General features: G+C 62.0%; 43 protein-coding genes (1 of these 43 running past the window's edge). 21 read left to right on the top strand and 22 right to left on the bottom strand.

Annotation, left to right across the window (positions count from 1 at the left end):
- Nucleotides 1-246 carry the beginning of a glycosyl hydrolase family 28 protein gene (locus tag AAFH49_RS10030; protein WP_342297766.1) on the bottom strand. The gene continues 2118 nt to the left of window position 1, outside the view, so only the first 246 of its 2364 coding nucleotides appear in the window; its start codon is at nt 244-246; its stop codon lies beyond the left edge, outside the window.
- A gap of 401 nt (nt 247-647) precedes the next feature.
- Here AAFH49_RS10030 and AAFH49_RS10025 point away from each other — a divergent pair, with 401 nt between their 5' ends.
- From AAFH49_RS10025 to AAFH49_RS10015, 3 genes are all read left to right on the top strand, one after another.
- On the top strand, nt 648-1724 hold the full coding sequence (locus AAFH49_RS10025; RefSeq protein ID WP_342297764.1) for a T9SS type A sorting domain-containing protein: 1077 nt from the start codon (nt 648-650) through the stop codon (nt 1722-1724).
- 270 nt (nt 1725-1994) lie between these two features.
- Nucleotides 1995-5783, top strand: coding sequence for a beta strand repeat-containing protein (locus tag AAFH49_RS10020; RefSeq protein WP_342297762.1), 3789 nt, complete (start codon nt 1995-1997; stop codon nt 5781-5783).
- A 186-nt stretch (nt 5784-5969) separates the two neighbouring features.
- The gene (locus AAFH49_RS10015; RefSeq protein WP_342297760.1) at nt 5970-8579 is read left to right on the top strand and encodes a pectinesterase family protein; all 2610 of its coding nucleotides are present in this window, start codon (nt 5970-5972) and stop codon (nt 8577-8579) included.
- Nucleotides 8580-8787: 208 nt separating this feature from the next.
- Here the strand turns inward: AAFH49_RS10015 and AAFH49_RS10010 are convergent, their stop codons facing one another.
- Complete coding sequence (locus tag AAFH49_RS10010; RefSeq protein ID WP_342297758.1) at nt 8788-11304, bottom strand: TonB-dependent receptor; 2517 nt, start codon at nt 11302-11304, stop codon at nt 8788-8790.
- 397 nt (nt 11305-11701) lie between these two features.
- On the opposite strand from AAFH49_RS10010, the gene AAFH49_RS10005 reads away from it, so the two are divergent.
- Entirely contained in the window at nt 11702-12733 is a 1032-nt protein-coding gene (locus AAFH49_RS10005) for a LacI family DNA-binding transcriptional regulator (protein WP_342297756.1), read from the top strand.
- 78 nt (nt 12734-12811) lie between these two features.
- Here the strand turns inward: AAFH49_RS10005 and AAFH49_RS10000 are convergent, their stop codons facing one another.
- From AAFH49_RS10000 to AAFH49_RS09990, 3 genes are all read right to left on the bottom strand, one after another.
- Nucleotides 12812-15361: a TonB-dependent receptor gene (locus tag AAFH49_RS10000; RefSeq protein WP_342297754.1), complete on the bottom strand. Its 2550-nt coding sequence runs from the start codon at nt 15359-15361 to the stop codon at nt 12812-12814.
- Nucleotides 15362-15519: 158 nt separating this feature from the next.
- Nucleotides 15520-16956 (bottom strand): hypothetical protein, encoded by a 1437-nt coding sequence (locus AAFH49_RS09995; RefSeq protein ID WP_342297753.1) that lies wholly within the window; start codon nt 16954-16956, stop codon nt 15520-15522.
- 134 nt (nt 16957-17090) lie between these two features.
- Complete coding sequence (locus AAFH49_RS09990; RefSeq protein ID WP_342297751.1) at nt 17091-17507, bottom strand: hypothetical protein; 417 nt, start codon at nt 17505-17507, stop codon at nt 17091-17093.
- Between the two features lie 329 nt (nt 17508-17836).
- Here AAFH49_RS09990 and AAFH49_RS09985 point away from each other — a divergent pair, with 329 nt between their 5' ends.
- The 3 genes from AAFH49_RS09985 to AAFH49_RS09975 are packed head-to-tail and all read left to right on the top strand — an operon-like array spanning nt 17837 to nt 21202.
- The gene (locus AAFH49_RS09985; RefSeq protein WP_342297749.1) at nt 17837-19117 is read left to right on the top strand and encodes an efflux RND transporter periplasmic adaptor subunit; all 1281 of its coding nucleotides are present in this window, start codon (nt 17837-17839) and stop codon (nt 19115-19117) included.
- 24 nt (nt 19118-19141) lie between these two features.
- On the top strand, nt 19142-19963 hold the full coding sequence (locus AAFH49_RS09980; protein WP_342297747.1) for an ABC transporter ATP-binding protein: 822 nt from the start codon (nt 19142-19144) through the stop codon (nt 19961-19963).
- Nucleotides 19964-19981: 18 nt separating this feature from the next.
- Entirely contained in the window at nt 19982-21202 is a 1221-nt protein-coding gene (locus AAFH49_RS09975) for an ABC transporter permease (protein ID WP_342297746.1), read from the top strand.
- Nucleotides 21203-21404: 202 nt separating this feature from the next.
- On the opposite strand, the gene AAFH49_RS09970 is transcribed toward AAFH49_RS09975, so the two are convergent.
- The 11 genes from AAFH49_RS09970 to uvrA form a co-directional block, all read right to left on the bottom strand.
- On the bottom strand, nt 21405-22298 hold the full coding sequence (locus tag AAFH49_RS09970; RefSeq protein ID WP_342297744.1) for an alpha/beta fold hydrolase: 894 nt from the start codon (nt 22296-22298) through the stop codon (nt 21405-21407).
- A 179-nt stretch (nt 22299-22477) separates the two neighbouring features.
- Nucleotides 22478-23977, bottom strand: a complete 1500-nt coding sequence (locus AAFH49_RS09965) for an acyl-CoA synthetase (RefSeq protein ID WP_342297743.1) — start codon at nt 23975-23977, stop codon at nt 22478-22480.
- Between the two features lie 136 nt (nt 23978-24113).
- On the bottom strand, nt 24114-25730 hold the full coding sequence (locus AAFH49_RS09960) for a sodium:solute symporter family transporter (RefSeq protein WP_342297741.1): 1617 nt from the start codon (nt 25728-25730) through the stop codon (nt 24114-24116).
- 108 nt (nt 25731-25838) lie between these two features.
- Nucleotides 25839-26843, bottom strand: coding sequence for a 3-oxoacyl-ACP synthase III family protein (locus AAFH49_RS09955; protein ID WP_342297740.1), 1005 nt, complete (start codon nt 26841-26843; stop codon nt 25839-25841).
- A 4-nt stretch (nt 26844-26847) separates the two neighbouring features.
- On the bottom strand, nt 26848-27591 hold the full coding sequence (gene fabG / locus AAFH49_RS09950) for a 3-oxoacyl-ACP reductase FabG (protein ID WP_342297739.1): 744 nt from the start codon (nt 27589-27591) through the stop codon (nt 26848-26850).
- A gap of 330 nt (nt 27592-27921) precedes the next feature.
- Entirely contained in the window at nt 27922-29703 is a 1782-nt protein-coding gene (locus AAFH49_RS09945) for a T9SS type A sorting domain-containing protein (protein ID WP_342297737.1), read from the bottom strand.
- Between the two features lie 236 nt (nt 29704-29939).
- Complete coding sequence (gene prmA, locus AAFH49_RS09940) at nt 29940-30770, bottom strand: 50S ribosomal protein L11 methyltransferase (protein ID WP_342297735.1); 831 nt, start codon at nt 30768-30770, stop codon at nt 29940-29942.
- Between the two features lie 124 nt (nt 30771-30894).
- Nucleotides 30895-31245, bottom strand: a complete 351-nt coding sequence (locus AAFH49_RS09935; protein ID WP_342297733.1) for a 7(1) septoil knot domain-containing protein — start codon at nt 31243-31245, stop codon at nt 30895-30897.
- A 107-nt stretch (nt 31246-31352) separates the two neighbouring features.
- Entirely contained in the window at nt 31353-32117 is a 765-nt protein-coding gene (tpiA, locus tag AAFH49_RS09930) for a triose-phosphate isomerase (RefSeq protein ID WP_342297732.1), read from the bottom strand.
- Nucleotides 32118-32202: 85 nt separating this feature from the next.
- Entirely contained in the window at nt 32203-33084 is an 882-nt protein-coding gene (locus tag AAFH49_RS09925) for a hypothetical protein (protein ID WP_342297731.1), read from the bottom strand.
- 196 nt (nt 33085-33280) lie between these two features.
- On the bottom strand, nt 33281-36124 hold the full coding sequence (gene uvrA / locus AAFH49_RS09920) for an excinuclease ABC subunit UvrA (RefSeq protein WP_342297729.1): 2844 nt from the start codon (nt 36122-36124) through the stop codon (nt 33281-33283).
- 165 nt (nt 36125-36289) lie between these two features.
- On the opposite strand from uvrA, the gene AAFH49_RS09915 reads away from it, so the two are divergent.
- The 7 genes from AAFH49_RS09915 to AAFH49_RS09885 all read left to right on the top strand — a co-directional run bounded on the left by AAFH49_RS09915 (nt 36290) and on the right by AAFH49_RS09885 (nt 45399).
- On the top strand, nt 36290-37687 hold the full coding sequence (locus tag AAFH49_RS09915) for an alpha/beta hydrolase family protein (protein WP_342297728.1): 1398 nt from the start codon (nt 36290-36292) through the stop codon (nt 37685-37687).
- Between the two features lie 179 nt (nt 37688-37866).
- A complete protein-coding gene (locus AAFH49_RS09910) occupies nt 37867-39351 on the top strand; it encodes an alpha/beta hydrolase family protein (protein WP_342297727.1) in 1485 nt (494 codons plus the stop codon).
- Nucleotides 39352-39458: 107 nt separating this feature from the next.
- On the top strand, nt 39459-40514 hold the full coding sequence (locus AAFH49_RS09905; RefSeq protein ID WP_342297726.1) for a ComEA family DNA-binding protein: 1056 nt from the start codon (nt 39459-39461) through the stop codon (nt 40512-40514).
- Between the two features lie 164 nt (nt 40515-40678).
- A complete protein-coding gene (locus tag AAFH49_RS09900; protein ID WP_342297725.1) occupies nt 40679-41320 on the top strand; it encodes a (2Fe-2S)-binding protein in 642 nt (213 codons plus the stop codon).
- A 6-nt stretch (nt 41321-41326) separates the two neighbouring features.
- Nucleotides 41327-42313, top strand: a complete 987-nt coding sequence (locus tag AAFH49_RS09895) for an FAD binding domain-containing protein (protein ID WP_342297723.1) — start codon at nt 41327-41329, stop codon at nt 42311-42313.
- Nucleotides 42314-42326: 13 nt separating this feature from the next.
- The gene (locus AAFH49_RS09890) at nt 42327-44660 is read left to right on the top strand and encodes a xanthine dehydrogenase family protein molybdopterin-binding subunit (RefSeq protein WP_342297721.1); all 2334 of its coding nucleotides are present in this window, start codon (nt 42327-42329) and stop codon (nt 44658-44660) included.
- A gap of 127 nt (nt 44661-44787) precedes the next feature.
- On the top strand, nt 44788-45399 hold the full coding sequence (locus AAFH49_RS09885; protein ID WP_342297719.1) for a nucleotidyltransferase family protein: 612 nt from the start codon (nt 44788-44790) through the stop codon (nt 45397-45399).
- Nucleotides 45400-45522: 123 nt separating this feature from the next.
- Here the strand turns inward: AAFH49_RS09885 and AAFH49_RS09880 are convergent, their stop codons facing one another.
- Entirely contained in the window at nt 45523-46797 is a 1275-nt protein-coding gene (locus AAFH49_RS09880; RefSeq protein ID WP_342297717.1) for an MFS transporter, read from the bottom strand.
- A gap of 130 nt (nt 46798-46927) precedes the next feature.
- Here AAFH49_RS09880 and AAFH49_RS09875 point away from each other — a divergent pair, with 130 nt between their 5' ends.
- From AAFH49_RS09875 to nth, 4 genes are all read left to right on the top strand, one after another.
- Nucleotides 46928-47332, top strand: a complete 405-nt coding sequence (locus tag AAFH49_RS09875) for a hypothetical protein (protein WP_342297715.1) — start codon at nt 46928-46930, stop codon at nt 47330-47332.
- A gap of 298 nt (nt 47333-47630) precedes the next feature.
- Nucleotides 47631-48269 (top strand): RNA polymerase sigma factor, encoded by a 639-nt coding sequence (locus AAFH49_RS09870; RefSeq protein WP_342297713.1) that lies wholly within the window; start codon nt 47631-47633, stop codon nt 48267-48269.
- Nucleotides 48247-48438 (top strand): hypothetical protein, encoded by a 192-nt coding sequence (locus AAFH49_RS09865; RefSeq protein ID WP_342297711.1) that lies wholly within the window; start codon nt 48247-48249, stop codon nt 48436-48438. The genes AAFH49_RS09870 and AAFH49_RS09865 overlap by 23 nt, the downstream gene beginning before the upstream one ends.
- Nucleotides 48439-48648: 210 nt before the next feature.
- Nucleotides 48649-49326, top strand: a complete 678-nt coding sequence (nth, locus tag AAFH49_RS09860) for an endonuclease III (RefSeq protein ID WP_342297710.1) — start codon at nt 48649-48651, stop codon at nt 49324-49326.
- A gap of 99 nt (nt 49327-49425) precedes the next feature.
- Here nth and AAFH49_RS09855 read toward each other — a convergent pair whose 3' ends face one another.
- A complete protein-coding gene (locus tag AAFH49_RS09855; RefSeq protein WP_342297708.1) occupies nt 49426-50628 on the bottom strand; it encodes a glycosyltransferase family 4 protein in 1203 nt (400 codons plus the stop codon).
- Nucleotides 50629-50641: 13 nt separating this feature from the next.
- On the bottom strand, nt 50642-51664 hold the full coding sequence (gene gldB / locus AAFH49_RS09850) for a gliding motility lipoprotein GldB (RefSeq protein WP_342297706.1): 1023 nt from the start codon (nt 51662-51664) through the stop codon (nt 50642-50644).
- Between the two features lie 79 nt (nt 51665-51743).
- Between gldB and AAFH49_RS09845 the strand changes: the two genes are divergently transcribed.
- Entirely contained in the window at nt 51744-52436 is a 693-nt protein-coding gene (locus tag AAFH49_RS09845; protein ID WP_342297705.1) for a porin family protein, read from the top strand.
- 78 nt (nt 52437-52514) lie between these two features.
- Here AAFH49_RS09845 and AAFH49_RS09840 read toward each other — a convergent pair whose 3' ends face one another.
- The 3 genes from AAFH49_RS09840 to AAFH49_RS09830 all read right to left on the bottom strand — a co-directional run bounded on the left by AAFH49_RS09840 (nt 52515) and on the right by AAFH49_RS09830 (nt 55855).
- Nucleotides 52515-54122 carry an Rne/Rng family ribonuclease gene (locus AAFH49_RS09840; protein WP_342297703.1) on the bottom strand — a complete coding sequence of 536 codons (1608 nt, stop codon included), beginning with the start codon at nt 54120-54122 and terminating at the stop codon, nt 52515-52517.
- Between the two features lie 343 nt (nt 54123-54465).
- Nucleotides 54466-55386, bottom strand: coding sequence for a tetratricopeptide repeat protein (locus AAFH49_RS09835; protein ID WP_342297701.1), 921 nt, complete (start codon nt 55384-55386; stop codon nt 54466-54468).
- Between the two features lie 127 nt (nt 55387-55513).
- On the bottom strand, nt 55514-55855 hold the full coding sequence (locus AAFH49_RS09830) for an HU family DNA-binding protein (RefSeq protein WP_317170162.1): 342 nt from the start codon (nt 55853-55855) through the stop codon (nt 55514-55516).
- Between the two features lie 157 nt (nt 55856-56012).
- Between AAFH49_RS09830 and mutY the strand changes: the two genes are divergently transcribed.
- Both mutY and AAFH49_RS09820 read left to right on the top strand, forming a co-directional pair.
- Complete coding sequence (mutY, locus tag AAFH49_RS09825) at nt 56013-57095, top strand: A/G-specific adenine glycosylase (protein WP_342297700.1); 1083 nt, start codon at nt 56013-56015, stop codon at nt 57093-57095.
- A 140-nt stretch (nt 57096-57235) separates the two neighbouring features.
- Nucleotides 57236-57670 carry a single-stranded DNA-binding protein gene (locus AAFH49_RS09820; RefSeq protein ID WP_342297698.1) on the top strand — a complete coding sequence of 145 codons (435 nt, stop codon included), beginning with the start codon at nt 57236-57238 and terminating at the stop codon, nt 57668-57670.
- Nucleotide 57671 lies beyond the last annotated feature (1 nt).

Below are 57671 nucleotides of genomic sequence, written 5' to 3'. Positions count from 1 at the left end.
GCCTTCGCGCAGGAAGCTTTTGGTGCTGCGCCCGTTCACGGCGGTGTTGCGGATGACCACGCCGCCGTCGAAATACTGGCCAAATTCCATGCCCCAGCCGCGCTCGGGCTTGGTCAGGTCAGCCTTGTCGGCCATGGTGGAATCACCGACCAGGAAAATCTGCGTTTTCGGGGCATCGGCCGGGCGGAAGGCTGCCGTAAGGCAAGTACCGAGCCCGGCCAGCAACGCGACCAAGGTTGATTTCATCGGAGAATAGAAAGAGTGACACGGGCCCAAAACAGGCCACGCGGGCAGTATCGCCCTATACAATATTAGGCCGCTTCCCAGCCGTTGCCCCCCTGTTCTTACCCGCTCCGGCGCTTTTTTTTGCGCAATCGTTGCCGGGAACGTTCTCGCATCGGCCCGTGGAGGCAGCGCTCAGGTCCACGTTGCGGTACTAACCGATGAATCGTTTTACCTAAGCGGCGCTGCCGTTTTCAGCGCCATCGTTCCCGGCAACGATTGCGCAACTAAACCCTTCCAAACGCATTGTTTTCTATTCCCCCGGTGGGAATTTGCGTAAAATAATGCGCCCTTATCTGGCTTGACCATGGATAACGTGGTAGCTAATCTTCGTCTTATCACTTATTAACCCACCCTCCATTTCCATGAAAAAGAATTTACGCTTCCCCCTCCTGATGGCAGGATTCCTCGGCTTGGCCGGCACGGCTTCGGCCCAAACGGCTGGCTTCGTGAAATGGCCACTTATGACGAACACTGCCGATAATGCCGCCGTACGTTCCGCCAACGTGACGCCGGGCACTCCCGTGCTGCGTCGGTTGGTATTATCCAACAATCAGTTGCCTACCGGCACTGGCAACCAGGCTTTTGCGCCGTACTCAAGCGCTGGTCAGGCCATTGCCCCCGTGGCAGATGGTGGTGGCTGGAGCACCACGGTGAGCACCACCTACCCCAATCCGGGCACCGGGGGTTCGCCCCGTCGGCGCTTCTACCAACAGTTTAGCGTAGGCGCTACGGGTGCTGCGGTGCGGTTTGACTCGGTGGTTTTCAATGCCAACGTCTTTAACTCGGCCGCTGGCAAAGTAGCCGTGGCTTGGTCGCTGACCAATTTCGTATCGGATTCGGCCAGCGTGACGGGCGGCAAAGGCCCGGCCATCAACAACTCGACCAACACCCGCGCCGGTGGGCCACTGCTTGCCACCGAGAACGGGTCGTTTGGCGTAGGCACTTCGGGCAACCCCGGCGAAATTGCCAACAACTCGGCCATTCTGCCCTCCACTTCGGGCACCACCACCAGCGTGCCGGACCTGTACACGTTTGCCTTGGCTGCTGCCACCGGCGTAACAGTGCCCGCCGGCCAAACGCTGACGGTGCGCATTTACCCAGCCGTAGGCTCTTCGAGCGGCGGCCGCTATTTCCTGATGCGCAACGTGACGCTGAAAAGCCGTCAGGCTGCACTGGCAACCCGTGCGGGCCTGGCTACCACCAACCTGGCCGCCTACCCCAACCCCGTGCAGAACCGTCTGAGCGTGCCCCACACCGCCGCCAGCCGCGATGCCCGCGTGACGGTATTCAGCACCACCGGGGCCCGCGTGGCCAGCTTCAGCGCCCAGCCCGGCACCACTGAAACGGCCGTGGACCTGAGCAACCTGAGCCGCGGCCTCTACCTGGTAGAGTACGCCGACGGTGGCCTGCGCAGCAGCGCCCGCATCATCAAAGAATAGCACACAACTGCTTCGGTATTGCAAAGCGTCTCCGGGTTGACTGGGGGCGCTTTTGCTTTTTGGGGTAAGCGGCAGCCCCGCAACCGCCGATTACAGGCAACAACCTGTCAATCAGACCATATTAAACATTACTGGCCTTTCCCGGCATCATTACCGGGAACGATTGCACAAGTATTAGTCCGGGCTTCCTTTTTTTACGACCTGATTATTCGATACTTCGCTGTCGTTTTGCTTTTCCACTTCATTTCAACCATTCAATTCCCACCGTACATGACACCACAACTACCCGTTTCCATTCGGGCCAAAGCGCCCAGCCGGCCTGGCTTCTTCCGGCGAGCCACTCCCCGGCTGCTCACCTGCCTTTCGCTCCTGCTGCCCGGGCTGGCTTGGGCGCAGGTGCAAACCCCCACGACCATTACGCCTATTAGCCTGGGCACCACGGCCTACACGCAGGACTTGAACACGCTGGCCAATACGGGCACCAGTTCGGTGCTGCCGGCGGGCTTCGGCTTTGCCGAAATCAACGTGGGCACCGGCACCACGGCCAACAGCACGTACACCGCCATCACCATCACCTCTACGGGCTCGGGCAGCTCCGGCACCGGCGATACGTACAGCTACGGGGGCGGCACCACGGCCGCTACTGACCGGGCTTTTGGCAGTGTGCGCAGCGGCAGCCTTGCTTCGCAGTTTGGCTTTGCATTCACCAACACCACGGGCGCTACCATCACCAGCCTGGCAGTGAGCTATACCGGCGAAACCTACCGCCTGGGGGGCGCAAACCCCGCCCGGGGCGCTGCCGACCGCCTGGATTTTCAGTACAGTACCGACGCTACCTCCCTCTCCACCGGCACCTACACGGATGTGAACGCCCTGGACTACGTGGGCCCGGTAAACAACGTGACCACCAGCACGGGCTACGATGGCAACGACCCCGCCAACCGCACCGCCGTGACCGGCTCCATTACGGGGCTGAGCATTCCGGCGGGCGCGACCTTCTACATCCGCTACGTTGATTTCGATGCGGCCGGAGCTGATGATGGCCTGGCCATTGACGATTTCTCAATAACGGCTTCTACCGCCAGCGCGTGCAACGCCGCGTTCAGCTACAGCAATGCCTCGTACTGCGCCAGCGGCACCAACCCCACCCCGACGGTGACGGGCACCACCGGTGGCACCTTTTCTTCGACCACGGGCCTGACCATTGATGCGGCCACCGGCACCATCACGCTCAACAGCACCACGCCCGGCACCTACACCGTAACCTACACGGTGAGCGCCACTTGCAGCAGCACGGCTACCGTTACGGTATCGGGCTCGCAGGCGGCTACTTTCAGCTACGGGGCTACGGCCTATTGCCGCACGGTGACGGCAAGCCAGCCAGTGGTATTAGCCACGGGCAGCAGCGCCGGCACGTTTACTTCGACCACGGGCCTGACCATTGATGCCGCCACCGGTGCCATCACGCCCTCGACTTCCACAGCCGGCACTTATACGGTGACCAATACCGTAGCGGCATCAGGCAGCTGCGCGGCGGCTACGGCTACCACCACGGTAACCATTACGGCGCAGCCGACGGCCAATATTGGCTACGGCGCGAGCAGCTACTGCACCACCACCACGGGCAGCGTGGCCCTGGGCCTGGGCACGGGCAGCACGCGCGGCACCATCACGACGAACCCCACCACGGGCCTCACCATTGATGCCACCGGGGCAATCACGCCTTCGACCTCTACGCCCGGCACCTATTTCATCACCAACACTGTGGCGGCCTCGGGCGGCTGCGCGGCCGTGACCGGCGGCACCACCGTTACCATCACCGCGCCGCAAACGGCCGGCTTCAGCTACCCGGCCTCGGCTTACTGCACTAGCGCTACAGGCGCGGTAGCCGCTACCCTGGCCACGGGCGCAACGGCGGGCACATTCACTTCGACCACGGGCCTGACCTTGAACGCCACGACGGGGGCCATTACGCCCTCCACTTCCACGGCCGGCACCTATACCGTAACCAACACCGTGGCGGCCAGCGGCGGCTGCGCGGCGGCAACCTCCACTGCTACCGTTACCATTAATCCGGGCACTTCGGCGGCGTTTGCTTACAGTGGCTCGACGTTCTGCCTGAGTGGAACCAACCCCACGGCCACGGTGACGGGCACCACGGGCGGCACGTTCTCTTCCACTACGGGCCTCGCCATTAACGCTACTACGGGCACCATCACGCTCAGCGGCAGCACGCCCGGCACTTACACCGTAACCTACAGTGTGGCCGGTGCCTGCGCCAGCAGCAGCTCCGCCACGGTTACGCTGACCAATGCTCCTTCGGCAACTTTCAGCTACCCCACGGCTTCGTATTGCACCTCGGGCACTACCACGCCGGCCCCGACTTTCCCGACGGGCAGCAGCGCCGGCACGTTCACGTCCACCACGGGCCTGACGATTAATGCCACCACCGGGGCTATCACACTGGCTTCCTCCACGCCCGGCACCTACACCGTGACCAACAGCATTGCGGCTGCTAACGGCTGCTCGGCCGCTACCGCTACGGCTACTGTAACCATTACCGCACCGGCCACGGCCAGCTTCAGCTACGGGGCTACCAGCTACTGCACTTCCGCCACGGGCGCGGTGGCAGTAAGCCTCGGCACTGGCAGCACGGCTGGCGCTTTCACCTCGACCACCGGCCTGACGCTGAACGCTACAACGGGCGCGATTACGCCCTCCACTTCCACGGCCGGCACCTATACCGTAACCAACACCGTGGCCGCCAGCGGCGGCTGCGCCGCCGTGACCGGCACCACGACAGTGACCATTACGGCTCCGGCCACGGCCAACATCGGCTACGGCGCGAGCAGCTACTGCACCACCACCACGGGCAGCGTGGCACTAGGCATCGGCACGGGCAGCACCCTGGGCACCATTACGGTGAACCCCACCACGGGCCTCACCATCGCGGCCAATGGCGCGATTACGCCCTCGACCTCCACGCCCGGCACCTACTTCATCACCAACACGGTGGCGGCCAGCGGCGGCTGCGCAGCCGTGACCGGCGGCACCACCGTTACCATCACCGCGCCCCAGACGGCCGGCTTCAGCTACGGCGCTACGCCCACCTTTTGCGTGAGCAGCACCACCAACCCCAGCCCCACGCTGAGCACGGGCGCTACGGCGGGCACCTTTAGCTCGACCACGGGCCTGAGCATTGCCGCCAACGGCACTATCACGCTCTCGACCTCCACGCCCGGCACGTACACTGTGACCAACACGGTAGCAGCCAGCGGCGGCTGCGCGGCCTTGACCAGCACCGCTACCGTAACCATTGCCCCGGTGCCGTCGGCGGCCTTCGCCTACGCCAACACGGCTTACTGCGCCAACGCCACGGCCGCCACGCCTACCGTGACGGGCGCTACGGGCGGCACGTTCTCGTCCACCACGGGCCTGACCATTAACGCCACCACGGGCGCTATCACGCCTTCGACCTCCACGGTTGGCACCTACACGGTGACTTATAGCGTGGCCGGCACCTGCTCAGCCAGCAGCACCCGCTCGGTGACGATAAACGCGGTGCCGGCTACGCCGACCATCACGGTTTCGGGCACGGCGGCTACGGGCATCACGCTCACGTCGAGCGCGGCCACGGGCAACCAGTTTTACCTGAACAACGGGCTGATACCCGGCGCTACGGGCCAGACCTACCTCATCAACTCCGGCACCAAGAACGGTTCCTACACCGTGACGACGACCAACGCCGCCGGCTGCACCTCGGCCTTCTCGGCCGCGACGACGGTAACGGTGACGGCCACCCGCTCGGCCGCCAACGGCCCGGAGCTTAGCCTCTACCCCAACCCCACCACCGGCCTGCTTCAGGTAGCCCTCACGGCTCCTGCCAAGGCGCTGGAGTTGTCGGTGCTCAATGCCCTCGGGCAGCGGGTGCTGGTGCGGAACGTGGCCGCCGGCGACCAGCTCGCGGTGCTCGACCTGACGGCGCTGCCCACGGGCGTGTATGTGCTGCAAGGCCGCACGGCCGATGGCACCACCACGCGCCGCTTCGTGCGGGAGTAGCCTCGTCCGTAACCCATTGAGAAAGGCCCGCCTACCCGGCGGGCCTTTTTTTGTGGCCCAGACCGAAGGCTTCGGGAACGTTGCCGGCAACGATTGCATAAATAAAGCGGCCTGCCCCAGCGCCTATTGGGCCGGGCCGTGGGTAATATTTGATAGAATTCTCACCCAACACCACACCCTATTCCTATGTCCAACTTTTTCTCTACACGCCTCTCCTGGCGCGGCTCGGTGGGCCGCTTCTGGATGCTGCTGGGCTTCATTGTGCTGGCGGCAGCCGGGCGCGCGGCGGCCTACGACGTGACCGTGGCCGCCGACGGCACCGGCAACTTCACCACCGTGCAGGCCGCCATCAACGCGGCCCCCACGGCCCGCACTACGGTCTACACCATCTTCATCAAGAATGGCCGCTACCGCGAAAAAATCAACATTCCGGCCACCAAGCCCTTCCTGCAATTGGTGGGCGAGAGTGTGGCCAACACCATCCTGACCTACGACGACGGCGCCAGCACGCTGGTGGGCGGCGTGGCCCTGGGCACCCAGAATTCGGCCAGCTTTTCGGTGAGCGCGACGGACTTTTCGGCCCTCAATATCACCTTCGAGAATGCCTTCGGCGATGGCTCGCAGGCGGTGGCGGTGCTGGTGAATGCCGACCGCGCCGTGTTCAAGAACTGCCGCTTCTTGGGCAACCAGGACACGCTGTACGTGAAGGGCTCGGGCACGCCGCAGCACTACTTCCGCGACTGCTACATCGATGGCAACGTGGACTTTATCTTCGGCAGCTCGGTGGACATTTTCGATAACTGCGTGATTTATGCCAAGTCGCGCGCCACCAACGGCGCGTCGTACATCACGGCGGCTAACACGCCCCCCGGCCAGGCTTTCGGCTTCATCTTTCACAACGCCAAAATCCCCTCCAACACCGGGGCCACGCTCTATTACCTGGGCCGGCCCTGGCAGAACTCGACCGGCAGCGTGCCCCTGACGCAGAACAAGGTGGTGTTCATTAAGCCGGTGATGGGCTCCAACCAGATTCAGCCGGCCGGCTGGACTATCTGGGATGCCGGCACCGACACCAACATCATCACCTACGGCGAATTCCGCCCCCGCTACTTTGCCGGGCGCAACGTGAACACCAGCCAGCGCGTGAGCTGGTCGCGTCAGCTGGCCGTGGCCGATACCGCCCAGTACCAGGCCAGCAGCGTGTTCAGCGCCTGGAACTACTGCGGCGTGGCCGCCAACATCTGCACCACGGTGGCTCCGGATATTGCGGTGTCGAACTTCCGCGCCACCAAGGGCGCTACCCAAACCACGCTGGACTGGAACATCAGCTGGGCCATGACCGGCATTAAGTACGACCTGCTGCGCTCGTCGGACAACGTGACGTTTAACCAGATTAACACCGTGACGGCGGCCAACGACTCGACCTACAACTTCCAGATGACCGATGCGCTGCCCACCGCCGGCAACGTGTACTACTACAAGCTGGTGGCCTCCAAGGCCGGCAAGACCACGCACACTACGGCCACGGCCATCGTCTCCAGCGTGGCCACCATCGTGACCAACGCTACGGCCCTGGGGCCGTTTGCCCAGTACCAGACCGGCACCTCGGCGGTGCAGACGTACTCGCTCTCGGCCACCAACCTCACGGCCAACCTGACGGTGACGCCCCCGGCCGGCTACGAGATTTCGCCCAACAGCGGCACCACCTGGTACGGCAGCACCACGCCGCTCGTGCTCACGCCCACGGCCAATACCGTGGCCGCTACCACCATCAGCGTGCGCCTGAACGCGGCCACGGCCGGCACCTACGCCGGCAACATCACCCACACCAGCACGGCCGCCACCCCGGTGAACGTGGCCGTGACCGGCACCAAAGTGAACACGCCCGCCCCCATCTCGGACCCGCTGAAGTGGTGGTCGTTGAAAGTAAGCGACCAGGACAGCGCGGCCATTCGCTCGGCGGCCACGTCGGCCAGCGTGCCGTTGTTCAAGCGCCTGGTGCTGTCCAACGGCACGACGGTGACGGCCTACCCGGCCCGCTCCACGCGCTACGGCCAAGCCTTCGCCGCCACGGCCGATGGCCTGTGGAGCGCCACGGCCGGCGGCCCTGGCAATGCCGTCGACCGCAAGTTTTACGAGCAGTTCACCATCACGGCCGGGGCCAACCGCGCCGTGCGGATTGACTCGGTGCTGCTGTGGTCGGCCTTCTACAACACCACCGGCAAGCTGGCCGTGGTGTATTCGAAGAGCAACTTCACCACCGACTCGACCGACGTAACCGGCGGACGCGGCCCCGCTGGCGTGCTACTGACCACGGCCAATGGCGCTTTCGGCTCGCCCATCGCGCTGGCTAACCAGAACACCGGCACTAACCAGACCTACCGCTTCGCCCTGAACAACGCCCTGGGCACCACCCTGGCCGCCGGCCAAACGCTGACCATCCGCGTGTATTTCGGCTGCGCCAGCTCAAGCTCGGGCCGCTACGCCCTGCTGAAAGACGTGGTGCTGAAAGGCCAGGCCAGCGTGGTTACCGCCACCCAGTCGGCCAAAAACGGCATGAGCCTGAATGTGTACCCCAACCCCGCCGCCGCCACCGCCACGGTGGCCCTGACGGGCTTCCAGCACGCGGCCACGCTCACCGTCCTCAACGCCCTGGGCCAGGTGGTGCACCGCCAGGCAGTGGCCACTCCCGCCACCCCGGCCGCCCTCGACCTGGCCAAGCTGGCCCCCGGCGTGTACCTGCTCCGCGTGAGCAACGCCGACGCCACCCTGACCCAGCGCCTGGTGCGCGAGTAGCGCGCCCCGCGGTTATTCAAACAAAAAGCCCTGCCGGAAACTCCGGCAGGGCTTTTTGTTTGAATTGAAGATTACAAGCCTGAGCAAATGCTTCCGCAACTCAGCGGAGGGCACCCCGCGCCCGCAGGGGGTCTTCCGGAATGTTCCGGTGCCATGGTTGCGGGCGTCGGGGGCACCCCGGAATGTTCCGGGGTGCCCCGGCGGCAGCTTACTTACCTTTCACCGTGAGCGTGCCGCTGCCCGTGGCGGGCACGCCATTCAGGCTCAGGCCCTCGGCGGCGGCCTGGAAGGTGCCGCTGCCGTCGGCGGTGAAGAAGTGCAGGTCGGCCTCTCCCTTGGCGTTGGTGCGCACGAGGGGGTTCCAGTAGAGGGTGCTGGTGCGCGGGTCGGCGGGCGGGTTGGTGAGCAGGGCGTTGTAGCGGGGCTGGTAGAACTCGCGCGCCTCGGCGAAGCCCGCCATCTTCACGATGGCGATGCCCGGCGCGGGCGCTTTGTCATTGCCTTTGTAGTTGGGGTCGCCGCGCTTGGTATAGATGGCAATGGCCCCGCCGCTACCTCCAAAAATGGCAGCTTCGGCCCCTTTGAAGACCTCCACCGATTCGACGTTGGTAGCCGGCATGGTGGAAATTAAGTCAAGGTCGACCTTCATCCCATCCAAAATGAAGAGCGGCGTGCCCGAACCCCGAATCTGGACCGACATATCCGGCGGGTTGCCGGTAATGGTGAGGCCGGCCACGCGGCCTTGCAGGAGCTGCAGCACGCTCAGGCCCGACTGCGCCGACGGAATGTCGGTGAAGTCGACCACCGTGCCACCCGTGGCCCCGTAGAGGCGGCGCGGGTCGTCGGCGGGCACTTTCACGCGCTTGGCCGTCACGGCCACGTTGCTCAGGTTGATGTTGCGAATGGCTTTCTCCGGATGCAGGTCCAGGTCGGCGGCCTGGGCCTGGCGGCTGCGGCGCACGAAGGCAGCCACGCCCGCCGGAGCGGCGGCCAGCGAGGGCAGCTGCGGTAGCGTCTGGGCGGGCACGTCCGGGCCGGCATCGGGCCGGATGATGACGTTGGTGCCGCCCTGCGACCGCCGCGCCTGGAGCGTGATGAGGGCCGTGTCGACCACTGGAAAACCGACGAAGCTGAACCGGCCCGTGGCATCGGTGGTGGCGGTGGTCACGTTTTTGGCCGGCCGCGTTTGCAGGAAGGTGAGCTGGCTGTTGGGCACGGGGCGGTTGCCGTGCTCGCTCAGCACCTGGCCCACCAGCGTGATGTCGTGCTCGGGCCCGAAGCGCACCACCGGCGGCTGGCCGGCCAGCACCTGCTTCCACACAAAGCGCCGCCAGCCCTGGGTCAGCAGCAGGTCATCCAGCGCCAGGGCGGTGCCGGCGGTGGGGCTGCGGAAGTAGTAGCCCGGGTTCTCCACGTAGCCCGCCAGGTCGGAGGTCAGCAGCAGGTTCGAGGCAATGGTTTCGGCGTTGGGGTCGAGGGCGCTGAGGCCGGCATCGCTCACGCCGAGCGAGAAGTTGGCGGCCACCGGCTGGCCGGCGGCATCGGTCACGCGCACGGCCAGCTGCACCGGCGCGTGCGGGCCGTAGCTGGGCTGGTCCGGGGTGATGCTGATGCGCAGCCCGGCCATCCCGTTCTGGGCAAAAGCCAGCCGCTCGCACTGCGGCGTGCCCTGCGCGTCAAACAACGTGAAATGCACGATGCCGTTGGGGTAGTTCTTCTTGGGCATGCGCCAAGCAGCGGGCGCATCGCCGGTGAAGGTGCGGGGGCCAGGGTAGGCCACCACGCCGCGCACCTGCGTCATGAGTTGCACGGGGCCGGGCGCGGGCGCGCCACCCGTGCCCCGGTAGCGGGCTTCTACCAGGAAGTTTTCGCCGCCGTCCACCACGTGCAGGGTGTAGCCGCTGGGCTGCACGGCGGGCAGCGGGTAGTCGGCGGTGCTGCCGTCGGGCAGGGTGAGGTGGGCATGGTAGCGCTGGCCGGTGCCGGGCACGAAGGCAAAGCGCCCCATGCCCGCGTGCCGGCTGCTGAAGGCCGATACCACCACGGCATTTTTCTCATTTAGAATCTGGCCGCGCACGTCGAGGCCCCGGCCGCTGGCGTCCACGGCTTTGCAGGCCACCACGGCGGGCAGGCCCTCCACGAGGTAGCCGCCTTCGGGCATAAACTGCACGTCGGGGCGGGCGGCGGCGGCGGCGCGGGCGCGGGCAAAGGCCGAAGTGGGCGCGGCCGCCGTGCGCGGCTCCTGCGGGCCAATGGGCGAGGCCGGCCACACGCTCAGCCGACGGCTGTACACGAACTCGTCGCCGGCGTTGCGCATCCAGTTGGTGTAGGCGCGCAGCACGTAGGTGCCGACGGCCAGGGTATCGGAAATGACGAGGTCGCCGCTAGCGCGGCCGCCCTGCAGGCGCAGGGTGCGGCGGGCCACCACCTGGCGCTCGGGCGAGAGCAGGTCGACGTGCAGCACCTGGTTGAGCGAGTCGAGCCGGTGCGCCGAGGCATCCACCACGTAGGCGCTGAACCAGATGGTTTCGCCGGTGCCGTATACCGGCCGGTCGAGGTGCAGGTACACTTTTTCCTGGCGGGCGGCGGTGTAGAACTCGGCCAGCTGCCGGGCAATGCGCGGCAGCAGCCCGTCCTCGGGCGGCCGCAGCCGAAACGCGGTGAGGCCAATGGCTACGGCCAGCCCGGCGGCCAGCATTCCTTTTTGCACACGCACTACTTTCATGGTTGAATTCAGTCGAAAAACTGCCGGCCCCTACGCACGGGCCGGCCGCTAGATTACCGCACAAAGATGGCGACGGCATGAAGCGCAGCCTACTTTCCGGCCCGGTTTCGGGCCGGGCCACCGGTATCAGGAGCCCTACTGCCGGGGTTTTAGCTGCACCTTGGCCAGAAAATCGGTACTCTTGTTATAGATTTGGGCTGCTGAAGATTTCCTGAGCGCCCACCCGGCGGCGGCTACTGCGCCTAGTCGTTGGCAGCCGAGGCGGGGGCGGGCGGGCTGGCAAGCCGTGGGTTTGCCCAATCAGGGAACCATTCGGCCCGATAATCCGGTAGTTAGCCCAGGGCCAGTGGCCCCGGCAGCGACAGCCGACATTTGTACTTCCTTACTCTAAACGCGCTTGGACCCCGTCACCATCAAGGATATCGCGCACGCTCTGAACCTGTCGACTTCGACCGTGTCCCGGGCCTTGCGCGACAGCTACGAAATCAGCCCCGAAACCAAGCGGCTGGTGATGGAATATGCCGAGCGCCTCAACTACCGGCCCAACCCCATTGCCCTCAGCCTGAAGGGCAGCAGCAGCAAGGCCATCGCCGTCATCGTGCCCCAGATTGCGAATAACTTCTTTTCGCAGGCCATCAACGGCATCGAGGCCATTGCCTACAACCGGGGCTACCACGTCATCATCTTCCAAACCCACGAGAGCTACGAGCGTGAGGTAGCCAATGTGCAGCAAGCCGTGTCGCGCCGCGTCGATGGGCTGCTCCTCTCGCTGTCCAGCGAAACTTCGGACGTGAAGCACCTCAAGGCGCTGGTCGACCAGGGCATGCCGCTGGTGCTGTTCGACCGCGTGGCGGCCGGCCTCGATGTGACCCAGGTGGTGGCCGACAACTTCGGCGGGGCCTACGCCGCTACCTCGCACCTGCTGCAAACCGGCCGGCGGCGCATTGCCCACCTCACCATTCCGCTCTACCTCAGCATTGCGCAGGAGCGGCTGGCCGGCTACCGCGCGGCGCTGGAGCAGTACGGCGTGCCTTTCGATGAAAACCTGGTGCGCTACGGCACCTTCGGCCCCGACGAGGCCGGCACCCTGGTAGACGAGCTGCTGGCCCTGTCGTCGCCGCCCGATGCCTTTTTCACGGCCAGCGACCGGCTGGCCCTGGGCTGCCTGGGCGCCCTGCGCCAGCGCGGCATCGACGTGCCCGGCGAAGTAGCCCTGCTCAGCTTCACCAATTCGCAATCGGCCCACCTGCTGAACCCGCCGCTGAGCACCGTGACCCAGCCGGCCCAGGAAATCGGCCAGCTCGCCGCCGAGCGCCTCATCGAGCTCATTGAGCGCAAGCACAAAAGCACCGGCCCCAGCGTGATGAAACTGCCCACCACGCTGGTGGTGCGCGAGTCATCGAGCCCGGTGCCGAAGCTGGTGAAGTAAAAATCATAACCCATAAAAAAAGGCCCACCGAATAATCGGCGGGCCTTTTTTTATGGGTTATGAGAACTGATTACGGCTTTATTTCGAGCCGATGGCCGGCAGCATCACCTTCAACTCAGCCGAATACAGGCGGCCGATGAAGGGCGAGGCCACGAACTCGCGCATCTTGGTATCGAACAGGTTCACGACCTGGGCCGAGGCGGTGAGGTAGGAGTTCACCCGGTAGCCGGCGCTCAGGTCCACGGTGGTGAAGCCGCCGAGGGGGCCGTAGTTCCAGGTGCGGCCGTAGCGGGCGTTTTCCTTCACGCCGAGCGTGGGGTTGGCGGCGGCGGCCACGTTGATACCGGAGTAGAAATCGTAGGCCTGCACGTAGCGGGTGAAGATGGAGCCGAAGAACTTCTTGCCGCTATAGTTCAGGGCCAGGCTGCCTTTGTGGGCGGGCGTGTTGATGGGCAGGTCGATTTCGTCCTGCACTTTGCCGTCTTTGTTGCCGTCGTTCTTCAGGTCGTCGTGGTCGAGCTTGAAGCCGAAGTACGAGTAGTTGAGTGCCAGGCTCAGCGACGACGAGAGGTAGTAGCTGAAGCCAAAATCAGCCCCGTAGGTATCAACCTGGCCGAAATTGACGTAGGTGAGCACCGTGGCCGCACCGGTTTCCGGCGTGCCGGGCACCACGTCCTTCATGGCCACGTCGCCGCGTTTCACCACTTTGCGGCCCAGCGTGGCAATGTTGATGGCTGGGCTCAGGAAGTTCTGCGAGCGGTTGTAGTAGGCGTTGGCATCGATGAAAAACTTGGGCGTCACCTTGCCCTTGTAGCCGATTTCCACGGTCTTGATGGTTTCCACTTTCAGCTTGTCAATCACGGTGCCATCGCTCAGGGTGAAGCCCTGGCCGTTGCCGAGCAGCAGGCCACCGAAGAGGTAGCCGTCGAGGTTGAGGATGGTGGGGGCGGCGATGCCCTGGCCGTAGGTCAGGCGCAGGTTCTGGTCGTTGAGGGACCACACCACGCCGCCTTTCGGAATGAAGTTGAAGCCGTACTGGTCGTGCTGGTCGGCGCGGGCGGCGGCGATGAGCTTGAAGTGGCTCGGCAACGTCAGCTCGCCCTGAGTGTAGAGGCCGATTTGGTTGATGACGATGTCGCCGTCGCGGTCAAACAGGTACGTGTGCTCGCTGAATGCCATATCGCGCTGGTACTGCGTGCCCACCACAAGGTTAAAAATGCCGAACGTGTTGTTGTACTGCACTTCGCCGTTCACCCGGCGCGAAGCATCCTTGAACACCGCGCCACGCTGCAAGGCCACGCCGGCGGTGGGCGTTTTGCCAAACCACTGCTCGGTAAAGGAGCGGCTGCGGGCCTCGTCTTCGCTGAAACCGGCATCCTTGAAGCTCAGGTAGTTCTGGGTGCGCTGGTTGATGGCGTAAGTGTCAGCAGTCTTGCTCCAGGTGTTGTACACCTGCGCAAACCAGCGCGGCGATACGTAACGGGCGTGCAGATACTGCACGCTCCAGTCCTTAATCTGGTTGCGGCCGGCGTTGGTCTGGGCCAGAAAGCTCGACTGGTTGCCGCCATAGGACAGGATGATGTCGGCCTTGTCGGTGAGGCTGTAGTAGAGCGCCGCCTCGCCGTGCAGGCTCTTGAAGGTGCGGTCCAAATCAATCTCGGGCGCGGCGTGGAACTGGCCGGTTTTGGCCGGGATAGCCGGCGTGGTGGGCGTGGCCGGCACCGCCGGGCTGGAGAAGGCGGTGTTATTGTAGTAAACGGTATCGACGTAGGGAAAATCAACGCCCCGCGTGTACTCGCCCGTCACCTTGAAGGCCAGCTTAGAATTGAGCACCTGCGCGTGCCGGAAACGACCCGAAAACACGCTCTGGTTGCCCAAACCCAGCGCCACCGTGGTGCCAGCCGAGCGGCGCGGGTCCTTGCTGATGGTGTTCACCAGCCCGTTGTGCGCATTCGGGCCATACAGCGCGGCCGACGGCCCGAGTACGACTTCAATGCGCTCAATATCCTCCTTCACTACACTGGTGAGCGGCCCCAGCGGCAGGCCGGTGGCGATGAGCGTGGATAGCCGCGCATCGTTCATTTGCAGGTTCTTGGGATTGAAAGCGCTGTTGAAGCCGCGCACGTTGATGCCCGTGCCCAGCACGCCGGTGCGGATGTAGTCGACGCCCTTCTGGCGGGCCAGTAGCTCGCCTACATTGAAGGACGGCAGCTCGTCAATTTGCTTGGCGGTGATGAGGTCGATGGTGGCCGGAGCTTCGGTGAGCTTTTCGGGGCGGCGCGAGGCCGATACCACGACTTCGCCGGCCATGACGGTGGTTTGGGCCAGGCCGATGGTGCCCAAATCAACGACATCGGAACCGACTTCAACGGTGCGGGCCGGCAGGGCTTCGTAGCCGATGGAGGACAGCACCACTTTGTAGGTGCCCGGCTTGAGGCCGGTGATGGTGAATTCGCCGGCGTTGCCGCTCGACGTGCCCGTGGTGGTGCCGGCGATGAGCACGCTCACGCCCGGCAGGGCTTCTTTGCTGGTGGCATCGGTGACGCGGCCGCGCACGCCGCCGCCCTGGGCCGCAGCCCCCAATGCCTGAACCAGCAGCAGAAAAAGGAGTAAAAATCGAGAGGCCATATGCGTTGGGATTGAAAGAGTTGGTGGGATTTTGAGTCGGAGTGCAGTAGTGGGACGAATCTACCGGCCGCCTTCACCCAATGCCTTCCCACGCCTCAAATAAGCGCGGTGGACTTAACCGCCGTCGGCCGCGCCACCTCCCCGCAAACGATTGTTTCTCAAACCGTTTCCCCCGCCTGCAACAGCATGGACCGAATGCGCCCGCACAAGTGTGGAATGCAGGATTTCACCTCATTCAACTGGTCTTCGAGCAGCCGGCGCTTGTGCGGATTGCCGAAATGCGGCTGGCCGGCGCTGCCAATCAGCGCCACCAGCTGGTCGTCGTCAATCTCATTCTCCACATAGCGGCTGATGTGGTAGTACCACTCCAGCGTGGGCACGTAGTTGGGGCGGGTGCGGTAGTCGGTCTCCTTGGCCAGCAGGTGGTGGCGGTGGCAGGCGCGCAGCAGCTTGTCGTACTTCTCCTGCAGCACCAGCGCCTGGAAGTAGGCCACGAAGAAAATGTGCCAGCGGTGGGCCAGAATCTCCTTGGCATTGTCGCGCAGGAAGCTGTCGGCCAGCTTTTCGCCGTCGGCGGGCTGGCCGTTCAGGTTCAGGCACTTGATGTAGAAGGCCATGAAGCCGATTTTGTTGCGCACGTTGTTGGTGTGCCGCACCGACGGAAACGACTGCTTCATGAGGGCCAGCGCCTCGTGGATTTTGCCCTGCCGCAGCAGAATCGCGCTGTAGTTGTTGAGGTAGTGCAGGTGGTCGGTGTTCTTCTGCTTGATGCTGAGGTAGCCGAACTCCTCGGCCTGCTGCAGCACATCGAACTTGGAGTGCAGCAACACGCTGTTGGCGTAGTAGTTGAATAGGATGCGGCGCGAGTAGAACATTCCCTGCCGCAGCATGCCATCCAGGGCCTCATACACGGCCTTCAGCTTGTCGAATTCCGAGTAGTTGAAGTACAGAAACGTGAGCCGCACCACCGCGAAATAGCGGTTCAGGCCATCCAGCGTATCGTCGTAGAAGGTGGCCAGCAGCCAGGGCTCCCACTGCCGGCTCTCGGTGGCATTGCGGGTGTACTGGCTTGTGATGTCGAGCGTGGCCTGGTGCAGCTGGCCAAACGTGGCCTTGCTCTGCTCGTACGCCGCCCGCTGCTGCTCCACAAACTGGGCCACCAGCTGGTGCTCCTTAAAGCGCATCCGCACCAGCAGAAACTGCTGGTAGCTGAGCGTCAGCTCGTAGAATTTCACGAAGTAGAAGGCCGGCTTGTCATACCGCACAATGGCCTGGAGCAGCGCCTTTTCCTCGGCCGGGCCGATGGAGTCGGTCATGATTTGCTGGTCGAGGGCGTTGAGGTGCACCAGGTGCTTGTCCACGTCGATGCTGGCCAGGCGCTGCTGCACCCACTGCATCAGGTTGGAATACTTGCGCTTGTCGATGCCGGGCCGGAAGGCCACCGGCGTGCGCGGGTGGTGGCAGTTGTAGGCCAGCGTTTCGAGAATCTCGCGGTTGTCGGCATCCTGAAACTGCTGCACCTGCTGCAGCCAGGCCACTTCGTGGGGCAGCACATCGGCGGCAAACTCGGCGAACTTCTCTAGTTTCTTCTTCACAGAATAGCGGCGTGGGTGGGCGGGGCGTCCAATTTACCGGAAATTCTGAGGGGTTGGTGGGTGGCGGGGTGAGGGCATAAAAAAAGCGCGGGGTTAGCGCGCTTTTTTGGGTTGTTTGAAACGGCAGGAAAAATTCACTGACAATCATTCAATGTCTTTTCTCTGTAGATGATGTACTCATATAGATTCACTATATCATCTTCTATTCGGTATAAGTAATAATGGTCTTCGGGCACTGCTGGTGTTACCATCAGCCTTACTTTAATGGCTTTACCCCGCTTGCTATCAAGTGTTTCTCGGAAATTTGTATCGACCACAATAGCAGCAGCAATTACTTCCTGTTTTCTAAACTTATCAGCAATTGCCTTCTCCAATAGAGCTATTGCATCCGCCGATTCAGGGTACTCGCCTCCTGGGTATGCAGCCAATGGCACAATGTCTCCCTGCTGATTGAATACACCTCCAAAAGGCCAGAATTCTTTCGCATCAGCTAAAAAAATCGTCGCATGTTGGACCATTGTGCGGAGTAGTTCAGCAATTTTTTCTTCCACAACGCAAAGCTTCTAATGAAGCACGATGATACGCACCCAAAGCGAATCCCTCTACCGCACAAGCGCCGCCACCAATTTATTAAACTCGGTCGCCTGCTCGTAATGCACGAAATGGCCGGCTTCGGACAGCAGCACTTGCTGGGCATTTGCTCTTCACAGAATAAAGGCGGCAACATCAGGCACTAGGCCAGGAGTCATGATGTTACCCAAGGTCATGGTCCCAGCATGCGGGAAGAAGCCATTGGCATTTCAGCCCCCATTGAAGGACGCTATCCGTGCAACATGCCTGACCAGCCATGTCCGCTCCTGCCTTTCCCCCGCCCATTACCGTGCCTCCGCCTGCTGCTGCGCGCGCTGCGCCGGCAGTAAAAGCGTCTGCACCGGAGTTGGCTTCGCCCACGGCGGAGCCCCAACCGAACCGGCCACGCCGCGCTTGGGTCTGGGTGGTGGTGGGCCTGTTGGTGGCGGCTGGGGTAGGCGGGTATTTTTGGCTGCGCCCGAGCGCCAATCCCTGGCAGTGGTACACCGCGCCGGTGGCCATCGCGCCGCTTGAAAAAACCGTGACTGCCACCGGCACGCTCACAGCCGTGCGCAAGGTGGAGGTGGGCACGCAGGTTTCAGGCGTGATTTCGGCCATTTACGTGGACTTTAATTCGCCCGTGCGCAAAGGCCAAGTAATTGCCGAGCTGGACAAAACCAGCCTGCGCTCGGCGCTGGCTGATGCTACCGCCGCGCTGGCAAAGGCCCAGGTGCAGACCAGCCAGACCCTGCGCGATTTTACCCGGTCCAAGGCGCTGTACAGCAAGAGTTTTATTTCCCGGGTGGAATATGAAACGGCCCGTAATGCCTACCAAACCGCTCTATCGGCCCAGCATTCGGCCCAGACCCAGCAGGACCGGGCGCGCATCAACCTGGGCTATGCTACCATCAAGGCCCCCATTTCCGGCGTGGTGGTCGACCGGCGGGTGGATGTGGGCCAGACGGTGGCCGCCAGCTTCAACACGCCCACGCTATTCACCATTGCCAACGACCTGACCCAGATGCAGGTGGAAGCCGCCGTGGATGAGGCCGACATTGGGCAGGTGAAAACCGCCCAGCCCGCCCGCTTCACGGTTGATGCCTACCCCGGCCGCACGTTTCGGGGCCAGGTGCGGCAGGTGCGCCTGCAACCCACCATCCTGCAAAGCGTGGTGACGTACACGGTAATCATCGGCGTGCCCAATGCCGACCGGGCCCTGCTGCCGGGCATGACGGCCAACCTGACCATTGCCACCGCGCAGTACCCGGCCGCACCTACGGTGCCGACCGGCGCTCTCAGCTTCACACCGCCCACCAACTTTCTAAACTCGGCTACCCGGCCGGCCCCGACTGCCAAAACCCGCTCGGCCAATTGGGGTACCGTGTGGGTGAAGGAGGGAGAAGAGCTGAAGCCGGTGCGCGTACGCGTCGGCGCATCCGATGGCCTGCACACGCAGGTAGCCGGCCCCTTGCGCGCCGGGCAGTGGGTAGCTACCGGGCAAAACCCCGGCAAGCCCAAGCCCAAGTCAGGTAGCCTGGTGCCGGCATTTTCGGGTGGTGGTGGGCCCGGCCGGCGTGGCCCGGGCATGTAAATCAGTCCTCTTCAGCTCAAGTCCATGACGACCACAGCCCCACTCATCCAGCCCGCCTTGCCTACGGAAGAGAAGCCCAACGGGCAGGCTTCCGAACGCGCATCGCGCCCCTTGCTATCGCTGCGCGGCATCACCAAAACCTACCAGACGGGCGACGTAGTGGTGCACGCCCTACGCGGCATCGACCTGGATGTGCCTACCGGCCAGATGTTGGCCATCATGGGGGCCAGCGGCTCGGGCAAAAGCACGCTCATGAACATCATCGGCTGCCTGGATGTGCCCACCAGCGGGCAGTACTGGCTCAATGGGCAGGACGTGGGGCAATTGGACCGCGACGAGCTGGCTGGCCTGCGTAACCACCAGCTCGGCTTTGTTTTCCAGGGGTTTAACCTCCTGCCCGGCACCTCGGCCTATGACAACGTGGAACTGCCCCTGCTCTATGCCGGAGAAATGCCGGCTGATGCCCGCCAGCAGCGGGTGCAGGCAGCCCTGGCCGCCGTGGGGCTGGCGGGCCGGGAGGAGGCGCTGCCCCATCAGCTCTCGGGCGGGCAGCAGCAGCGCGTGGCCATTGCCCGGGCCCTCATCAACGACCCCGTGCTGATTCTGGCCGATGAGCCCACCGGCAATCTCGACACGCGCACCAGCGTGGAGGTAATGGCCATTCTGCAGCGTCTCAACACCGAACGCGGCATTACGGTGGTACTCGTGACCCACGAAAAAGACATCGCCGTCTTTGCCGACCGCATGATAGTATTCCGCGACGGCCGGATTGTGACCGATGCGCCGGTACCCGCCAGGCAAACTGCTGCCGAGGTGCTGACCCGGCTGCCCGCGGTTGAATCCTGACCCCTCAGCCCCGTTGCCATGCGCCTGTTCGACCTCTTGAAAATCACCGCCCGTTCGCTGCGCAAAAACAAGCTGCGCTCGTTTCTCACCACGTTGGGCGTCATCATTGGCGTGGGCGCGGTCATTGCCATGCTGGCCATCGGCAACGGCACCCGCCAGAGCATTCAGCAGCAGATTGCCAGCCTGGGCACCAACGTGATAACCGTCACGCCCGATGCCGGCGCGCAGGGTGGGGTGCGGCAGGAAGCCGGCACCACGGCCACCCTCACGCAGGCCGATGCCGACGCCCTGGCAGCCAATGTCGGCCCCGCCGTGCGCTACGTTTCGCCGGCGGTGCGGGCCACGGTGCAGGCGCTGGGCAGCGGCCGCAACTGGCGCACCAGCGTCTTTGGCGCTTACCCGAATTACTTCGACATTCGGGCCCTGGCCTTGCAGGCCGGCACCCGCTTCACCGCCCGCGACGAGCGGGTGGCCGCCAAAGTATGCGTGGTGGGGACCACCGTAGCGCAGTCGCTGTTCGGTACCACCGACGTGGTGGGCCAGCACCTGCGCCTGGGCCCCGTTCCCTTCCTGGTTATCGGCGTGCTGGCCGAGCGCGGCCAAAGCAGCACCGGCCAGGACCAGGACGACCTGATTCTGGCTCCGTTTTCGACGGTGCAGAAGCGCATCCTGGCCGGCACCACCATCCGCCAGATTTTCCTCTCGGCCCGGAGCGAGGAGCTTATCCCGGCCGCCACGGCCAGCATCGGCGAGCTATTGCGGCAGCGCCACCGCCTGGCTCCCGGTATCGCCGACGATTTTACGGTACGCACCCAGGCCGATATCAGTGCCACGGCCAATACCACCAGCCGCTCCCTCACGGCGCTGCTGGCCAGCGTGGCCGGCATTGCGCTGCTGGTGGGCGGCATCGGCATCATGAACATCATGCTCGTATCGGTGACGGAACGGACGCGCGAAATCGGTATTCGGCTGGCCATCGGGGCCACCAGCGGCGACGTGCTACGGCAGTTTCTATTCGAAGCCGTGGTGCTGAGTTTGGTCGGGGGGCTGCTGGGGGTAGGTTTCGGGATAGTGCTGGCCCAAGTGGCTGGCCGCGTGCTGAACCTGGCCATTACCATTTCGGCGGCTTCGGCGGCGCTGGCTTTTGTGTTCAGCTCGGCGGTGGGCGTGTTCTTTGGCTGGTATCCGGCCCGCAAGGCCGCGCGCCTCAATCCGATTGATGCGCTGCATTATGAGTAGATGCCTGGCGTCGAGTCTCAGGTATCGATTTGCAAGGAATAATACTTGGATGATTGCTGAATAACTAGGTATTGGCAGGTTTTGCTGATGGCGCGAGTTTAGCGTAGCGTAACTCGCGCCAGCAAGGGGGCACCTCAACTAGCCTTACCTCAGTAGTAACCCAATCGTTTGTCATGCAGCGCGGCGTTCTGCATGATGTTTATTATTTTACAAACGCCGCCACCAGCTTATTAAACTCCGCCGCCTGCTCGTAATGCGCGAAATGCCCAGCCTCGGGCAGCAGCACTTGTTGCGCGTGTGGCAGTTTCGCAACCCCAGCGGCCGCCACCTGGGACGTGGTAAGCTGCGGGTGTAGCGCCCGGTTGGGAATCAGAAAATCCTCGGCCCCGAACACCACCAGCGTGGGCTGTTGCACCTGCGGCAGGCGCTCGAAAATGGGCCCGTCGAGCATGCCGGCCATGCTGTTGACCACGGTGAGGGCGTAGAGGCCGAAGTCGTCGCACTGCATCATGCGCAGGCGCTCGGTTATCCAGAGGTCCACGGCCGGGGGCATATGGTAGAAGTTGTACTTGTGGTTGGTGCGCACCTGGGCCTCGGGCGTGTGCTGAATGGACGCCACCGTGTAGAAGGCGCGCAGCTGCTCCCGCTCGGGCGCGGTGAAGGTTTCGAAGCCGGCCGGCGAGGTGAGGACCAGTTTTTGGGTATCGGCGGGGTACTTCAGGGCCAGCGTCACTGCTATTTGGCCGCCCATACTGTGGCCCACCAGCGTCACGTTTTTGAGGTGCAGGCGCTGGATAAACAGGTGGATGACCTCGGCGTAAAAATCCATGGTGCCGGGGTAGTGGCCCTTCGAGGATTTGCCGTAGCCCGGCAGGTCGAGGGCCAGGCAGCGGCTGCTGCGGCTCAGCTCCGGCAGGGTGCGCTCCCAGGCCCGCACGTAGCTGCTGAGGCCGTGGATGAAAATGAGGGTGGTGCTGCCCTTGCCGGCATCCACGTAGGCAATGTCCAGCGAATCGGCCAGCGCCACGCGGTGCTCGGGGAAGCCGTAGGGGCCGATAACCTGGCGGATGGGCTCGGTTTGCGTTGGGAGAGACATCGCCGGTAAGCTTGCGGTGAGAAGGAGAATGAATAGAACGACTGTAGAAACGCGCCCCTTGACTAACGCCGACCTTCGGTTCGCGTCTCGGCGTTGAACGACTGGCGTTGAACGATTACCTAGCGGCGCTGACGCTGAGACGCGAAGGTTCGCGTCCCTACATCGTTTTAAAAAATCGTTCATACCGCAGCCTGAAGGGCTTTTTTATTGATTTTCCCGGTGTCGTTCTTCGGCAGCTCCGCTACCAGCTCCAGGTACTTCGGCACCTTGAAGCGGGCCAGGTTGCCGGCGCAGTAGGCTTGCAGCGCTTCGCAGGAAATATCCAGCCCTTTGGTCACGACGAACGCCTTGCCGACTTCGCCCCACCGCTCATCGGGCACGCCGATTACGGCCACTTCCGACACGCCGGGGAAGGTGAGCAGGAACCGCTCAATCTCGGCCGGGTACACGTTTTCGCCGCCCGAGATGTACATATTTTTGATGCGGTCCATCACGAAGAAGTAGCCGTCCTCGTCGCGCCGCAGAAGGTCGCCGGAGCGGAACCAGCCGTCGGGCAGGGCCTTGGCGGTGGCTTCGGGGTCGCGCCAGTAGCCGGGCGTGGTCATGGGGCCGCGCAGGCAGAGCTCGCCCACTTCGTTGGGGCCTACTTCGTGGCCCTGCTCGTCAATGAGACGGGTTTCGACGTAGAAATTGGCCCGCCCGATGGAGCCGATTTTGCGCACGGCATCGTCCTGGTGCAGCGAAAACAGGTTGGGGCCGACTTCGGTGAGGCCGAAACCCTGGCGGATTTTGATGCCCTTGCGGTCCCAGGCCCGGATGACTTCCAGCGGCAGTGCCTCGCCTCCCACGATGAAGTAGCGCAGGCTGCCGAGGTCGGAAGTGGCGAAGGCGGGGCTTTCCATCATCATCTTGAGCATGGTGGGCACGCCCATGAAAATGTCGGCCCGCTCCTGGTCGAGTAGGGCCAGCAGGCGCTCGGGCTGGAATTTCTTGAGCAGCCCCACCGTGGCCCCGCGGTGCAGAAACGGCGTGAGCAGCACATTCCAGCCGCCGGTGTGGAAGGGCGGCATGCAGTTAATGGTCACGTCGCCGGGCGTGATTTCGAGGCTCAGGCTGGTGTTGAGGCTGTTCCAGAGCAGCATGCGGTGCGTGTAGAGCGCGCCCTTGGGGAAACCCGTGGTGCCCGAGGTGTAGAGGATGAAAACGGGGTCGTCCTCGTCGGGTTCGGGGCCGGCCCAGGCGGGCTGTGACGTGACCAGACCGCGCTGGCAGAGGCCGGCCAGATTTTGTAAGGGCCACACCTGCGGCACGGCGGCCAAGCCCGGCAGCGCGAGGGCTTTGTCCTGAAATTGCTCTTCGTAGATGAGCAGCGCGGGCTCGCAGTTGCGCACCAGGTAGTCGATTTCGCCGCCGGCCAGCCGGTAGTTGATGGGCACGAGGATGAGGCCGGTTTTCTGGGCGGCCACGAACAGGGCCACGTATTCAAGGCAGTGCTCGGAGAGGACCATGATGCGGTCACCCTTTTGCAAGTGGTGCGTGTGCGTGAGCTCGGCGGCGAGATGATTGGCGGCCTGATTGAGTTCGGCGTAGGTGTAGGCGCGGTCGGTGTCCAGTTCCTTCAGCGCCGTTTGGTGCGGGGAGTAGAGGGCCCACTTGGCGACCCAATCTTTGGTGTACATGATGCGGTGGGAATTTTGGGGAGGAATAAAGCTGCTCGGCCGGCTGGAGACTTGGGCAGCCTAAAAGAACGTCATGCTGAGTGCAGCGCAGCGGAATCGAAGCATGTCGCTCGCTTTTTTAAAGCGTAATTGATTACTACTGCGGCAGAGATGCTTCGGCAAGCTCAGCACGACGTTCAACACTTGATTGCACCAGTATTTGCGTTGTTGCCAGAGGCAATTCAGCCGCTCCTGCTGCTTCATCAACCCCCACCCTACGCCGCGCCAGATACAGCGCCCCGCCCACCGCCACCGAGGCCATAATGCCCAGCGCGGCCGACACGCCCGGGTTGCGCACCGGGGCTTGCATGTAAGGCGTGAGCCGCCCGAAATACACCGCAAAATGAACCAGCAGCGCCGTGACAGAGGCTACCGTAACCGCCATTCGCGGGGCATCGCGCAGAAAAATCCCGAAGCAAACCGGCACGAAAGCCGCCGCGAAATAGGCGTACACTCCCGTTTGAGCGAAGATGGCCACGCTTAGCTTGGCATTCACAAACTGGTCGTAGGACAGCCAGATGGCGATGCCGCCCAGCGCCGCAATCACGGCCCGGTTCAGCAGGATTTCGCGGCCGAAACCGCTGGTGCCGGCGAAGGCCGTAGCCGGCAGCAGCGGCTTGATGATGTCGGCCGTGATGGTGCTGGAGAGCGACTGAATCAGGCTTTCCAGCGTGGAAATGCCGGCCGAAATCAGCCCCAGAATAACCAGTAGACCGATGTAGACAGGAAACTCGCGCACTACGTAGGCCGACATAATCTTGTCCATCTTCAGCTCCTGCCCATTCAGAATCATATTTGGGAAGGCCAACCGCGCATACAAGCCCACAAACACCACCGAGAAAAATACCGTGAGTACCAGCACCGCCGTAGTGAGGTAGCGGTTTACGTCCTTTTCGCTGTCGAGCAGCAGGGATTTGGTGATGAGGTGGGGCTGGCACACGATGGCCGTGCCGATAACGATTTGGCAGATGATGATTTCAAAGTAGTCGCGGAACAGGTAGCTGCCGGGGTTGGTGGCGTGCGTCAGGGCGGGGTCGATGGCGGCCAGTTTGGCGATGAAGCCGTGCACGCCCTGGCTGAAATGCTCGTAGCCCGAGGTGAGCAGCACCACGGCCACCAGCAGCTTCAGCGAGGCCTGAATGGTGTTGGTGTACACCATCGAATTAGCCCCCCCAAACATCATGTACCCGAAAATGAACACCACCACGCCCACCAGCACCGGCAGCGGCGGCACATTCAGCGCGTTGCTGAGCACCTGCGTCAGCCCCACGCAAATGAGCACGATGAAGGTGATGAGCAGCAGCGACAGCCATCCGAAGTAGCGCGTGAGCCCCGGGCTTTGGAATCGCGAGCCAATCCATTGAGCCAGCGTGTGGGCCTTCACCGTCTGCCCGTGCTTGCGGAAGCCCTTGGTGAAAACCACCAGCGACACCATCGAAGCCAGCGGCATCACCACGCCGAAGGAGAGCATGGCGCTCAGGCCATTGATGGCCACGAAGCCGGGATTGATGATGAACGTGGCCGCGCTGGTCATGGAGGCCGCCAGCGAGAGGCCCACGGCCACGGGCGAAAATCGCACGGAGCCCACCGCGTAGTCCGACATACTCCTTATTTTCAGCGCACCGCGCACCACGAAGAAGAGAATAACCGCCGCGTAGCAGGCCAGCAGACTGGCCGTGGCGGTTACTTGTTGGGGAGTAGCGATGCCGTGCATGGGTGGGAATGTAGCGCGGACTTTGTAGTCCGCGAGTGAGCAGAGTAACTATTTTAAACCAGCCAAACGATGGCGGGTGGCACCCAGGCGCGGGCTAAAAAGTCCGCGCTACATCCGAAATGCCGCGCCGGCGAAGGCCAGCCCGCCGCCCGAGCCAATCAAAAACACCAGGTCATTTTCTTTGATATCGCCGCTAGTTACCGCCTTATCCAGCGCCATCGGGATGGCGGCCGAGCCGGTGTAACCGAATTGCTCCATGATGAGCGGGGCTCGTTCGTGCGGCACGCCCAGCCGGTCCAGCGTTTCGTGGATGGCGTGGATGTTGAGCTGCGTCATCACGTAATGGTCGACCTCACAGGGGCAAACCTTGATATCGCCCCCCATTTCCTTCGCCAGGCGCGTCCAGATATCCGGGTTGATTTCCTTCGGGAAGCGGTGCACGAACTTCAGCTTATGGTCGTTGCGGGCCAGTACCTCGGCCGTCACAGGTTGGTTTGTAGCCCCGGCATAAATGCCCATCCAGCTGGTGTACTGGCCTTCGGTGTGCAGACGGCTGGTGAGGAAGCCCCGGTCGGTATTCTCGGCCGAGGTGAGGAGCACAGCCCCGGCTCCGTCGGCAAAGAGCGTGACGGTCTTCTTATCGGTGAGGTCGAGGTACTTGCTCATGGCGTAGCCGCCGATGACTAGCACACGGTTATAGCGCGTATCCGAAACAACGTATTTAGCGGCCACATCCAGGGCCGTCACGAAGCCGGCGCAGGCGGCGTTGAGGTCGAAAGTCCCTGCTCCCGTGGCCCCCAGCCGGTGTTGCAGCACGGCGGCGGTAGAGGGCGACACGTATTCCGGCGTGTCGGTAGCCACGATGAGCAGGTCCAGTTCTTCGGGGCGCACGCCGGCGCGGGTCAGCGCCTGCCGGGCCGCGTGCTCGCAGAGGTCGGCCACTGATTCATCGGCGGCGCACCAGCGGCGGGAGTGAATGTTCACATTCTGGCGCAGCCAGGTATCCACGTCCTCGCCCAGCAGCTCGTTGAAGTAGCTGTTGGGCAGCACCCGCGCCGGAGCGTAGGAACCCGTGGCGGTGATGAGTGCGCGGCGGCCGGTAGCAGTCTGCATGGCGCTATATCGTTACGGCCCCGTCCACGCTCAGCACCGTGCCGGAGATGAAGCCGGCTTCGTCGGAAGCCAGGAAAAGGTAGGCGCTGGCAATATCCTCGGGCGTGCCCAGGCGGCGTAGCGGCGTGCGGCCTTTCAGCATATCAATGACTTTTTCCGGAATGGAATCAATCATATCGGTGGCGATGAAGCCCGGCGCTACTGCATTCACCGTGATGTTGTATTTGCCCAGCTCGCGGGCCAGCGTCTTGGTCAGGCCGATGAGGCCGGCTTTGGTGGCGGCATAGTTAGCCTGTCCGAAGTTGCCGTACAGCCCCACCACGGAGGAAGTATTGATGATGCGCCCGCTCTGTTGGGCTTCCATAAACGGGGCTACGGCCTGGGTGCAGACGAATACGCCGGTCAAATTCACATCCAGCACCTGCTGCCACTGGGCCAGCGTCATCTTGCGCAGCGTGGCGTCACGGGTGATGCCGGCGTTGTTTATCAGCACGTCGATGCGGCCGAACTGCGCATGCACGGCCTGGGCGGCGGCGGCAATCTGCTCGGGCTGAGTGGTGTTCACGATGGCCATCACGGCGTGGCCGCCGGCGGCTTCAATCTCGCTAAGCGTGGCTTCGGCTTTGGCCTTGTCAATGTCCCAGATAACCACTTTCGCGCCCTCGGCCGCGAAGCGCAGGGCCGATACCCGCCCGATGCCGCTGGCCCCGCCGGTGATGATGACTACTTTATCCTGTGCTCGTTTCATGCTGGTTCTTAATGCAGCATGAAAGTACCGGGGGCCTATACCGGGCGGTCTAAAGTTTCGAAGAAAACCCGGGTGGACTTAAGCCATTTTTTCGCAACCATGTCAACACAAGACTTTTTCTATCACCCACTTGCCCCCACACCCAAGCTCACCGACCAGCTAACGGCGACCAGGTTACGCAGCGGCTATTTGTCGTTCAGCCGCAGGCGAAACAGCAGGTCTAAGCGGCCGGATTTTCTCCCCTTTCAGCATAGCAAAGCCCCGGCCCGATGGCTCGCACCGCAGTGCAGCAACCATCAGGCCGGGGCTTTTTCGGTTTGGGTTAAGCGCCTACTCGTGCGCGCACTTGGCGGTGAGGCTCACGTTGGCATCGGTGTACACCAGCAGATAATTGCCTTTGGCCAGATTGCCGAGGTTGACGGGCGTCGAAACACCGCCCACGGCGGGCGTGAGCGTAGCCACGCGCTGGCCCACAAAGTTGTAAACCGTGATGCGCGCCTCAGCGCCGGAGCGCGGGTGCTCCACGGTGAGCTGCTCGGCGGCGGGGTTCGGGAACAGGTGCAGGGGCTCCAGCACGGCACCGGTGGGCTTGGTGCCCGTCACCACGGCCACGAGGCCATTGAGGTAGTTTTCGAGGTTGGTGTAGCCGTTGGCGGCGATGAGCTGGCGGTCGGCGGCATTGTTAGGATTGAGGCCGTTGGCGAGTTCGTAGGCGTCGGTCATGCCGTCGTGGTCCGAGTCGGCGGGCGCGGGGCCGCAGCTGAGCACGGGCCATGCCACCTGCGAAGTGGCGATGGGCGTGCGGGCCGGGAAGCCGCCCTGCACGTCAATCAGGCCGCCGGTGCGGTTCTGTACATCATTAATAATGCGCTGGTCCAGGGCATCGCGCACGGGCAGCACGCAGCCCACGCCCTGTAGCACCGAGGCGTAAGCCGCCGTCGCCGTTTGGGTATTCATGGGGGCTATGTTGAACGGCGTGAGGACTTTCGACTGCACGGTATCGGCCAGGGTACCGCCCTGCATGGTGGCCCCTTTCCAGTTGGCAGCCGTAATGGCCGGGTAGCTATCCACGTAGTTGCCGGTCATGTAAATCTGGGCATAAGGCAGCAAGGGAGCCGTGGTCTGCTTGTAAGGGTTCACCGTTTTGAACTTCGCGCTATTGCTCGTGGTAGCGGGCCCGTATTTGTAGTAGTTGTTCACCATGTTGTAGTTGCCGCCCTCGCCGCCGTACACATTGTTGGAGCCCCAATCGTAGATGACGTTGTTGCGGAAATCACAGTTCTCCGAGCCGATGGCCGCGCCGTAGCGGGTGCCGTTCCAGCGCGGGGTGCGGCTGTTGCAGTGCGCAAACAGGTTGTGGTGGAACGTGGCCCGCCGGCCGCCCCAGATGCCGCCGTAGCCGTGGCGCTCGTAGTCGGTGTCGCCCGTTTCGAAATGGTAGGAGTAGTTCAGCGGTTCCGAGATGAGGTTCCATTGCAGGGTCATCGAGTCGTTGGTGGCACCGTAGAAGGTGAAAGCCTCGTCCATGCTCCAACTCATAGTGCAGTGGTCCACCACAATATTCTTGCGCTCGGTGCTGCTCAGGGCATCCTCATCGCCGTTGCCATTGGTCATGCCGATGCCGGTTTGCTGCGGGTAGGCATCGCCCGTGCGGAAGCGCACGAAACGGATAATCACGTTGTTGCCGTTCACCGTCACCTGCCGGTCGGCCAGGCAGATGCCGTCGCCCGGCGCAGTCTGGCCCGCGATGGTGGTATTGGCCGGAATATTCATCCGGGCCGTGAGGTGGATGGTGCCGCACACCCGAAACACAATGGTGCGGTACGGTGCCACCGCAGCCGACTGGCTGATGGCGTAGCGCAGCGTGCCTTGGGTATTGGTATCGGCCAGGCTCGTCACCTCATACACCGTGGTGGGCGTGGCGGCCCGGCCCCGGCCGCCGCTCACAAACCGCCCCGCCCCTTCCACGCCGGGAAAAGACAGCTGCTGGGCCTGTACCGGCGCGCTGGCGACCAGGCCGGCCACCGTGGCCACGAGGCCCAGGCCAACCCGCGCCGCCGACCGGCCGGCGGCAAAACGAAGCGAAGAAAATGGAGCGGAGAGTAAAGTCATTGCGGGAAATAATGGGAGTCCGATGGAAGAATAGCCGGAGCAGCGCCGCTCCTCAACAGGAATGCAAGCCCGGCAATTCGGTATGATAATATTACGCCCGCAATGGCCCTTAATATGTTGCTAAGGCCCTTTTTATTCGCGCAATCGTTGCCGGGAACGATGTCACCCGGCCCGCCCAAACGCAGAACGTCCTGCTTCGGCTCCGAAGCAGGACGTTTCTTCATTATACCCTCATTCTATTCCTTCTCGAACACCGCCGATACCCAGCTGCGCAGGGTGCGATGGCGCTGGTAGCGCAGGCCGTGCTTGCTGGCCTCGGCCTGAATTTTGGGGAGGTCTTCCTCGTAGAAGCCGCTGAACAGGATGGGCCGGCCGCTGGGCAGCAGGCGGGCGTACTCGTGCATGTCCTCCAGCAGCACGTTGCGGTTGATGTTGGCCAGGATGAGGTCGAAAGGCTCCTCATTGGCGAGGGTTTCCACGCCGCCCAGGCGGCACTCGATGCCGTGGCAGTTGTTTTCGGCGGCATTGTCGCGGGCGTTTTCTACGGTCCAGGGCTCGGTGTCGACAGCCAGTACCTGGCGGGCCCCCAGCATTTCGGCCATGATGGCCAGGATGCCGGTGCCGGTGCCCATGTCCAGCACGCGCAGGCCTTTGTGGTCTACATCAAGCTGGTTTTCAATCATCAGGGCCGTGGTCTCGTGGTGGCCCGTACCGAACGACATGCGCGGCATTATCACAATGTCGTAGTCGACACCAGCCGGCTCGGGGTGGAACGGGGCCCGCACCGATACCCGCTCGGCAATGATGAGGGGCTGGAAATTCTTCTCCCACTCGGCGTTCCAGTTCTGGCGGGTGATGACGCGGTGCGAGTGACTCAGCTCGCCCTGACCCTCGTAGCGGCTCATGACTTCGGCCACTGCATCGGGGTTGAAAATATCTTCCGTAGTGTAGGCCTTGAAGCCGTCATCGGTGTCCTCAAAGGTGTCGAAACCCACTTCGGCCAGCTCAGCCACCAGAATGTCGGCCAGCTCGCGCGGTGCTTCGACGGTCAGTTCAATAAAATCCACTTCGTGTAATTATGAATTAAAAATTATGAATTATGAATTGAAAACCTTGGCTATAAGCTGACAAGCACACACCAAAGCGCCGCTCAATCAATTCATAACTCATAATTTTTAATTCATAATTCCATTAGTTGGTCTTGCAGCCGGCGAAGGAGCGCACGGTGGTGTAGTGAATGCTGAAATCGGCGCGGCTGCGGTCCGTGACCACCAGCAGCACGTAGTCGGCAAAGTCGCGGGCGGGCGCATCGGCCCACAGGCCGGCTTTGTCGGCGAACAGCTTATTGTTCTCCTTGAAAATCAACACATCAGCAAAGGCTTCTTCCGGCTCCACGTACACCGTGCCATAGCAATAGCTGCGCCGGCCGGGGTCGGTTTCGAGGTATACCGAGCCGTAGATTTTGCACGGCTCCAGCGGACCGGTGGCCGGGCTTTTGGCGGGCAGCAGGACCAGCAGGAGGGTGAGAATAAAGGAGAGCATTCGGGAAGGGTTGAGTTTTGAAGGTTGAGGGTTGAGCGTGGGATGTCAAATGCAATGCCGCGTTGCGCATTCAACCCAACACTCAACCCTAAAATTTCAACCTTGCTTTAAAACGACTGGATAATCGTCGTGAAATCAGCGGCTTTCAGGGCCGCGCCGCCGATGAGGCCGCCGTCCACGTCGGGCTGCGCGAACAACTCCTTAGCATTCTGCGCGTTGGCCGAACCGCCGTAGAGAATGGTGGTATCGAGGGCGGCCTGGGCGTCGTAGGCACGGGCAATCTGCTCGCGAATGAAGGCATGCACTTCCTGCGCCTGGGCGCTGGTAGCGGTGCGGCCCGTGCCAATGGCCCAGATGGGCTCGTAAGCAATCACAACTTGGGCAAACTCCTCATTGCTGAGGTGGAACAGGCCGTCGGTGAGCTGCTTACCGATGTAGCTGAACGTCTCATCAGCCTCGCGGGTGTCCAGCGACTCGCCCACGCAAAAGATGGGCTTGAGGCCGGCGGCCAGGGCGGCTTTCAGCTTCTGGCCCAGCAGCTCGTCGTCCTCCCGGAAATACTGACGGCGCTCCGAGTGGCCCAGAATCACGTATTCGCAACCCACTGAAGCCAGCATTTTGGCCGAAACTTCGCCGGTGAAAGCGCCGCTTTCTTTCTGGTGGCAGTTCTGCGCGCCGAGGTGGAAATTGGAGGCTTTGGGCAACTGCTGGCCCACAGCGTGCAGGAACGGAAACGGCGGGCAAACCACAACGGTGGGCGCGGGGGCTGCGCCAGCTTCGCCGGCCAAGCTAGTGATTTCGCCTACCAGGGCCAGAGCCTCGGGGTAGGTCAGGTTCATTTTCCAGTTGCCGGCAACAAGTTTTTGGCGCATAATCGAGCGGGTCAGGTATGGGTTGGGACTAGCCACAAAGCTACGGGCCAAACCGCCGGCTGCCTACCTGCGCTGCGTCACGCGGCTACTCGGTGGCACGCATGGCGTTGCGGGCGGCAATTTCGGCCTCGGCGGCGGCAGCAGCTTCATCGCGCACCTGCCAGGGCGTTTTGCGGCCGCCCAGCCGCGAGAGCACGAAGCCCGCAATGGCCACCACGGTAGCGCCAATCAGGGCGGCCCAGCCCAGTTCGGGCACTTCGCGCAGCCGCACCACCCACACGGCCACCAGCGCCCAGGCCACCACAAGCGGAAACACCATATCACGAAATACCCGGCTCATAATGAGTCCCAATGCGACCACCACGAAAATCAGCCCCAGCGTGAGCGTCACCGAAGCGCCTTCGGCCGTTTGCCAGCCCAATTGGCGCAGTCCGATGGTAATATTAATAACCGAAGCTACCGAAATCCAGCCCAAATACAGCGACAGCGGCACACCCGCCAGCGCCGGGGCCGCATCGGCAAAAATGCGCCGCCGCGCCCGCCCATACGCCACCACCAGACAGCCGAGAATGAGCAGCATCACGCCCACACTAGGAATAATCAGCTCATAGGCAAATAACACCACCCAGGCTCCCGTGGCCAGGCTGGCCAGCGTGAGCGGCTTGGCCAGCGCATCGGGCAGCGAGATTTGCCGCTGAGCCGGCAGCAGCTGCCACACCGCATAAATGGTCAGGGCCAGAAAAATCAGCCCCCAGATGCTGAAAGCGTAGCCGGCCGGCGTGAGCAGCGTGGGGTATTTGGCCGAAACCATGCCCATTGTTTGCCCAGCAAACGGGTGGGTATTCGAATAATAGTTGAGGGCAATGTTGCCGACGATGGCCAAAGCCGTGAGCCAGCGCCAAGCCCGGCCCTTGCCCGACCGATTAGCGGCAGCGTAGTGGTCCGGGGGCGTTGTAGCGGTGGGCATAAATCACGGGGGTGGGGTGAGAGGGGCGGCGAACTTACGTATTAATCCTTACGCATGGTTCTACGTTTTTTAGCTCGGCCTGATTCATGCCTTGCAGTCCACAGCCACCCCCTTGCCGGCCAACGCGTTGCCCGATGCCTGGATAATAAACCGGCCCAACTGCAATAGGCAGTTAGGCCGGTTTATTATTGACAGCTTAGGAAACCTTCTCCGCCAAGAAGCGAGCCGTATGGTTGGTGTCTTTCAGCTTCACCATCTCTTCGGGCGTGCCTTCAAACAGCAGGTGGCCGCCGTTGAGGCCGCCTTCGGGGCCGAGGTCGATAATCCAATCGGCACATTTGATGATGTCGACGTTGTGCTCGATGATGAGCACGGAATTGCCCTGCTCAATGAGCGCATTGAGCGCGCCCAGCAGCTTGGCAATGTCGTGGAAGTGCAGGCCGGTGCTGGGCTCATCGAAGATGAACAGGATTTTATCCTGCTGCAGCGTAGCGCCCTTGGTGAGGAACGAGGCCAGCTTCACGCGCTGGGCCTCGCCGCCGCTCAGCGTGTTGGCCGACTGCCCGAGGCGGATATAGCCCAGGCCCACGTCTTCGAGCGGCTTGAGGCGCTCGGCCACTTTGGGCTGGCTCTTGAAGAACTGTACGGCATCGGAAACCGTCATTTCCAGCACCTCGTCAATGCCCTTGTCCTGGAATTTAATTTCCAGAATGTCCTGCTTGAATTTGTGGCCGCCGCAGCCTTCGCAGGTCAGGTAGATGTCGGCCATGAACTGCATCTCGATTTTCACCTGGCCTTCGCCCTGGCACACCTCGCAGCGCCCACCGTCCACGTTGAACGAGAAGTGCGACGGCTTCAAACCTCGCGCCTTGGCCAGCGGCTGCTCCGAAAACAGCGTCCGAATAGCGTCGTAAGCCTTCACGTAGGTAACGGGATTTGAGCGCGACGACTTGCCAATGGGGTTCTGGTCCACAAACTCAACGTGCGACACCTGCCCGTTCACGCCGGTGAGGCGGTCGAACTTGCCGGTGCTTTCGCCCGCGCCGCCGCCCAGCATCTTCATCAAAGCCGGAGCCAGAATGCGCTTGATGAGCGTGGATTTGCCTGAGCCAGATACGCCGGTTACCACCGTCATCACGCCCAGCGGCAGCTTCACGCTCACGTTTTTGAGGTTGTTTTCGCGGGCGCCGGTCAGCTCCAGGGCATTGCGCCAGGGGCGGCGCACAGCGGGCACGGCCACTTCCATACGGCCGCTCAGGTACTGGCCGGTGTAAGTAGTCGTGTCCTGCAATAGCGCCTCCATGGTGCCCTGAAACATGAGGTTGCCGCCGCCGCTGCCGGCCTCGGGGCCGATGTCGATAATCTGGTCGGCGGCCTCCATCATTTTCTCCTCGTGCTCCACCACTACCACGGTGTTGCCGAGCTGCTGCAAGGAGCGCAGCACACCAATGAGCTGCTCGGCATCCTTGGGGTGCAGACCGATTGATGGTTCATCGAGCACATACATCGAGCCCACCAGCGCCGAGCCCAGCGAGGTGGCCAGCGAAATGCGCTGGCTCTCGCCGCCGCTTAGCGTGTTGCTCAAGCGGTTCAAAGTCAGATAGCCCAGGCCCACGCGGTTGAGGTAGCCGAGGCGGTTGGTGATTTCCGTTACGAGGCGCTCGGCTACTTTGGCGTCGTGCTCGCTCAGGCTCATGTTCTCGAAGAATTTCAGCGCCTCCGAGATGGGCAGCAGCACGATATCGGCAATGCTGCGGCCGTCGATGCGCACGTATTGCGCATCCTTGCGCAGGCGGGTGCCGCGGCAGTCGGGGCAGGTAGTGCGGCCCCGGTAGCGGCTTTGCAGCACGCGGTATTGGATTTTGTGGGTCTGCTCGGCCACCCATTTGAAATACTTATCGAGGCCGTCGAAGAACTTGTTACCCGTCCAAAGGAGTCGCTGCTCAGCCTCGCTGAGGTCGTTGTAGGGGCGGTGAATGGGGAAATCGAAGCGGATGCCGTTTTTCAGCAGCGGCTTCAGCCACTCGCCCTGCTTTTCGGTACGCCAGGGCGCAATCGCGCCTTCGTACACCGTCAGGCTCTTGTCCGGGATTACCAGGTCCTCATCAATGCCCAGCACCGAGCCGAAGCCTTCGCAGGTCTGGCACGCGCCGTAGGGGTTATTGAAGGAGAAGAAGTTGACGCTGGGCTCCTCGAAGGTGATGCCGTCCAGCTCGAATTTATCAGAGAAGGTTCTGACATCGTCCCCATTCAAATGGACCACGCAGGTGCCGTGGCCCTCGAAAAAAGCGGTTTGCACCGAATCCGACAGGCGGAACAGCAGGTCCTCGTCATCGGGCCGCAGCACGGCGCGGTCTACCATTATGTACACGTCGCCCTTCACCTCGGGCTGGCCCTCCCCTATCAGGTCCTCGATTTGCGAAGTCACGCCGTCGACCACCACGCGGCTGTAGCCTTTTTGCAGCAGCAAATCCAGCTCCTTGCTCATGGCCCGCGTCTTGTCGGGGCGGTGCAACGGGGCCAGAATCATAGCCTTGGTACCCTCGGGCTGCGCGGCCAGAAAATCGACCACATCGGCCACATTATCCTTGCGCACCTGCTCGCCGCTGACGGGCGAAAACGTCTTGCCCACCCGCGCAAACAGCAGCTTGAGGTAGTCGTAAATCTCGGTGCTGGTGCCTACCGTCGAGCGGTTGTTCTTGATGCTGACCTTCTGCTCGATGGCAATGGCCGGCGAGATGCCCCGGATGTAGTCTACATCGGGCTTGTCCATGCGGCCCAGAAACTGGCGGGCGTAGCTGCTCAGGCTTTCCACATACATCCGCTGACCTTCAGCATAAAGCGTATCGAAGGCGAGGCTGGATTTGCCCGAGCCCGAGAGGCCCGTGACGACGATAAACTGGTTGCGCGGCAGGGCCACGCTGAGGTTTTTGAGGTTGTGAACCCGAGCGTTTTTGATGAGGATAAATTCGCGGGGGTCGAGATTATCAATGGCGTTGTCGGCGGGGGCCGAAACCTGCAAAGCGTCTTTTTTGGGCATAAACGAACTAACAGCGGAGAGGGGCCGGAAGGTTTCGGCCCAAAGCAATTGCTTGCTGCTACGAAGGTACGGCCGGCACGAAGGCAGGAATAAATTGTTTTTTCATAATTAGAAACTTGTCTAATTATCTTCGTAACATTGCGTCATCACTCAACAGCCCTTGTCATGCACACGCTTACCCGCTTTTTCCTCGGCACGGCCGCTGCCGCGCTGCTCCACGCTACCGGCGTCAGTGCCCAAACCAGCCTCACCGGCGACTGGGCCGGCACGCTTGGGCCGCTGGAATTCACCGCCCACCTCACCGACCCGGCCGGCGGGCCGCGCACGGCCACGCTGGATATTCCGGCCCAGCACGCCAACGGATTGGTGCTGCAGTTCACCGCGCCCGCCGACAGCGTGTACTTGCGCCTGCGCCAGCCGGCCGCGCAGTTCGCCGGCCGCCGCTCGGCCGACGGCCAGCGCCTGGAAGGCGAGTGGCAGCAGGGCCTGCGCTCGTTCCCGCTCACGCTCAGCCGCGCCGCCGCTGGCTCGGCCAAGGCCGCCCCCGCGCTGCGCCCCCAAACGCCGCAGCCGCCATTCCCCTACCAGTCGGCCGAGGTGGCTTTCAAGAATGAAAAGGCCGGCATCACGCTGGCCGGCACCTACACCGTGCCCGCCGATATGGGCCCGTTTCCGGCCGTGGTGCTGCTCACCGGCTCGGGGCCCGAGGACCGCAACGAAACCATCCTCGGCCACCAGCCCTTTGCCGTGCTGGCCGACTACCTCACCCGCCACGGCATCGCCGTGCTCCGCTTTGATGACCGGGGCGTGGGCCAGAGCGGCGGCACGCTGGCCGGCACCACCAGCGCCGACTACACCACCGATGCCCAGGCGGCGCTGGCGTGGCTGCGCGCCCAGCCCGGCATCCGCAAAAATCAGGTGGGCTTAATCGGCCACAGCCAGGGCGGCACGGCGGCCATCGGGGCAGCTATTCAGCCGGCGGGGCCGGATTTCCTGGTGTTGCTGGCCTCGCCGGCCCTGCCGGGCGATGAGTTGATTGTGCAGCAGGCGCTGGCTTTGGCGAAAGTGAGCAAGGTTGAGTCAGTGCAGCTTATGTATATAGAACGAGCTCAGCGGCAAGTCATTGACATTATCGAAAAAACGCCTGATAATGTCCAGGCCCGCGCCAAGCTGCTTCCGCTGCTCAATCAAACCAATTCGACCGACCCTTCGGTACTATCTCAGCTCAATGCGCAGATTGACGTGGCCATCTCGCCCGACTACCGCCACCTGCTGGCCGACCGCCCCGCCCAGACGCTGGCCAAAGTGAAGTGCCCGGTATTGGCCCTCGGCGGCAGCAAGGACCGACAGGTGCCCGCCGCCGCCAACCTGACCGCCACCACCGCCGGCCTCAAAACCGCCGGCAACCGCGACGTGACCGTGCAGGAATTGCCCGGCCTCAACCACCTGTTTCAGACCGCCCCCACCGGTAGTCCGGCCGAGTACGGCACCATCGAAGAAACCTTCGCGCCGAGCGCGCTGGCCGTGATTGGCGACTGGATTGCGCGGCACACCAAAAAATAGATTTCCTGCACCTGCCTGCCTCCAATGCCAACGGCCGCTCTTACGAAGCGGCCGTTGGCATTGGAGGCAGCGGCGTTGATAAGCAGAAAGTCGCATTTGCGATAAAAAACATTTGTTGTACTTTTCGACCTTGATTTCCCTTCAAACCACATTATCTACCCTTTTTATATTCTGATTCCATGATAAGATTATTACTGATTGCCCTGGCTTTTCTGGGTTTGATAGTCCATGCACCTGCCACGGCGATGACCGCGCCGCCCGTGCCCACCCCACTCAACGGCCAATGGAAAGGTCCGTTGAAGCTACTCGGCGGTGAAATTTCCATAATCATCACCATCGTGCCGCTCACCAATGGCACCTACTACGCCGCGCTGGATGCGCCCCAGCAGCGCATCAGCCGCATGCCGGTGGATGTGCAGCTGAAGGACGACAACCTGACCCTGCGCATCGAGCAGGCCGGCAGCAGTTTCGTGGGCAAGGTGCTGGAGGATGGGGCCACCCTCAGCGGCACCTGGAAGCAGCCCGGCCTGACGGCTCCCATGGTCCTCACGCGGGCCGTGGCCTCGCCGCAGGCCGTCACCAAATTCAAAGCCACGCCGCCCTACCGCGAGTCCGATGTCACGTTCATTAACCCCGTGACGAAAAACCGCATGGGCGGCACGCTCACTATTCCGGCCGGTGAGGGACCGTTTGCGGGCGTGGTGCTGCTGTCGGATTCCGGCCCGCAAACCCGCGACGTGGACGTGAACGGCTACCGCATGTTTGGCCAGCTGGCCGACTACCTCACCCGCCACGGCATCGCCGTGCTCCGCTTCGATGACCGCGGCGTGGGCAAATCGACCGGCAGCTACGCCAGCGCCACCACCGCCGATTTTGTGACCGATGCCCAGGCGGCGATGACCTTTCTGCGCAGCCAGCAACTGGTGGCAGCCCACCGCGTGGGCCTACTCGGCCACGGCGAAGGAGCCAACGTGGCCCTGCTGGCCGCCGCCGCACCGGGCCGCGCGCCGGCTTTCGTGGTGTCATTGGCCGGCTATGGGCAGCTCGGCAATGAGGTGCTGCGCCGCCAGCAGGGCGAAATCATGCGCCTGATTGGGGCCGACCCCTCGCAGGTGAAAGCTGCCCAGGACGTGTACCAGCGCACGGTAGATGTCATTCGCCAGACGCCCGACAACGTGATGGCCCGCCCCAAAGTGGCCTCGCTGCTATTGGGAGCCAACATGGGCATCGATGCCAGCATGGCCCGTGCCCGCGCCGTGCAGCTCACCTCGCCGTGGTCGCGCTACTTCTTCGATTTCAACCCTCAGGCCAAGCTGCCCAACGTGCAATGCGCGGTGCTGCTGCTCAATGGCACTTCCGATTTGCAGGTCTCGGCCAAGCGCAATATGGTGCCGCTCTACAAGGCTCTGCGCCACGCCAAGCGCACGGCGGCCGAATACAAGCTCGACGGCATCAACCACTTATTTCAGCCCGCCCCGGCCCAGTGGCCGATGATTAACGGCGTGCAGCAGGCCGTTTTCTCGCCCGAAGGACTGAAAATCATCCACGCCTGGGTGGCCCAGGAAACCCGCCCGCCCGGCGACCCGCTGCCCGTAACGGTGAAACGCCCCGCCACCCAGCGCAAGGCCAGTCGCACGCCCAGCCTCAGCCGGGCCCGCAGCTAACTGGTTAGATAATTCGGCGTTACCGTCGTTTTGCCTATACTTGCCCCCGCAAGCCGGGCCGCCTTCCCATACCCGGTGGCTTGCGGTTTTTCACACTCCTCTACCCGATGGCTGCTCTACCCCCGCCGCGCCCAGGTTGGTCCTGGCTCAATTCCCGCCCCATTCGCTGGATTCGGCATTATTTCGGCTATTCGCGGGGCGAGGCGCGGGGCATGGTGGGCATCCTGCTGCTGATGCTGGCTTTCATCATCGCGCCCATGCTCCTGCGTCCGGAGCTGCCGCAGTACCTGCCCGCTGCCGACCAAAAAGGCCTGAATGAGTTGGCTACCCAGCTCAAAGAGCACCGCGCCACCGACCAGACCTACGCCAGTCGCTACCCGAAACGGGAGTATAAAAAATTTGAGCGCAACGGCCCGCGCTATCCCCAAGTGGCGCAGGTAAAGCTTACGCCCTTCGACCCCAACACCCTCACCGCCGAAGGCTGGGAGGCGCGGGGCGTGCCGCACTTTGTGGCCGCCCGAATTGAGAAATACCGCGCGGCATCCGGGGGCTTCAAGGCGAAAGCTCAAATCAAGAAAATGTACGGGCTCGAAGACTCGGTTTATCAGCGGCTGGCCCCGTTCATGCAACTACCCGACGAGGCACCCAAACGCGACTACGTCGCCAACAACAAGCCGGGCCCAGATGGCAAATTCCCGCCCTTCGCCAGCGCCGACGGCACGCCCGCCAAATTCCCCCGCAAGCCGCGCAACCTCCAGCCCTTCGACCTGAACCTGGCCGATACCACGCAGCTGATGCAGATTCGCGGCATCGGCGCGGGCCGAGCCAAGTGGGTGGTGAAGTACCGGAACCAGCTCGGCGGCTACCTGCGCGAGGACCAGCTGGACGAGGTGTTTGTATTGAAAGATGCCCCGGATTTGCGCGACAGTCTGAAGAAATACACCTTCGTCGCGCCCAACTACGTCCCGAAAACGGTGAACGTGAACACCGCCAGCTTCGATGAGATGTACTTGCAGCCTTATATCGGCAAGCCCCGGGCACGCATCATCGTGGCTTACCGGCAGCAGCACGGGCCTTTTAAAACGGTGGAGGATTTGAAGCAGATTCCCATCCTAAAGCTGGCTGATTGGGAGAAGATGCGGCCCTATGTGCGTTGCGAGTAGTGGGCTGCATTGGGAAACATCCTCAGAAATCAGGGCTAGTAAGTAACTATTGGGAATGGTAGTATCGTAGTAGGTGGTTGAACTTAGCGAGGCTGCGCTGCCGGGCCTGCTCAACCTATTGGGGCCGCTATGGTTACCCATAACCACCACTTACTTCCCTTACCATGACGGATAATTTCACGCCTGATTCGGCCGCGCTGCCCGACGGCCCGGCCCCGAACGACGGCCGCCGCTCGTTTATCAAACAGGCCACCGGCCTGCTGGGCCTGGCTCTGGCTCCGCCCCTCGTCAGTCAGGCCGAGCGGCTCACCGCTATGTCCCGGAAAGTGGAGGGTGTGAGCGAAATGCGTCTTAAGGTGAACGGCACCCTTCGCACCATCCAGGCCGAACCCCGGGTGACGCTGCTCGACGCACTGCGCGAGCGCCTCGACCTCACCGGCTCCAAAAAAGGCTGCGACCATGGCCAATGCGGGGCCTGCACCGTGCTGGTAGACGGCCGCCGCGTGAACAGCTGCCTCACCCTGGCCGTGATGGTGCAGGGCAAGGAAATCACCACGGTGGAAGGCCTCGCTAAGGGCGAAGAGCTGCACCCGCTGCAAACCGCCTTCATCGAGCACGACGGCTTCCAGTGCGGCTACTGCACGCCGGGCCAGCTTATGTCGGGCGTGGCCTGCTTGAAAGAAGGCCATGCCAAAACCGACGCCGACGTGCGCGAATGGATGAGCGGCAACCTCTGCCGCTGCGGGGCTTACCCCAACATCGTGGCCGCCATCCGGCAGGTCGAGCAAAGCGGGTTCAAAGGCTAATTCATTATGAACAACTTCACCTACCTCCAAGCCACGCAGGCGAAAGACGCCACCGCTGCTGTGCGCGACGATAAGAATGCCGCCTTCATCGCCGGCGGCACCACTTTGCTCGATTTGATGAAGCTGAATGTGGAAAACCACGACCAGCTGGTGGACATCAACATGCTCACCTTCAAAGGTATCGAGCAAACGGCCGACGGCCTGCGCATTGGCGCGCTGGAGCGCATGAGCGACGTGGGCGAGCACCCGCTGGTGGTGCAGAACTACCCCGTGGTGTCGCAGTCGCTGCTGCTGGCAGCCTCGCCGCAGCTGCGCAACATGGCCAGCATCGGCGGCAATCTGTTGCAGCGCACCCGCTGCGGCTACTTCCGCGACACGGCATTTCCGTGCAACAAGCGCGAGCCCGGCTCCGGCTGCCCGGCGCAGGACGGCGAAAACCGGGGCCTCGCCATCCTCGGTACCAGCAAATCCTGCATTGCCACCTTCCCCGGCGACCTCGCCGTGGCCCTCGCCGCTTTGGATGCGGTGCTGCTGCTGGAAAACCCCAAGGGCAAGCAGCGCCGCGTGCCGCTGGTCGATTTTCATCTCGTGCCCGGCAATACGCCCCAGAAAGAAACCGTGCTGGAACCCGGCGAGCTGATTGTCTCGGTGACCATTCCGGCCGCCGCGCACGCCCGCAAATCATTGTACCTGAAGGTGCGCGACCGGACTTCCTACGCCTACGCGCTGGCCTCGGCCGCCGTGGGGTTGGATGTGCAAGGCGGTACCATCCGCTCGGCGCGGGTGGCGCTGGGTGGCGTGGGCACCAAGCCCTGGCGCTCATTAGCGGCTGAGAAAATCCTGACCGGCGCGCCGGCCACCGAAGCTACTTTCCGGGCCGCCGCGGCAGCCGCCGTGCGCGACGCCCAGCCGCGCGAGCAAAACCGCTTCAAAGTAGAGCTGGCCCAGAATACGCTGGTGCGCGCCCTCACCGACGTGGCCGCCAAATCCTAACCTTCCCCGAGCCATGTACGAGAACGAACCAGCTTTCTTCGAAACTTCCCCCACGCCCGGCGTGGTGGGCAAACCGCTCAACCGCGTGGACGGGCGCGACAAGGTGATGGGCCGGGCCAAGTATTCGGCCGAATACCCGCTGCCCGGCCTCACCTACGGCGTGCTCAAAACCAGCGACATTGCCAAGGGCCGCATTCAGAACATTGATACCAGCGCCGCTACCAAAGAGCCCGGCGTACTGGCCATCTACACCCACCAGAACCTGCCCAAGCTGGCCAAAACGCCCAACGACCCCGAGGGCAAAAAAGCCATTGGCGCGCCCATGGGCTTCCTGCCGATGACGTCGGACGTGATTCACTACGCCGGCCAGCCGGTGGCGCTGGTGGTGGCCGATACCTTCGAGCGCGCCACCCACGCCGCCCGCCTGGTGCGTGTGACTTACGCCACCGAACAGCCCATCGCCGCCTACACCGACCCCAAAGCCCAGCTTTTCAACCCCGAGAAAATTCAGGACGGCAAGGCCGACGGTTACACCCGGCGCGGCGATGCCCGCGCCGCCATGGCCAGCGCCCCGGTGAAGCTGACGGCCGTGTACACCCACGCCATCAACCACCACAACCCCATGGAGCCGGGCGCGACCACCGCCATCTGGGAAGCGGCCGACCGCCTTACGGTGTACGAATCGACCCAGGGCGTGACGCGCACGCAGAAGTCGTTGTCGGCCTACCTGGGCCTGCCGCAGGACCAGGTGCGGGTCATCACCAAATACCTGGGCGGCGGCTTTGGCTGCAAAGGCTCGTGTTGGCCGCACACCATTCTCACGGTGCAGGCCGCCAAGGCGCTGGGCCGGCCGGTGAAGCTGGTGCTCACGCGTCAGCAGCAGTTTACGAGCATGGGCCACCGCGAAGACCAGACCCAGACCCTGAGCGCCGGGGCCACGAAGGAAGGCAAGCTGCTGGCCCTGATTCACGAGAAAACCTCCACCACTTCGCCCTGGGACAACTACGCCGAAAGCAACAGCAAAATCATCAACATGCTGTACGAGTGCCCTACGTTTGAGGCGCACTACGAGCTGGGCCGGGCCAATGTGATGACCTCCACCTTCACCCGCGCCCCCGGCGAGGCCCCCGGCTCCTTTGCCATCGAGTGCATGATGGACGATTTGGCCTATCAATTGGGCATCGACCCCATCGAAATTCGCCTGCGGAACTACGCCGAGAAAGACCCCAGCACCGGCCAGAAATGGAGCAGCAAAAGCCTGCGCGAGTGCTACGCCCGCGGGGCCGAGCTCTTCGGCTGGAGCAAGCGCAACCCCAAGGCCGGCGTCACGCGCGACGGCCGCCAGCTCGTGGGCTGGGGCATAGCCACGGCCAGCTACCCGGTGCACAACTCCTCGGGCACGGCCCGCGTGCGCCTCTACGCCGACGGCCACGCCGTAGTGCAAAGTGGCGCTACCGACCTCGGCACCGGCACCTACACTGTGATGACCCAAGTAGCGGCCGACTCCCTGGGCCTGCCACCCGAAAAAATTCGCTTCGAGCTGGGCGATACCAAGCTACCCACCGCGCCCAACTCAGGCGGCTCGGTGGCGGCGGGCACGGTGTCGTCGTCCGTCTACATGGCCGCGCAGGACGTGTGGGAACGGCTGACGAAAGTGGCCATTAAAGACCCAAAATCACCGCTCTTCAAAGCGAAGCCCGAAGACGTAGCAATGGAAAAAGGTCGCCTTCAGCTGAAAAGCAACCCGACCAAAGGCGAGGACTTTATGGCCCTGATGAAGCGGGCTGGTATGGACGACATCGAGGGCAGCGGCAGCGGCAAGTACGGCGCGGGCTACGAAGTGGGCCAGAGCGCCAACGCCGCCCCCGATGCCCACAAGGACGAGGCCGGCCAGCACTCCATGCACTCCTTCGGCGCGCACTTCTGCGAGGTGCACGTCGACCCCGACTTGGGCACCGTGCGCGTTACGCGCTGGGTGAGCGTGCACGGGGCCGGCCGCATTCTCAATGCCAAAACGGCCCGCAGCCAGATTATCGGCGGCAGCATTTTCGGCATCGGCGCGGCCCTAATGGAGGCCACCGCCCGCGACCAGCACTACGCCCGCTACACCAACGCCGACCTGGCCGACTACCACATCCCCGTGAATGCCGACATTCCGGAAATGACCGTGGAATTCATCGACGAACACGACCCCTACATCAACGCCATGGGCGTGAAGGGCATCGGCGAAATCTCGATGGTGGGCGTATCGGCCGCCGTGGCCAACGCCGTGTTCCACGCTACTGGCAAGCGCGTGCGCGACCTGCCCATCACCCCCGATAAAGTCTTGGGCACGAAGGCCGTTTAAATAAGAACTTTCCTTCAGAACGTCATGCTGAGCGCAATCGAAGCATCTCTACCGCAATACTAAATCTGATTAGTTGCGCGGTAGAGATGCTTCGACTGCGCTCAGCATGACGTTTTTATTAGCTCCAATGACGACTCTCGTCCCTCACTCTCCTGTGGCGTTGCTGTTGCTGGCCGCCGGGGCATCCACCCGCATGGGCCAGCCCAAGCAACTCCTGCCCTACCACGGCCGCACCCTCCTGCGCCACGCCGCCGAAACGGCCGTGGCCAGCGGCTGCGCGCCCATTGTGCTGGTGACCGGCGCGCTACACGAAGAATTAGTAGCCGAAGTCGCGGGCCTGCCCATCCGGGCCATTCATAACCCTGACTGGGAAACGGGCATGGCCTCCTCCATCCGCGCCGGCCTGGCCGCCGTGGCCGAAACCCGGCCCGCCGCTGTGCTCATCATGCTCACCGACCAGCCCCTGCTGACGCCGGAGTTGCTGCATGAGTTGATGGCGCGGCAGCAGCAAACCCAAGCGTCCATCGTGGCCGCGGCCTACGGCGATACGCTGGGCGTGCCCGCCATTTTTGCCAAAGCGGTGTTTCCCGAGCTGCTTCAGTTGCAGGGCCAAGCTGGGGCCGGGCGGCTCATTGCCGGCTATGGGGCGGCGGTGGAGCGGGTGCCTTTTCCGGCCGGCTTGCTCGATGTGGACACGCCGGAGGATTATGCGGCGCTACTGACAAAACCAGTCGGCTAACCGCCGTACACCCGGAAAATCGGGCGGTGGCCCGGAACAAACGCGCCGGGTGCTCCGCCCACCGGGCGGTGGCCCGGGATAAATGCGCCGGGTGCTCCGCCCACTGGGCGGCGGGGCGGCATGTTATTTCGTGCCCGATTCCAGCTTGCGCAGCTTATCGGCCCGCCAGGTGGTGATGGCCACCACCAGCAGTGTCATCAGCCCGCCAAACACCACCGAGCGCACCGTGCCCAGCAGCCGCGCCGCCGTGCCGCTCTCGAAGGCCCCGATTTCGTTGCTGGAACCAATGAAAATGTTGTTTACCGCCGACACCCGGCCCTTCATGTATTCCGGGGTGTAAATGTGGATGAGCGTGGAGCGCACAATCACCGACACGGAATCGAATACGCCCGTGAGGAACAGCAGGAACAGCGACAGCCAGAAATTGGTGGACAGCGCGAAGGCAATGGTGGCCAGCCCAAAGCCCGCCACCGCCCACAGCAGCTTGCGCCCGGCCCGCCGCCGCAGCGGGTAATACGTCAGGAACACCGCCATCAGCACCGAGCCAATGGCCGGCGCCGCCTCCAGCTGCCCGAAGCCCTTCGCCCCCACCTTCAGAATATCCGACGCGAACACCGGCAGCAGCGCCACCGCCCCGCCAAACAGCACCGCGAACATATCCAGCGACAGCGCCGCCAGCACCAATTGGTTGCCGAAAATGAAGCGCAGCCCGCTCAGCACGCTGTCTTTCAGGTTGAGGCGCTCGCCTTCCATGGGCGGCAGCGGCCGGTTGGCAATGCGCGCAAACTGGAACAGCGCCAACGCCAGCAGCGCCGTGCTCACCACGTAAGAATTGGTGATGCCCACGGCCGCAATCAGGTAGCCGCCAATGGCCGGCCCCAGCACCGCCGAGCCTTGGTAAGTGGTGCTGTTCCAGGTGATGGCGTTGGGCAGCAGCGCGCGGTCGGGCAGCAGCTGTGGCATGAAGGAAAACAGCGCCGGTCCCATGAATCCCCGCGCCAGTCCGCTCACAAAAATCACCCCGTAGAGCGGCAGCGTGTACAGCGAATCCTTCGCTAGCAAATGAATGCCGTACGGACTGGCAAAAACCGCCAGCGCCGCCGCGCACAGCACCAGCACTGCCAGCGCCACCACCACAATGTTCTTGCGGCGCATCGAGTCGGCCACGTACCCGGCATACAGTGACACCACAATGCTCGGCACGGCCTCCGACAAGCCAATCAGGCCCAATGCCAGCGGGTTATTGGTGAGGTGATAAATCTGCCAGCTCACCACCAGCCCTTGGATGCGCGTGGCCACCGTGAGCAAGGTGCGAGCCGACACCAGCCGGCGAAAATCAGGCACGCGCAGGGCCGCGTACGGGTCATGGGCCGGCGAAGAATCAGCAGATGGCAGCATAAGCACACAAAAACCGCCTGTGCGGCGGCCGGCCACAAAGGTAGCCCCGCCCCAGCCTTGGCAGGTTGGTTTGGCCACCCCATTTCGCCTACCTTGCAAGCTGACATTCACCGCGCTTTCGTCCCCGCTCATGCAAGATTTCGGCCTGGAAATAACGCCCCGCCCCGACTTGCCCGCCATCGTGGCCCGGTGGCAGCGCGAAATCACCGAGTCTGAACTCCAGCACGGCTACCTCGGCATCCTCGCCGCCGGCGATGTCCTCGGCTGCTGGCGCTGGCTGCTCGACCTGCGCCGTCGCGAGGAATTGGCCACTCCCGCCCTCACCGCTTGGGTTAATGCTGAGTTCTTCCCCCGGCTCCTGCACCGCTACCCCGCACCGGTGCGTATTGCCTTCCTCATCTCGCCTCTGCGCGCCGCCACCGAGCAGTCGGCCAGCTCCGCCGCTGCCATCAGCGCCGCGGCTCACCCCGAACAAGGCTACCAAACCGCCCTCTTCACCGACGAAGCCACCGCCTACCACTGGCTCGCCCAATGAACTGCGATACAGACGGCCCAAATTTTTTACCCGATTCGGAAACTTTTTTTCAAAAAAACACCTAGGTATTTTTTCCAAAAAATGCCCTAGATGAAGTTTTGAGGAAGGTTGCTCGAAATCTTCAAAAAGATTGCGGCATTTTTCCACCAATACCTATTGCGTAATTGGATTCCCTTTCTCTACATTTGGTCTGATTCTAGCGGGGTAAAACCTACCACCGCCCGTCGCTCCCAATTTTTTTCTCGGTAACTGCATACTATGGCATAAAGCTCTACGTTCTCCTATTCCGTAGCCCTTTATGGACCTCATGCAACCGAGCGACTCCGCGCTCATCTCGCTCTACCTGGCCGGCCAGGAATCCGCCTTCGCTATCCTGCTGGAGCGGCACCGCAGTCGTGTGTTCACGACCATCCTCCTCATCGTGCGCGACGAGGACGTGGCCGAGGACCTGTTGCAGGACACGTTCATCAAGGCCATCCACACCATGAAAAGTGGCCGCTACAACGAGGAAGGTAAGTTTGCGCCCTGGATTTGCCGCATCGCGCACAACTTGGCCATCGACTCGTTCCGGCGGGGCAAGCGCGTGCCCCACATCAGCCTCACCGATAACGAACGTTTAAACAATACCCTAACCATTGCCGACGACGGCCCGGACGATATTCTGGCCCGTGAAGAAACCCACACCCGCCTTCGGGCGTTAATCCAGGAACTGCCCGCCGCCCAAAAGGAGGTGCTGCTCATGCGCCATTACGGCGATATGAGCTTCCAGGAAATTGCTGATGCCACTGGCGTGAGCATTAACACGGCGCTGGGCCGGATGCGCTATGCGCTGATAAACCTGCGGAAGAAAATGACCGCAAATTCCCTGCATCATTATGATTCAAATATTACCCCATTCGACACTGCTCCAGTATGTGTACAACGAATTGCCGGCTGAAAGGCAGCGCGAGGTAGAGGAGGCATTGCAGCACGACCCGGACTTGGCCGCGACCTGCGCCGACCTCCTTTTGGCCCAGCGGGCGCTCGACGGAGTACGTCGCGAGCCCCGGCCCGAAACCTCCGAGGCCATTTTGCGCTACTCGCGCACTTTCTTGAGCAAGTCCTGAGCTCCTTCAATTTCTTGTGGCGGCCGCTCCACACCCCGCGCTGGCGGAGTTAGGCGGTTAGTCAATACCATTTCCACGGTCATGCTGAGCGCAGCCGAAGCATCTCTACCGCAGCAGTAATCCTGTCGATTGGGTTTACTATTGCGGTAGAAATGCTTCGGCTGCGCTCAGCATGACCGTTTTATTTTTGCTTGATATCCGCCCCACCGCATGACCCGCGCCAACCGCTTCCGCTACTTCCTCGACTACTTTACCACCAACTTCCCGGAGCCCAAAACCGAGCTAGCCTATGGCAACCCCTATGAGTTAATCGTGGCCGTAGTACTCAGCGCACAATGCACCGACAAGCGCGTGAACCTAGTGATGCCCGCGCTACTGGCCGAATTCCCCACCGCCGCGCACCTCGGCGCTGCCTCCGCCGATGAAATTTTCCCCTTCATCCGCAGTGTTTCCTATCCGAATAACAAGGCCAAGCACCTTTCCGGCCTGGGTCGAATGCTCACCGAAGATTTCGGCGGCGAAGTCCCTAGCCTCATTGATGAGCTCCAGCGCCTGCCCGGCGTGGGCCGCAAAACAGCCAACGTGGTAGCATCCGTCATTTACAACCAGCCTGCCATGGCTGTCGATACCCACGTTTTCCGGGTATCGCACCGCTTGGGCCTCGTGCCGAAAACGGCCACCACGCCCTTGGCCGTGGAAAAGGCGCTGGTACGCTACATCCCGGAAGAGCTAATCAACAAAGCCCACCACTGGCTGATTTTGCATGGTCGCTACATCTGCGTGGCACGCTCGCCCAAATGCAGCATTTGCCCGCTGGCCCCCAGTTGCGCTTACTTCGAGAAGAATTTTGGGAAAGCGCTGGCTTACGTTCCCATTCCGGAAGCTTAAAGCTGAACGGCTACAATTGCGCTTTTAGCAGCTTTTTTAGCACACAAAGTTCAATTACTAGTTCTAGAAAGCACAAACGGCTTTCGACTTGGCACAAAATCAATTGGCAGCTGCTTCCAGTATCCGTTGCACCTGCGCAGCCATGCGCTGACGGTCGAATTCCTGCACAGCTAAGGCATGACCGTTAGCACCGGCCTTGGCCAGCACCTCTGGCTGATGTAGCAGCTGCTGGAGTTGCGCTGCCATTGCCGGAGCATCGCCAGCGGGCACGTACCATCCGCAAGCGTGCTGCTCCACCAGTGCCTTAGTCCAGCCCGCATTAGTCACCACTACCGGCGTGCCCACGGCCAGCGAGTCGTACAGTTTCGCTGGCGAATTGGAATCCAGCACCGGCAGCCCTAGAAAAGACACCACCGATACATCGGCCAACGCAAACCAGCTGAACACCTCATGCCGCGCCTGCCCCCGCACCAGCCGGATGCGCCCCGGCCAGCGCGCCGCCGCCGCCGCAATCAGCGGCTCGAAAAACCCGTGGCCCAGAAACAGCCACACCACTTCCGCATCGGCGGCCACCATTGTTTCAGCCGCCGCCACCAGCGTTGGGATATCATTGGCCCGCCCAAAGGTGCCCGCATATAGCACCACGCGCTTGCCGGCCAGGCCCTGCTCCTGCCGAAGATGGGCCACGACCGTCGGCGTGGCGCGGGCCGCCAGTTCCAGGTCGGTGCCATTGAGCACGGTGGTTACTTTCGAAGCCGGAATGCCCAAATCCGTTACGTAGCGCGTCATATTGGGCGAAAGCGGCAGGATGTGCCGGGCACTTTTATACAGCCGTTTTTCCAACTGATAAAGCTGCTGCCGGGCCAATGCCGTGGGCACAGCCCCCATCGCAATGGGAAATGCTGGCCACAAATCCTGTACCTCAAACACCCACGGCACCCGCCGCCAGCGCGCCACCTGCGCCGCTGCCCAAGCGGCAGTCAGCGGCGTACTGATGCCCCAAATCACGTCCGGCTTGTCAATTCGCAGCCCCTCACGCACAGCCCAGCCCGCATACTGCGCGAAAGCCAGCGCCCGCCGCGCCGGCCCCATTTTATTGTCATACCGCACGTCGGCTTCGCGGACTGCTACCCCTTCCGGTACCCAGGGGAATTCCTGCGTCAGCCGCTGCCCTTTCCAGGCGGGCGTAGTCAGCAGCGTCACCCGGTGCGTTTTGGCAATGTGGGCCAGCAGCGTGTAGTGCCGACTGGTGGCCGGACAGTCGGGATTGGTGTGGTACTGGCTGAAAACGGCGATGTGCATTCTACAATGAATGCTACCGTTTGGGCCGGTAGTGCGAGTCGTTAAGAATGCGCTGGGCATTCTTCTCGGCCATCAGGCGCCCCAGCGTCACGTCAGGATGCTCGGCCACATACTTGCGGATAATCTGCAGGCCCACCCACTGGCCCACGCGGCCGGGGCAGGTTTTGTCGATTTCGGGCACGTTGGGCCGCTCGCCCACGTACTTCTGGAGCAGAAACGGCATGGTGGTATAAAGCAAATTCTTCTCTAGAAAATGGCCCCACACCCTGCCTTCATTGGCATCAAGCCCAATCATCTCGCGCTTGGTATAGCCCATCAAGACCGAATCGGGCGTACAGGGCAGCACCAGACTGGCGAAATACAGCGACTTGCCGGCATGCACCATCGCATCAAGCATAGTGTTGGCCGTGAGCTCGTGCTTGTTGTATTTGCTGGCCACATCTTGGGCCAGCAGCGGCATGAGGCCGGTTGGCGTGTAGCGGCGCAGCATGTACTGCGGCAGGTCGGGCCGCTTGCTGGCTTTAGGGCCGATAAACCAGTCCAGACTCATCACCAGCAGGCTGTCATTCACATAGATATCCTTGGCCAGAAAGCCGCTCACATAAGTAACCGTGGGCGGCACTCGGAAATCAGGAAAATAGTGATGCACCCGCCGGAACATCTCACCCAGGTCGTGGCGCAGGGCGGTGCTATCGGGAAATGCGGCAGCCGTCTCCTTGCCCACTTGCTGCAAAGCCGGGTTGGTAGCTAGGCGCACCAGACTACTATCCAGCGCCTTTTCGGTAGCCGGCTGGCGCTGCAAATAATAGCGGGCGAATACCGGATTGGCATCCATAAACTGCTGCGCCTGCGCCGGAGTCTTTAGCTGAAAAAAGGCTGGCTCCAGCCGCTTAATCCGCACAGGCACGGCCGCGGCATCTTCGGCCGCGTCGGGGCGGCAGCCTTCGGTTGGGCCGCTTTTGCAGCCGCCAAAACCAAGGCTGATTCCTAAAAAGAGGGGCAGCCAGCGCCGCCAGGCAAAATTATTCGTATTCACGCACGTTACTTTGAGGTAAAATTAGCCAAAACCTGTTGGCTGCCGGCTGTTGCCGACGGCAATTGAACGATAAACCCGTATGAAAAAACTATTGCTCGCGCTTTTCACGCTCGCCGCTACCATTGGCAGCGCCTCGGCTCAGGTCGAAATCGGCCTCAAAGTTTCGCCGTCCATCACCAGCCTGCGGGCCGAATCCACGTCCAAAAACAGCTTTGCCAGCGATGGCAGCCAGTTCGGCTTCAGTGGCGGATTGGTGGTCGATTATTTTTTTGGCGAAAATTACGCCTTCAGCACGGGCCTGGAACTGGCGGGCAAGGGTGGCAGCATCCGCTATACCGACTATCTGAATAGTGGCGTGGGCAACGGCAACCCCTTTCCGGTTTCAATGAAAATCAGTACGCAGTACCTGCAAATACCGCTTACAGTAAAGCTCTTCACCAACGAAATTGCGCCGGCCACACGCCTTTATTTTCAGGTGGGCGGCTCCCTCAACGTGCCCATCGGCACACGCATCAACGGCAACAAGTTCTATAACGACCCCGTCACTGGTACTGAAAACAAAGCCGGCGACTACATCTACTTCTTCGATGCCGATGCCCTTGTAGCTGCCGGTGCCGAGTACACGCTGGGCAAGAGCACGAAGCTATTCGCCGGCCTCGGCTACCATCGCGGCCTAGTTGACATCGACCATTACTTCGAAAGCAAACGCGGCTTTTCCGACGTAACCATCAAAAACAGTTCGTTCGGCCTAGACTTAGGCATCAAGTTCTAGCCCTATCGCCAAACGCCAACAAAAAGCCCCAGCCTCTAAAGAAGCTGGGGCTTTTTGTTGGAAAGTAATTTCACTCACTTAATCCACAATCTCAACCTCGCGGTCCTGCAAACGGCTCATGGCGGCGGCCGACGAACGCAACTGGATTTCCTCGCCCCGCTCGTCTTCGATGCGGTAGTCGGTGAGGCCCAGGCTGCTGTCGTTCACCACTTTCACCCACTTGTAGTATTTGAGGTACCACTTCATCTGGCGCGAAATCAGGCCTTTGGTGTAGTAAGCGTACAGGAACGGGTGCACCGACAGCGTGATGCCCGACTGGTTCTGGTTCACCAGCAGGTCGTCGATGCTGTTGTCGATGTCGTCCGTCACCTGGATGGAGGCCGAAATCTTGCCCGTGCCGCCGCAGGTGGGGCACACCTCGCCGGTCACGATGTTCTCGGCCGGCCGCACCCGCTGGCGGGTGATTTGCAACAGGCCGAACTTGGTGATAGGCAACACGGTGTACTTCGCCTTGTCAAGCTTCATCACGTCGCGCACGGCGTCTTCCACTTTCTTGCGGCTTTCGGCCGAGCGCATGTCGATGAAATCGACCACGATGATACCGCCCATGTCGCGCAGGCGCAGCTGACGCGCCACTTCTTTGGCCGCCAGCATGTTAATCATCAGCGCGGTGGCTTCCTGGTCGTTCTCCTGGTTGCTCTTGCTGCCCGAGTTCACGTCGATAACGTGCAGGGCTTCGGTGTGCTCGATGACAAGGTAACCGCCGCCGGGCACGGTCACGGTCTTGCCAAACAGCGTTTTCAGCTGCTTTTCAATGCCGGTTTGCTCAAAAATCTTGATTTTCGAGTTGTGCAACTTCAGCAGGCCAAGCTTGTCCGGCGCGATTTTTTGCAGGTAGTCCCGCATCTCATCGTACATCGCCGGAGCATCCACGGTGATGCTGTCAAACGACTCGTTCAGCATATCCCGCACCATCGATGAGGTGCGGCCGAGTTCGCCGAGCACTTTGTCGTTGGGCTTGGCGGTGCGCAGCGTGGAATATAGTTGCTCCCACTTCGCCACCATGTCCTGCATATCCTTGTCAAGCTCAGCCACTTCACGTCCTTCCGCCACGGTGCGGATGATGACGCCGAAATTTTCGGGCTTGATGCTGGCGATGAGCCGCTTGAGGCGGTCACGCTCGGCCTTGCTCACGATTTTCTTGCTGACGCTGATGGTGTTCGAAAACGGCATCAGCACGAGGTAGCGCCCGGCCATAGAAATGTCGGTGCTCACGCGGGGGCCTTTGGTCGAAATAGGCTCCTTGATGATTTGGACAACGATTTGCTGCCCTTTCTTGAACACGCTTTCCGCCTTCCCCACTTTTTCGAGGACGGGTTCAAACGTGAATTTTTCCAGCCCGGCGCTGGGCGCCCGGCCGCTCTGTACCGTGCGCGCCCACTTCGTGAAGGAAGGGAATTGCTCGCCGAGGTCGCCGTAGTGCAAAAACGCGTCTTTTTCGTAGCCAATGTCTACGAACGCTGCGTTCAGGCCGGGCATCACCTTTTTCACGGTGCCCAGGAAGATGTCGCCTACTGAGTAGTTGGTGTCGTTGCGGTCGAAGTGGTATTCAATCAGCCGCTTGTCCTGCAACAACGCTATTCGCTCGCCTTCCTGAGTAGAATTAATGACTAATTCATTACTCAAAGCCTTGATTTAGTTAAAGTAACCTGCCGGTAATGCCGTCGAAGGCCTACCCCGAAACCGGCAAAGGGAAGCCAGAACCTGACGGTTCTGGCTTCCCTCGCGAGCCACGGGAAAAGCATCTGGCGCGGCCCCACTCGGGAGGCTACGTGAGAGATAGGCGGCTGGCTCCCTTCCCGTTAGGAAAACTGCCGGCCGCCGCTACGCCCCGTGAGGCTTACTTCTTCTTGTGGCGGTTCTTGCGCAGGCGCTTCTTGCGCTTGTGGGTGGCAATCTTATGACGCTTTCTTTTTTTACCGCAGGGCATGATGCTTGGGGGTTAAGTTGGTGATTGATTGTGTCGTAGCTATTTCAATTTGGCAATTTCCTCTTCTACCGAAGCGGCCAGCGCGGGGTCGTTGCTGAGGCTTTTGGCGGCGAGGAAGGCCTGCTTGGCTTCTTCTTTGGCGCCAGTGCGGGCCAAAGTTACGCCGAGGTAAAACTGTCCGTTCACATTTTTCGGATTGACTTTCACCAAATCCTGGAAACGCTTCACGGCTTTGTCGAACTGGTTGCTTTGCACCGCGAGTATCCCCATGTTATACAGGGCTTTCTCGTTGCGGGGGTCGGCTTCCAGCACTTCGCGCAGGTAGGTTACGCCCTGCACGGGGTTTTCGGAGGCCATGTAGGCCATGCCGAGGTTGGTTTTGGCGTCGAGGTTGCCGGGTTGGTCCTTCAACACCTTGGTGTAGAGCTCCCGCGCCTTGCCACCGAGCAGTTTCACCCGCTCATCGGTAGCCGCAAAGCTAAACGCCTGGAAGTAGGCATCGGCGGCCTGCTGCCAGTTTTGGGCGCTGGGCTTGGCCAGGGCCACCTGCTCCAGGTAGTAGCCAGCGCTATCGAAACGCTCCACGTCGTTGTAGCGGCGGGCCAGGGTGGTAGCCACCGTGGCTTTGGCATCAGGCGTGGCAGCAGCCTTGTACTCGCCTAGCAACCGCGCCAGTTCCTGCCGTTGGGCGGGGCTGGTGGTGGTGTGCGGAGCGGCATTGGGGCCTTTGTTTTCGGTAGCGGTAGCGGGTACCGGCCCCGAGGAAGCCTCGGTTTTGGAGCCATTGGTGGCCATGCCGCCGCCGTCACGGTTGGCCGTGGCAGCAGCGTCCTTGTTCAGCTCCGATTTGCTCTCTTTCGGCTTCATGATGCCCTTGGGCAACACGTATAAGCCGCCAACCAGCGCGAGCGCGGCGGCGACGAGGACCAATTGATGCGGAGCGGTGCGAGTAGTAGCCATTAGCTGAAAAAAGCCGGCCGCCGGGCTTTCCCTTGCGGAAAAGACACCGGCGGCGCGGCCGGCAATTCATTGTAGTTAGGAAACTGGCAGGAGGTTAATCCACCGGCCAGCTTCTTAACAAACAAAATTAGGCTTTGGCCGCAACGGCTTTCACCTTCTTGCTGTTCTTAATCTTAGCCACGAAGGTTTTCGACGGCTTGAAGCTCGGAATGTAGTGCTCCTCGATGATGAGGGACGTGTTTTTCGAGATGTTGCGGGCTACTTTACGAGCACGCTTCTTGTTTACGAACGAGCCAAAGCCGCGTACATAAATGTTGTTGCCCTCGGTCATCGAATCTTTCACGACTTTGAAGAAGGCTTCAACAGTCATCAATACATCAGCTTTCTCGATGCCGGTCTTCGTGGAGATTTCGGCGATTACCTCAGCTTTAGTCACGTTGGTATGGTACTTAGAGTGGTTGAAAAAAATACAGTTTTAGGCAAAAAAGTCCCAAATTCCAGCGTAAGCCCTTGCCCGGTAAGCGGTTCGCCCTTGAATTGGGGCCACAAAGGTAACCCCATTTTTTTGTTTTACCAATCAACCCTTCTAAACTAGGTGTTGGCCCAAATTATTCGCTTTCAAAATTTTGACCGTAAAAACCGCTCACCCTTCCTTTCTGGCCTCGGCCCTACTGGCTTGGTACCCACGCCACCAGCGCGACCTGCCCTGGCGCCACACCCGCGACCCATACGCCATCTGGCTCTCGGAAGTTATTCTGCAGCAAACCCGTGTGGCGCAGGGCCTTCCCTACTACGAAACCTTCCTGGCGGCCTACCCTACCGTGCACGACATGGCCGCCGCGCCCGAGGCCGAAGTGCTGCGCTACTGGCAGGGCCTGGGCTACTATTCCCGGGCCCGCAACATGCACCGCACGGCCCAGCAGGTGGTGACGGAATATGCCGGAAAGTTTCCCGGCACCTATGCCGAATTGCTGAAGCTGCGCGGCGTGGGGCCCTACACGGCGGCGGCCATTGCGTCGTTTGCCTTCGACGAGGCAGTGGCCGTGCTCGATGGCAACGTGTACCGCGTGCTGGCCCGCATTTTTGGACTGCACTCCGATATCGCCGCGCCCAGCTCGCGCAAGGAATTCCAGGCCGTGGCCGACCAGCACATCCCCGCCAGCACGCCGGCCGATTTCAACCAGGCCATTATGGAGTTTGGGGCCATTCAGTGCACGCCGGCGAAGCCCGACTGCCTGTTTTGCCCCATGCAGCACCAGTGCTGGGCATTTCAGCACGGGCAGGTGGCGCTGCTGCCGGTGAAAAGCAAGGCCAAGGCGTCGCGCACGCGCTACTTCCATTACTTCGTGCTGCGCCACGGCGAGCAGACATATCTGCGGGAGCGCCGCGAGAAGGACATCTGGCAAGGCCTGTATGACTTTGCGCTGGCCGAAACCACCGTCGCGGAATTACCTGCTGCTGAGCTACTGCGCCATTTGGAGGCGTTGGGTGCCAATCTAGACACCAGCCAGGCTGCCGAGCCCAGCGCGGCGTACCGGCACGTATTGAGCCACCAGAAGCTGGAGGCTCGTTTTCACCCGATGGCGCTGGCAGAGCCGTTGCCGGATGCTACGTTGCGGGATTTGGGGCTTCGGGCGTATTCAGCGGCGGAGATTGAGGCCTTGCCCAAGCCGAAGCTGATTGCTAATTATTGTGACCAAAACCTTTAAAATACCTTTGCCTAAATAAATTAGATTTTTCAGCCTTTATTTTTAGCAAAAAATATTGCCTGGCAAATTTAATTTCTTATCTTTGAGACAGAAAAGGCCGGGTGGCTTTTTCAATTCTGTATTTCCTAACGTGCAATAATATGGCCGGAGTGAACAAGGTGATTTTGGTAGGCAACTTGGGCAAAGACCCCGAAGTGCGCCATTTGGAAGGCGGTGTGAGCGTGGCTCACTTCACCCTCGCCACCAACGACTATTACAAGGACAAGCAAGGCAACCGCGTGGAACGCACCGAATGGCACAACATTTCGGCGTGGCGCGGCTTGGCCGACATGGCTGACAAGTTCCTCAAAAAGGGCCAGCAAGTGTATATCGAGGGCAAACTGCGCACCCGCCAGTACCAGGACAAGGACCAGCAGACGCGCTACATCACGGAAATCATCGCCGATGAGATTTCGATGCTGGGTGGCCGGCCGCAAGGCGCTGCTCCGGCTGCGGGCGAGGCTAATGGTACCGCTGTTGCAGAGCCGCAGCACAGCTTCCGGCAGGAGCCGGAGCTGGACCAGCTGCCCTTCTGAC

Source organism: Hymenobacter segetis (genome assembly GCF_038448715.1).
GTDB lineage: Bacteria > Bacteroidota > Bacteroidia > Cytophagales > Hymenobacteraceae > Hymenobacter > Hymenobacter segetis.
The sequence above is the reverse complement of the archived record's forward strand: the minus strand, read 5'-3'. Positions and strand labels throughout refer to the sequence as shown.

Excerpts from the sequence above, each read along its gene's own strand:
- AAFH49_RS09895 (WP_342297723.1), top strand. The coding sequence starts at position 41,327 with ATGAACAACTTCACCTACCTCCAAGCCACGCAGGCGAAAGACGCCACC.
- tpiA (WP_342297732.1), bottom strand. The coding sequence starts at position 32,117 with ATGCGCCAAAAACTTGTTGCCGGCAACTGGAAAATGAACCTGACCTAC.
- uvrA (WP_342297729.1), bottom strand. The coding sequence starts at position 36,124 with ATGCCCAAAAAAGACGCTTTGCAGGTTTCGGCCCCCGCCGACAACGCC.
- AAFH49_RS10000 (WP_342297754.1), bottom strand. The coding sequence starts at position 15,361 with ATGGCCTCTCGATTTTTACTCCTTTTTCTGCTGCTGGTTCAGGCATTG.
- AAFH49_RS09855 (WP_342297708.1), bottom strand. The coding sequence starts at position 50,628 with ATGCACATCGCCGTTTTCAGCCAGTACCACACCAATCCCGACTGTCCG.
- AAFH49_RS09905 (WP_342297726.1), top strand. The coding sequence starts at position 39,459 with ATGGCTGCTCTACCCCCGCCGCGCCCAGGTTGGTCCTGGCTCAATTCC.
- AAFH49_RS09935 (WP_342297733.1), bottom strand. The coding sequence starts at position 31,245 with ATGCTCTCCTTTATTCTCACCCTCCTGCTGGTCCTGCTGCCCGCCAAA.
- AAFH49_RS09890 (WP_342297721.1), top strand. The coding sequence starts at position 42,327 with ATGTACGAGAACGAACCAGCTTTCTTCGAAACTTCCCCCACGCCCGGC.
- AAFH49_RS09970 (WP_342297744.1), bottom strand. The coding sequence starts at position 22,298 with ATGTCTCTCCCAACGCAAACCGAGCCCATCCGCCAGGTTATCGGCCCC.
- AAFH49_RS09870 (WP_342297713.1), top strand. The coding sequence starts at position 47,631 with ATGGACCTCATGCAACCGAGCGACTCCGCGCTCATCTCGCTCTACCTG.
- AAFH49_RS09915 (WP_342297728.1), top strand. The coding sequence starts at position 36,290 with ATGCACACGCTTACCCGCTTTTTCCTCGGCACGGCCGCTGCCGCGCTG.
- AAFH49_RS09880 (WP_342297717.1), bottom strand. The coding sequence starts at position 46,797 with ATGCTGCCATCTGCTGATTCTTCGCCGGCCCATGACCCGTACGCGGCC.
- AAFH49_RS09965 (WP_342297743.1), bottom strand. The coding sequence starts at position 23,977 with ATGTACACCAAAGATTGGGTCGCCAAGTGGGCCCTCTACTCCCCGCAC.
- AAFH49_RS09820 (WP_342297698.1), top strand. The coding sequence starts at position 57,236 with ATGGCCGGAGTGAACAAGGTGATTTTGGTAGGCAACTTGGGCAAAGAC.
- AAFH49_RS10010 (WP_342297758.1), bottom strand. The coding sequence starts at position 11,304 with ATGAAAGTAGTGCGTGTGCAAAAAGGAATGCTGGCCGCCGGGCTGGCC.
- AAFH49_RS09910 (WP_342297727.1), top strand. The coding sequence starts at position 37,867 with ATGATAAGATTATTACTGATTGCCCTGGCTTTTCTGGGTTTGATAGTC.
- fabG (WP_342297739.1), bottom strand. The coding sequence starts at position 27,591 with ATGAAACGAGCACAGGATAAAGTAGTCATCATCACCGGCGGGGCCAGC.
- AAFH49_RS09980 (WP_342297747.1), top strand. The coding sequence starts at position 19,142 with ATGACGACCACAGCCCCACTCATCCAGCCCGCCTTGCCTACGGAAGAG.
- AAFH49_RS09835 (WP_342297701.1), bottom strand. The coding sequence starts at position 55,386 with ATGGCTACTACTCGCACCGCTCCGCATCAATTGGTCCTCGTCGCCGCC.
- AAFH49_RS09885 (WP_342297719.1), top strand. The coding sequence starts at position 44,788 with ATGACGACTCTCGTCCCTCACTCTCCTGTGGCGTTGCTGTTGCTGGCC.
- nth (WP_342297710.1), top strand. The coding sequence starts at position 48,649 with ATGACCCGCGCCAACCGCTTCCGCTACTTCCTCGACTACTTTACCACC.
- AAFH49_RS09955 (WP_342297740.1), bottom strand. The coding sequence starts at position 26,843 with ATGCAGACTGCTACCGGCCGCCGCGCACTCATCACCGCCACGGGTTCC.
- AAFH49_RS09975 (WP_342297746.1), top strand. The coding sequence starts at position 19,982 with ATGCGCCTGTTCGACCTCTTGAAAATCACCGCCCGTTCGCTGCGCAAA.
- AAFH49_RS10015 (WP_342297760.1), top strand. The coding sequence starts at position 5,970 with ATGTCCAACTTTTTCTCTACACGCCTCTCCTGGCGCGGCTCGGTGGGC.
- AAFH49_RS09925 (WP_342297731.1), bottom strand. The coding sequence starts at position 33,084 with ATGCCCACCGCTACAACGCCCCCGGACCACTACGCTGCCGCTAATCGG.
- AAFH49_RS09945 (WP_342297737.1), bottom strand. The coding sequence starts at position 29,703 with ATGACTTTACTCTCCGCTCCATTTTCTTCGCTTCGTTTTGCCGCCGGC.
- AAFH49_RS09845 (WP_342297705.1), top strand. The coding sequence starts at position 51,744 with ATGAAAAAACTATTGCTCGCGCTTTTCACGCTCGCCGCTACCATTGGC.
- AAFH49_RS10020 (WP_342297762.1), top strand. The coding sequence starts at position 1,995 with ATGACACCACAACTACCCGTTTCCATTCGGGCCAAAGCGCCCAGCCGG.
- AAFH49_RS09900 (WP_342297725.1), top strand. The coding sequence starts at position 40,679 with ATGACGGATAATTTCACGCCTGATTCGGCCGCGCTGCCCGACGGCCCG.
- AAFH49_RS09875 (WP_342297715.1), top strand. The coding sequence starts at position 46,928 with ATGCAAGATTTCGGCCTGGAAATAACGCCCCGCCCCGACTTGCCCGCC.
- AAFH49_RS10025 (WP_342297764.1), top strand. The coding sequence starts at position 648 with ATGAAAAAGAATTTACGCTTCCCCCTCCTGATGGCAGGATTCCTCGGC.
- AAFH49_RS09960 (WP_342297741.1), bottom strand. The coding sequence starts at position 25,730 with ATGCACGGCATCGCTACTCCCCAACAAGTAACCGCCACGGCCAGTCTG.